This is a genomic window from Pseudomonas putida NBRC 14164 (assembly GCF_000412675.1).
Taxonomy (GTDB): domain Bacteria; phylum Pseudomonadota; class Gammaproteobacteria; order Pseudomonadales; family Pseudomonadaceae; genus Aquipseudomonas; species Aquipseudomonas putida.
Genome location: NC_021505.1, coordinates 3825521 through 3880291, shown reverse-complemented (window position 1 = coordinate 3880291; position 54771 = coordinate 3825521). Strand labels below are relative to the sequence as shown.

The window sequence follows — 54771 nt, the reverse complement described above, 5'->3', positions numbered from 1 at the left end:
CTGCCAGCAACTGCATGCGTTCCTTGAGGTGGGCAGCAATGCGCGCCTGCAGGGCGTTGAAGGCCACGGCAGCGTAACGCACCTCGCGTGGCCCGCTTTCATCCAGTTGCACGCCGGGTTGGTCCGGGTCGAGGTTGTCCACTGCCTGGGCCAGTCGGGTGAGCGGGCCGATGGCCAGGTGTACCGCCAGCCAGGTACACAGCATCAGCACAGCCAGCTGAATCAGCAGCACCACGGGCAACCAACGGGCTACCGGGACCGGTGCGGGTGTCACGTCGATGGTCAGGGGCGCGCCGTCGGCCAGGTTCAGGTGCGCCTGGAAGTGCGCATTGGGCCCCGGAATTTCCTGGAAGGTCAGGCGGTAGTCGCTGCCAATGGCCTTGACGATCGACGCGGCGGCCATCGGTGGGTCACTGCTGGCCATCGCTTCGCCTGCCAGGCCCTGGTCAAGGCGATAGCGGTAGGTGCGCCGTTCCAGGCGTGGCAGCCAGGCGGCACGCTCGGCTGCAGGCAGGCGATCAAGGATGGCAACCGAAGTCGCCACGTCCTGTTCGAGGTTGCTGAGCATCATCGAGCGGCTGCTGATATAGCGCTCGTAGGCCTGCAGGCCGAACGACAGACCATAAGCCAACACCAGGCCGGTGAAAAAGATCATCGCCAGACGCGAGGCCAGGGTGCGCGGCCATTTCATGAGGGGGACTCGAGCAATTGCACCGGCAGCGAAAACACGTAGCCCTCGCTGCGCACGGTCTTGATGCAGCTGGGCTCGCGGGCGTCGTCGCCCAGGCGCTGGCGCAGGCGGCTGACCAGCAGGTCGATGGAGCGGTCAAAGAGGTCGGCCTCGCGGCCTTGTGTCAGGTTGAGCAACTGTTCGCGGCTGAGCACCCGCTGCGGGTGGTCAAGAAACACCCGCAACAGGCGGTACTCGGCGCCGCTCAGGGCCACCAGGGTGCCGTCGTTGTCGAGCAGGTGGCGCGCGGTGGTGTCCAGCCGCCATTGGCCGAAGCGCAGCAGACGGCTGCTTTCGCTGATGGTGAGGTTGGGTGGCAGCATGCGCGTGCGGCGCAGCACGGCATTGATACGGGCCAGCAGTTCGCGGGCAGAGAACGGCTTGGTCAGGTAATCGTCGGCGCCCATTTCCAGGCCGATGATGCGGTCGGTTTCATCGTTGCGGGCCGTCAGCATCAACACGGGGGTGTTACGGTGCTTGCCGGCGCGCAATTCGCGGCACAGCAGCAGGCCGTCGTCGCCAGGCATCATGATGTCGAGCACGATCAGGTCGACGCTGTTGGCTTCGAGAAAGGCGCGCATCTGCCGGCCGTCGGCGACGATGCTGGTGCGCAGGCCGTTCTTCTTGAGGTAGTTGCCGACCAGTTCGCGGATTTCGCGGTCGTCGTCGACGATCAGGATGTGATCGACGTGTTCCATGCGCAGCGTTCCTGTTCGAGTGGGGTTGGCGCAGTGTACCCGGCGCGTTTGCGCTTGCCTGCGGGGTTTGTATTGCAGTGTATCTGGCAGGGACATATGACCCCGCATGCGGTGGTTTGGGTGGCTCGGGCAGCCAGCGAAACGGTGAGCATGGACCGCCGGGCCGATATAAACCGGGTTTTACTCCGGTTTAGCGCCTGAATGCAGCACAGCGCGTACAATGGCGCCTCGGGTAACTGTATTTCAGTGGCTCATTACCGAGTAGCCTGCATGTCCCAGACATACCCCAGCCCAGCCCATAGAGCCCACGACCGCCTCTGCGAGCAGATCGAAGCGTTCCTCCAGCAAGGCGGCCATATCCAGCAAGTAGCACGCGGTGTCAGCGGCTCCCCGGATGGCGTATCCAAACTTCAGTGGCATAAAGCGCGTACCGCCAAGCCGTGATGGCCAAGCATCCGCAAACGCCTGAGCCGATTGTATTCCTTTGTACAAGCTGGGCGCCCTTCGTGGGCGCCTTCTTTGTTTCAACTACCTGCTTGCAAAGGCTTTTGTAGGATTTCACGAGGTTTGGCCGACAGGCGTGCAGCTACAGGAGGACGCACAGCACAGCGTTGAGCGACACAGACGGGATACATGGCAGGCGTCAAATGGCTCTCGACCGGGGAAAACACGCCCCACAGCCAAGCGTTACACAGGAGAGATGCCATGAACTTGAAGACTTTCGCCAGCGCCAGCCTGTTTGCCATGCTCAGCTTCGGCGCCATTGCGGCCCAGGCTGCCGCCATGCCGACGCAGAATACAGGTGCAATGCAGTACCACTACGGTGAGCATCTGGATGTAAAGAAAGTGCTGTCGGTGCAGGATGACCAGAGCAACGCCTGCGGCCTGGTGAACACCCGCATGGACTACCTCGACTCCCACGGCCGGCCGCAGAGCGTGGAGTACCGCAGCTACGCCACTGGCGGTTGCCATGACAATTGATGGCCGCTTGATGTTGAAGGTGGGGAGCATTGCGTTGGCGCTGAGTGGGCTGGGTTTGGCCGGGCACCTGATGGCCCGTGACAGTTATGGCGCCATGCCGTCGCTGTCGGGGGCCAGCCAGTGGATCAACTCGCCCCCGCTGGATGGGCCAGCGCTGAAGGGGAAGGTGGTGCTGGTGGACTTCTGGACCTGGGACTGCATCAACTGCCAGCGCAGCCTGCCGCATGTGAACGACTGGGCGCGGCGTTATGCCGATCAGGGGCTGGTGGTGGTGGGCGTGCATACGCCGGAGTACGACTACGAGCACGATGTGGGCACCCTGCGAAACAAGGTGGCAGGGCTGGGTGTCGGTTACCCGGTGGCGGTGGACAACGACCATAAGGTGTGGAATGCCTGGGGCAACCAGTTCTGGCCGGCGCATTACTTTGTCGACCGCAAGGGGCAGGTGCGCCATGTGCACTTTGGCGAGGGGGATTATGGCGGGCAGGAACAAGTGATAAAGGCGTTGCTGGATGAGCGCGGGTGATTCGCCTGTATCGGCCTCTTCGAGGTGGCGAACCGCCGCGAAGAAGCCAACACTTTTCTATCAGGTGAAACTGGCAAAGTGCGCCTGCATCCGCGCCGCATCCGCCTGGCGCCCGCTGAACAGCTCGAACGCCTTTACCGCCTGGAACACCGCCATGTTGCTGCCATCCAGCGTGCGGCAACCCAAAGCCCGAGCCGCACGCAGCAGTTCGGTCTCCAGCGGGAAGTAGATGATTTCCGCAACCCATAATCCCGCATGCAGCAGCTCGACCGGCAGCGGTGTGCCTGGCAGCTTGGCCATGCCGACCGGCGTGGTGTTGACCAGCCCGTCCGCCTCGGCCACGGCTGCAGCCAGGTCGGTGCCGAGCACGGCACGGCCAGCGCCGAAATGGCCATTCAGGTTGTCTACCAAGGCCTGCGCGCGGGCCGCATCCACTTCGAACAGCACCAATTGCTCGACCCCTTCACCCAGCAGGGCGTGGGCCACGGCCGAACCGGCGCCACCGGCACCCATCTGTACCACCTGGCGTCGAGCCACGTCGGGCAGGCCGCGGCGCAAGCCTTCGGCAAAGCCCAGGCAGTCGGTGTTATGGCCGACGCGCTTGCCGTCCTTCAGTACCACGGTATTCACTGCGCCGATGCCACGGGCTTCGTCCGACAGTTCGTCGAGCAGTGGCAGGATCGACTGTTTGAATGGGTAAGTGATGTTCAGCCCGGTGAAGCCTGTGTGTTGCGCGGCGTCGAGCAGGCCCGGCAGGGCGCTGTCCTCCAGTTGCAGCTGGTCGGCATCAATCAGCCGGTACAGGTACCGCAGGGCCTGGGCGTCACCTTCGTGTTCGTGCAGGGCAGGGGTGCGCGACAGCTGGATGCCGCGGCCGATCAGGCCGGCGAGGATGGCGTGCTGGCTCATGCCGTGCGCTCCTGGAACAGTTCGGCAAAGTGGCTGAGGGCCATGCGGTAGCCATGGCTGCCCAGACCGCAGATCACGCCGACGGCGATGGACGATACGAATGACAGGTGGCGGAACGGCTCGCGCTTGTGCACGTTGGACAAGTGCACTTCGATGACTGGCACTTCGCTGGCCACCAAGGCGTCGCGGATGGCCACCGAGGTGTGGGTCCAGGCGCCGGGGTTGATCACGATACCGGCGCAACGGCCGCGGGCGGCGTGGATCCAGTCGATCAGTTCGCCTTCGTGGTTGGTTTGGCGGAATTCGATTTCCAGGCCGTTTGCATGGGCAGTATCGGCACAACTCTGGGCCAGGTCAGCAAGGGTTTCGCGGCCGTATTGGGCAGGCTCGCGGGTACCCAGCATGTTCAGGTTGGGGCCGTTGAGCACGAGAATAAGGGGCTTCATGACGAGCATCGCTTTGTTGTTGTTGGATGCTTCTAGTTTTGTACCGACTGGTTAGTTTAGTCAATTGGACTAAACCGCTGCATCGGGAAAGTGGGCGATTATCGAACCCTCAGCATGTACATACCCCTGTAGGAGCAGCCTTGTGCTGCGAAGAGGCCGGTACTGCCACAGCAGATGTAATGGCATTGCCGGCCTCTTCGCAGCACAAGGCTGCTCCTGCAAAGAGAAATGCAGCTGGATTACAGAATTGTAATCTTCCCGCCACCACCTCGATAACCACGGCTTCCTACAGTGCTTCGCCTACACGCGTCGACGAGGAATCTGTTCGTGCCCATCCCCCGCAAGATCGCCTTGCTCTGCCTGGTGCTGGCCAGTGCCAGCAGTGCCCAGGCCAGTCAGAGCCTGAGCCTGCCCCAGGCGCTCGCCGCCGCCTTTGCGCAAAACCCGGAGCTGGCCGCAGCCGGCCGGGAAATCGGCATTGCCGACGGCGAGCGGCGTCAGGCCGGGTTGACCCCCAACCCAGAGCTCTCCTGGGAGGTCGAGGACACCCGCCGCGACACCAGCACCACCACCGTCACCCTCAGCCAGCCGCTGGAACTGGGCGGCAAGCGCGGCGCACGGATTGCCGTGGCCGGTACCGGCCAGGCCATTGCCCAGCTTGGTCTGGAGCGCCAGCGCAATGGCCTGCGTGCCGATGTGGTGCAGGCGTTTCACGCCGCCTTGCGCGCGCAGACTGCGCTGGAGCTGGCGCAGCAATCACAGGCATTGACCGAGCGCGGGCTGGGCGTGGTACAGGGACGGGTGACCGCTGGCCAGTCCTCGCCTGTGGAGGCCACCCGTGCCCAGGTGCAACTGGCCCAGGCCGAGGCTGAAGTGCGCCGCGCGCAGACCCAGCGCAGTGTGGCCTACCAGGCTCTGGCACGCCTGACCGGTAGCCCGCTGGCAAGCTTCGACCTGTCGCAGGCCGCTAACCTTTCGCCTGGCGTGGCGCCCAGTGCCGACGCCTTGCTCGACCGTGTCGAGCAAACGGTGGAATGGCGTCTGGCTGCTGCCCAGGTCGAGCGCGGCGACGCGTCGCTGGGGTCGGAAAAGGCTCAGCGTATTCCCAACCTCACCGTCAGCCTCGGTAGCCAGTACAGCCGGGAGGACCGCGAGCGGGTGAATGTAGTTGGCCTGTCCATGCCATTGCCACTGTTCGACCGCAACCAGGGCAACGTGCTGGCGGCTGCACGCCGTGCCGACCAGGCGCGTGACTTGCGTAACGCCGTGGAGCTGCGCCTGCGTAGCGAAACCCGCAGCGCCGTCAGCCAGTGGCACACGGCGATGCAGGAGGTGGATGCCTACGACCGCACCATCCTGCCCTCTGCGCAACAGGCCGTGGACACCGCCACCCGTGGTTTTGAAATGGGCAAGTTCGCGTTCCTCGATGTACTCGACGCCCAGCGCACGCTGATCGAGGCCCGCGGGCTGTACCTGGAAGCTTTGGCTGCGGCCACCGACGCGCGGGCGCAGGTCGAGCGGATCTATGGCGACCTCGATGACCTGAGCACCCCCTTGAACAGCAGGAGCAACAATGACTAACCCACGCAAAGTAGCCCTTCTGGTCGCCGCCATCGCCGCGCTCGGCCTGGGCGGGCTGGCCTGGACCGGCAACCTCGGCCAGGCGTCGAATGCGCAGGCCCGGCACGACGACCATGGCGAAGACAGCCACGGCCATGGTTCCGAGAAGGCGGCCGAAGGCCATGCCGAGGAAGGGCACGGCGAAGAAGAGGGCCAGTTGCACCTGTCCATCGCCCAGATCGAGGCCGCCGGCGTGCAGCTGGCTGCCGCCGGCCCTCGTGAGTTGGGCACCGCCTTCAGCTTCCCGGGGGAAATCCGCTTTGACGAAGACCGCACTGCTCACGTGGTGCCGCGTGTACCCGGCGTGGTCGAGGCGGTGCAAGCCGAACTGGGCCAGGCGGTGAAGCGCGGCCAGGTACTGGCGGTGATCGCCAGCCAGCAGATTTCCGACCTGCGCAGCGAGCAACAGGCCGCCCAGCGCCGCTTTGAGCTGGCGCGCCTGACCTTCCAGCGCGAACAGCAGCTGTGGCAGGAACGCATCAGCGCCGAGCAGGATTACCTGCAGGCGCGCCAGGTACTGCAGGAGGCCGAGATTGCCTTGGCCAACGCCCGGCAGAAGGTCGCCGCCGTAGGCCCGGCCGGCGCTGGCAACCGCTATGAGCTGCGCGCACCGTTCGATGCAGTCGTGGTGGAAAAGCACCTGACTGTGGGCGAGGTGGTCGACGAGACCAGCAACGCGTTTACCTTGTCTGACCTGAGCCGGGTCTGGGCCACCTTCGCCGTGGCCCCGCGTGACCTGGACAAGGTGGTGACCTGCCGCAATGTCACGGTCAGCGCACCGGACCTGGGCGCTCAGGTCGAAGGCAAGGTCAACTACGTCGGCAGCCTGCTCGGCGAGCAGAACCGCGCCGCCACGGTCCGCGCCACCCTGGCCAACCCCAACGGCGCCTGGCGCCCCGGGCTGTTCGTCAATATCGCGGTCAGCGTCGAGCGCTTCAATGCCGCCGTTGTGGTGCCGGAGAGCGCCCTGCAAACCTGGGAAGAACAGACTGTTGTGTTTGCCCGCACCGAGGAAGGCTTCGAAGCCCGCCCGGTGAAGGCCGGCCGCCGCGACGCCGGCCATGTGGAAATTACCAGCGGCCTGGCGGCCGGTACCCAGGTGGCCGCCGCCGGCAGCTTTGTCCTCAAGTCGGAACTGGGCAAGGGCTCGGCCGAGCATAGCCATTGATCACGGGGACACCTGCATGTTCGAACGCCTGATCCAATTTGCCATCGAGCAGCGCCTGGTGGTGATGCTGGCCGTGGTCCTGATGGCCGCGGTGGGTATCCACAGCTACCAGAAACTGCCGATCGACGCTGTACCGGACATCACCAACGTCCAGGTGCAGATCAACACCGCCGCGCCTGGCTACTCGCCGCTGGAGACCGAGCAGCGCATCACCTTCGCCATCGAGACCGCCATGGCCGGCCTGCCAGGGCTGAAGCAGACCCGCTCGCTGTCGCGTTCGGGCCTGTCTCAGGTCACGGTGATTTTCGATGACGGCACCGACCTGTTCTTCGCCCGCCAGTTGGTCAACGAGCGCCTGCAAGTGGCCCGTGAGCAATTGCCCGAAGGCATAGAAGCGGGCATGGGGCCGATCTCCACCGGGCTGGGCGAAATCTTCCTGTGGACCGTGGAGGCCGAACAGGGCGCACTCAAGGAGGATGGCACCCCGTACACCCTGACCGACCTGCGGGTGATCCAGGACTGGATCATCAAGCCGCAGTTGCGCAATGTGCCGGGGGTGGCCGAAGTGAACAGCATCGGTGGCCATGCCAAGCAGTACCTGATTGCACCGGAGCCCAAGCGGCTGGCGGCCTATAAGCTCACCCTCAACGACCTGATCGCGGCCCTGGAGCGTAACAACGGTAACGTTGGCGCCGGTTACATCGAACGCAATGGCGAGCAGTTGCTGATCCGGGCACCGGGCCAGGTGACCTCGGCCGAAGACATCGCCAATATCGTCATTTCCAGTGTTGATGGCACGCCGATTCGCGTCAGCCATGTGGCCGAGGTTGGCCTGGGCGAAGAACTGCGCTCAGGCGCGGCCACCGAAAACGGTCGGGAAGTGGTGCTGGGCACGGTATTCATGCTGGTTGGCGAGAACAGCCGCACAGTGTCCCAGGCCGTTGCCGCCAAACTGGTCGAGATCAACCGCAACCTGCCCAAGGGTGTGGTAGCGGTGACCGTGTATGACCGCACCAACCTGGTGGAAAAAGCCATCGCCACAGTGAAGAAGAACCTGATCGAAGGCGCGATTCTGGTCATCGCCGTGCTGTTCCTGTTCCTGGGCAACATCCGCGCCGCACTGATCACCGCCATGGTCATCCCGCTGTCGATGCTGTTCACCTTCACCGGCATGTTCAGCAACAAGGTCAGCGCCAACCTGATGAGCCTGGGGGCACTGGACTTTGGCATCATCGTCGACGGCGCCGTGGTTATCGTGGAAAACGCCATCCGCCGCCTGGCCCATGCACAGCAACGCCACGGCCGCATGCTGACCCGCAGCGAGCGCTTCCATGAAGTGTTCGCCGCCGCCCGCGAGGCGCGTCGGCCACTGATCTACGGGCAGTTGATCATCATGGTGGTGTACCTGCCGATCTTTGCCCTGACCGGGGTCGAGGGCAAGATGTTCCACCCCATGGCCTTTACCGTGGTCATGGCCCTGCTCGGCGCCATGATCCTTTCGGTCACGTTCGTGCCGGCGGCCATCGCCCTGTTCGTCACCGGCAAGGTCAAGGAGGAGGAAGGCCTGGTGATGCGCACGGCGCGTCAGCGCTATGCCCCGGTGCTGGCCTGGGTGCTGGGCCGGCGCAAGCTGGCGTTTGCCGCCGCGGCTAGCTTGGTGGTGCTGTCCGGGGTCATGGCCAGCCGCATGGGCAGCGAGTTCATCCCCAGCCTCAGCGAGGGCGACTTTGCCTTGCAGGCCCTGCGCGTACCGGGTACCAGCCTGTCGCAGTCGGTCGACATGCAGCAGCGCCTGGAGCAGGCGATCATCGCCCAGGTGCCGGAAGTGGAGCGGGTGTTCGCCCGTACCGGTACTGCCGAGATCGCCTCCGACCCGATGCCACCGAACATCTCCGACGCCTATGTGATGTTGCGCCCGCGCGAGCAGTGGGTAGACCCCGGCAAGCCGCGTGACGAACTGATCGCCGAGGTACAACGTGCTGCCGCCAGCGTGCCGGGCAGCAACCACGAGCTGTCGCAGCCGATCCAGTTGCGCTTCAACGAGCTGATTTCCGGGGTGCGCAGCGATGTGGCGGTGAAGTTGTTCGGTGATGACATGGATGTGCTCAACCGTACCGCCGCGCAGATCGCCAGCAGCCTGCAGGGGGTAGCGGGTGCGTCCGAGGTGAAGGTCGAGCAGACCAGCGGCCTGCCGGTGCTGACCATCGACATCGACCGCGACAAGGCGGCTCGCCATGGCCTGAACGTGGGCGACGTGCAGGACGCCATCGCCATTGCCGTGGGTGGCCGCACCGCGGGCACGCTGTATGAAGGTGACCGGCGCTTCGACATGGTGGTGCGCTTGCCGGAAACCTTGCGCACGGATGTGGACGGGCTTTCCAGCCTGCTGATTCCGGTACCGGCCAGTGCTGCAGTGGGCGCTGCGCAAATCGGCTTTATCCCGCTGTCGCAGGTGGCCACGTTGAACCTGCAACTGGGGCCTAACCAGGTCAGCCGCGAGGATGGCAAGCGGGTGGTGGTGGTCAGTGCCAACGTACGTGGGCGTGACCTGGGCTCGTTTGTGGCGGATGCCGAGCAGACGCTGATCCAGCAGGTGCAGATTCCGCCGGGTTACTGGACACGCTGGGGTGGCCAGTTCGAACAGCTGCAATCGGCAACCGAGCGCCTGCAGGTGGTGGTGCCGGTGGCCCTGCTGCTGGTCATGGCGCTGTTGCTGATGATGTTCAACAACCTCAGGGATGGCCTGCTGGTGTTCACCGGGATTCCGTTTGCCCTGACTGGCGGGGTGCTGGCGCTGTGGCTGCGGGATATTCCGTTGTCCATTTCAGCGGGCGTGGGGTTCATTGCCTTGTCGGGGGTGGCGGTGCTGAACGGGCTGGTGATGATCGCCTTTATCCGTAGCCTGCGCGAAGAAGGGCGCCCGTTGCGGGTGGCGGTGGAGGAGGGCGCGCTGACGCGCTTGCGGCCGGTGCTGATGACGGCGCTGGTGGCTTCGCTGGGGTTCATTCCCATGGCGTTGGCGACCGGGACCGGGGCTGAGGTGCAGCGGCCGTTGGCGACGGTGGTGATCGGCGGGATCTTGTCTTCTACCGCGTTGACGTTGCTGGTGTTGCCGGCGTTGTATCAGTGGGCGTATCGGCGCGAAGAGGCGCAGGAGGGCTGATAACTTGGGGCCGCTTTTCGGCCCTTTCGCGGCACAAGGCCGCTCCTACAGGGACCGCGTCATCCCCTGGCTGACACGGTCCCTGTAGGAGCGGCCTTGTGCCGCGAAAGGGCTGCAAAGCAGCCCCAAAAATCTCAGATGGTACTACGGACTCCAGGCCGTACAGCATCCGCTCCCACCTCATCATGCAACGAAATCCGCGAAGTCTCCGGCAACGCCAACCCGCCCACCAACGCCACCAGCGCAATCACCACCAGGTAAAACGCCGGTGCCAGGCTGCTGCCGGTCTGCCCGATCAGCCAGGTCGCCACCAGCGGCGCGGTACCGCCAAAAAGGGTATAGGCCACGTTGTAGGTAATCGCCGAAGCGGTATAGCGGGTGCGGGTGGGGAAGCTCTCCGACAGCAACGCTGCGGTCACCACGCCACTGCACAAGGCCCCTACCGCCAGCAGGATCACCCCCAGCAGTGCGCCGGACATCGAGCCCGAGCTGGCCAGCCAGTACGCCGGGAACACGCACAGCATCACCCACAGGCAGGTAAAGCCAATGGTCTTGCGCCGCCCCACCCGGTCCGAGAATGCCCCGGCCAGCGGGCAGCCGACAGCGGCGAACAGCAGCGCCACGGTGGTTACCAGCAGCGACTGCGCGCGGGTCAGGTTGCCCACCAGTTGCAGGTAGGTGGCGAAGTAGGTGGTGAACATATAGAACGACAGCGCGGTCAGCGAGATGAAAGCCCCCAGGTTGCGAATGACCCGGCCATGGTGACGCAGGGTGTGTTTGAGCGGCGAATGCTCATGCTCCTTGCCCTGGGCGAGGGCTTCGCGAAATGCCGGTGTTTCCTCCATGCGCCAGCGCAGGTACAGGCCAACCAACCCCAGCGGTGCGGCGATCAGGAACGGAACGCGCCAGCCCCAGGCATTCATTGCCTCGGCCGACAGGCTGGCTTCCAGCCCATAGGCGATCACCGCGGCGCAGGCGAAGGCGGAAAAGGTCGAAACCGGCACGAAGCTGCCGTAGAAGGCACGCCTGTGGTTGGGCGCGTGCTCCATCAGGTAGGCGCAGGCCCCCGCGTACTCGCCACCGGCAGAAAACCCCTGCAGGCAGCGCGCCAGGGTCAGCAGCACGGGGGCTGCCAGGCCGATGCTGGCGTAGGTCGGCAGCAGGCCGATCAGGGTGGTGGAGCCGGCCATCAAGAGGATGGTCAGCGACAGGATGCGCTTGCGCCCCAGGCGGTCTCCCAGCGCCCCGAACACGATGCCGCCCAGCGGGCGAAGAGCGAAGGCCACGGCGAACACCGCAAACGTCTTGAGCAAAGCCACGCTGGCGTCTTCGCTGGCAAAGAACTGGCTGGCGATCAGGGTGGCGAGAAAACCATACACGGCGAAGTCGAACCATTCGACGAAATTGCCGATGGCCGAGGCGGCGATCACCCTGCGCAGGGTGGCGGGGGATACCTCATGAGGTGCGGACATGCGGGTGCTCTCCGGTTCCATTGGCAGCCATGATGAAAGTGGCACGGTCGGGCCGCGCCATCATTGTTGTGCTTGCCAGTAGATAACCGGGCGCAGGCCGGTGCTTTGTCGAGGGCGACCTCGGGATACCTGATTCAACCGCTGTTGCGGGTTACAGCCGGCCCACCTTCCAGGGGGCGTATTCCATTTCACTGTAACCCTTGGCCCGGCCGTGCTCGTCGGCGCTGAAGCCTGGTAGCTTGCTCAGGTCCAGCCCCATGCAGCGGCTGTTGACTTCGGCCTGCAGCTTGCCATCGAGACGAAAGTCATCCGGCCGGTTCGGGTGGGGATAGATCTGCACCAGGCAGCCTTGGACCTTGCCCTGCGCATTCGCATCATAGTAGAGCGAGGCCCTGCCGATGCTGTCTACCGGCAGGTCGCGGAACAGGCGCTGCCAGAAAAATTCACGTTGTGCATTGGCCTTGCGCCGCGCCGTTTCAGGCGCCTGGGCCGCAGCGGGCAGCACCACGAACAGGGGCGCACGTACTTCCACCGTGCCGTCTTCGTCGCGCAGCGACTTGGGCACCACGGGGTAGATGGTCTTCCAGCATTGCGCCTCGACTACGCTGGCCAACGCCTTGAAGTCCGAGCGGGGCAGATCGGCAGGCAGCACGGTTTCATACTTGATCGGTGCCTTGCTGGCTTTGCAACTGACGGGCGCGGAATGCTGGTCGAGTTTGACATCCAGCATGACCACGCCGATCTGCTTGTCTGTGTCTGCTGTCGCGATGCCCAGCTTCAGGGCTTGTTGCATGTCGCTGACGAATGTCTGGCGCGCCTGCTTGTCCGCCTCGGAGGCAGGCCGGCTTTGGCAACCTGCCAAGGCGATGAGTGCGGTAGCCACGAGTGCCGGAGACAACGATCTGAACACAGAAACTTCCTTGATGTGATTGAGCCGGCCTTCATGCCGGTGGTAATGAGAACGAATATTATCACTCAAAATGATTGAGGGTTTTGTGTGCTTTTCGTGTAGGAAAGGTATGGTTTTGCGGTATCGGCGCCATGGCCGATACCGCCCTTCACATCAGAAGCGCATGTCCAGCGCCAGCTCGAAAGTGCGCGGCGGCCCCATGTAGTACTGGCTGTTGTAGGCCTGCTTGGCATATACCTCATCGGTCAGGTTGCGCACCCGCCCGGTCAGCGTGGTGTGTTCATCCAGCCGGTAGCGGGCGAACGCGCCGAACAGGGTGTAGGCCGGGGCCTTGAGGCTGTTGGCGTTGTCGGCATACACCGAGCCCACGTAGCGCCCGTCCGCGCCCACCGACCATGCCGGCGACAGGCTGTAGGTCAGCCACAGGTTGGCGACGTTGGCCGGCACGTTGGTCGGTGCATTGCCCTTGCGTGAAACCGATATGCCGTTGACCGCCTCGTTGAACTCATCGTACTGCGCATCGACATAGGCATAGTTGGCCTCGGCCAGCAGTTTCGGCGTTACCTGCAAGCGCCCGGACAGTTCGACGCCGCGTGAGGTCTGCTGCCCGGCCTGGACTGTTAGGTTGGCGTCGTTCGAGTCGCGCACGGCAAAGTCCTTGCGCACGATCTGGTACAGCGCCAGCGTGGCCGCACCGCGCCCGTCGAGGAAGTCGAACTTGCTGCCCACTTCCCACTGCTCGCCCTTGGACAGGTCGAACAGCCCGACGTTGGAGTAGGTCGCCGCTGCCAGCGAACCGGCCGGTAAATCGGCCGAAGAGCTGTACTGCACGTACACGCTGGCCGAAGGTGTCAACGCATAGGTCAGGCCGATGCGCCCGGACAGCGGTTCCCAGCGTCGTTCGAAATAGGCCGGCGAGGTGGGCGTTACCGCGCCGTAGTTGGTCACTTCCATGTCCAGGTAGTCGTAGCGCAGGGCGGTCAGCAGGGCCAGGCGCTCGGTCAGCTGCAAGCGGTTTTCGGCGAACACTGCGCGGTTGATGACCTCGTGGTGGCGTTGCTTGGTCAGGCCGGCATTCACCCCGGGGATGTCATCGAAGCTGCCGGGGGCGAACTGCTCGGCGTCGACCACGTCGCTCCAGCTGCTGGAGGTGGGGTAGAGGGTCTGGCGCATGCGCGAGTACTCCAGCCCCAGCGACCATTGGCTGGCCAGGCCGAGCAACTGGTTATCGTGGCGCAGCTCGATGCGGTCGCCCAGCAGGTTCTGGTCGTGGCGCTGCAGGTAAGGGCTGCTGCGCTGCACCTGGCCATCGCTGGTATAGGCGTAGCGTTCAAGGTTGCGGTAATCGCGCTGGGCGTTGTAGTGGTACAGGGTGTTCTGCACGCTGGTGCTGTCGCTGATCTGGTAGTCGAGGATCGAGCGTAGCCAGCGCACCCGTTGCTCATAGCGGCCGTCGGCTACGTTGTAGTTTTCGAAGCGGCGGCTGTTGTCGATCTTCATCGTGCTGCGCCCGGGCAGGATCGGTGAGCCCCAGTAGGGGCTGTCTTCGCGGTCTTCCTGATACTCCAGCGCCAGGGTGTGGGTGAGGTTGGGTGCCAGGTCGCTTAGCAGCGAAAAGGCCAGGCTGTCGTTGTGCCGTTCGTTGCGGTCGACGAAGCCGTTACCATGCCCGCGGCTGAAGTCCAGACGCGCGAAATGGTGGGCATCGGCGGGGTTGCTGGCCAGCGCCTGGTTGATACCGAACGCCACCTCGCTGTCGTCGAAACTGCCATAGCGGATACGCCCGTCAATGATCTGCTGGTCGCGGCTGGCGAGCTTGGTGATGTAGTTGATCGAGCCGCCCACTGCGCCTGCGCCATGCAGAAACGAAGACGGCCCTCCAATCAGCTCGACGCGGTCGAGTACCCAGGCGTCCACTGGCCGGGTGGCGCTGCTGTAGCCCAGGTTGATGCCGTTGTACAACTGGGTGACCTGGTTCTGGGTAAAGCCGCGATAGGCGACGAAGCCGCCAAAGCCCGGGTTGGCGGAGGCGTTGACGCCGGTCATGGCGTTGACCACGTCCTGGCTGTCTTTGGCGCCGCGTTCTTCGATCAGGCGGCGGTCCGAGACGCTGACCGAGGCGGGCGTTTCCCGCGCGGTCAGGCCAAGGCGCGAACCGGTCCGGATCGGCTCGTCCAGCTGCACGCCGCTGGCGGCGTCGCGTTCGCCGTCGATGGTGGTGGCGCCGAGTTCGACAGGGGCGGTTTCAGCGCAGGCAAAGCTGCAGGTGCCCATGAGGAGCACCAGGGAGGTCTTGCGAAGCATGTTTGTGTGTCTTCCACGCAAAGGTCATGACTGACGGCGAACGCGCGCAAAGGCGCGCCCGGCTGAAGTCAGGCGAGATGAAGTACGGCTGCGGGGGAGACTGTGGGGGAGGCGCGGGGGTTGAGGGCGGGGCGTTGGTAGCGCGGCGGCGGTTGTGCCCAGCTGCGCACGACGATGGGCGAGGTGGCCACGACTTGCGCCGGGGTGAACGACCAGCCACCGCTGCTGAGCGGTACGGCCAGGCCAAACGAGGAGCACACCGGGCAGTCGAGCTGGGCCATGTGCTGGTCACCGCCGGCACCGTCCAGGTCGATGGCCACGCCGTGTTCGCTGTTGACCGAGCAGAAGCCGCCTTCCAGGCCGGCCAGGCGCAGGCCACCCATCTGACCGTGGTGCAGGCCGCACAGCAACAGGCTGAACAGGACGCTGGCGTAGAGCGTCCATGCAGTCAGCGTGCGAGTGTGCCGGGTGATTTTCATGGCGGCGAATCTACCATCCGGATGAACGGTCGGGTAGTGCTTTTACTGCAAGTTTTTGGGGGCAGTCCAGGCAACCGCGATCTCCTGTGGGAGCGGCCTTGTGTCGCGATAGGGGCGCAGAGCGCCCCCAGGGTCTATCAGGCCGCCCGCTCCAGCACATCCAGCAAATCGACAAACTCCAGCGCCAGCTTGTGCCGAGGCGCCAGGTGCACCAACGGCACTGACGCCTGGTGCGATTCACGCATCTTGATCGAATTGCTCAGGTACACCGGCAGCACCGGCAGGCCTTCGCTGCGCAACTGGTCGACCAGGGTCTGGTGCAGGGCGGTGCGCCCGGCGAACTGGTTGACCACCACACCTTCTACCTGCAACGCCGGGTTGTGGTCCTGGCGCAGTTCCTCGACCTCGGCCATGACACTGTGCAGGGCCTGACGCGAGAAGCTGTCGCAGTCGAACGGGATCAGCAGGCGCTCTGCCGCAACAAGCGCGCTGAAGGTGTAGAAATTGAGCGCCGGCGGGGTGTCGATGTAGATCCGCTCGTAATCCTCGCCCAGTTCCACCAGCAACTTGCGCAGCTTGTTGATCTTGAACTTGCTCTCCAGCTTGCTTTGCAGGTCGCTGAGGTCGGGGCTGGCGGTGACCAGGTGCAGGTTGCTGTAGCGGGTTTCGGTGATCGCCACCCGGTGCTTCTTGCCGGCCGCCGTGACCGGTGACAGGGTCTGGCGGAAGAAATCGGCGATGCCGGCAGGAATGGCGTCGTTGACCAGGCCGGTCAGGTAGTAAGTGGCATTGGCCTGCGGGTCGAGGTCGACCAGCAAGGTCCGATACCCCTCGGCGGCACTGGCAGCGGCGAGGTTGCAGGCGATGCTGGACTTGCCGACGCCACCTTTCTGATTGAAAACCACACGACGCATGAGACGCTCATCCATGAAATGAAAATGTCAGGTTGTGGTCAATCCTATGACCGGAACAAGACAGTTTTATGACAAAGATTGTTACAACAATCACTTTGATCGTTGGTTGTACCTGCGCAGAGGCCGGTTCAGGCAATAGCTACCCGGTTACGCCCCTCCTGCTTGGCCTGGTAAAGCGCCCGGTCCGCCTCGCTTAATGCGTCCATGGGCCCGCTGCCAGCCTCGCCATCCCAGCGTGCCACCCCCAGCGAAACCGTCACCGCGCCCACCGGCTGCACGGGCGTATCCTGCACCGTGACCCGCAGCCGCTCGGCCACCACGGCGGCCACGTCCAGGCTGGCCCCCGGCAGCAGCATCAAGAATTCCTCGCCGCCGGTGCGGCACAGCAGGTCGCCCTCGCGGCAGCAGCGGCGCATCAGCTCTGCCAGGCGGCGCAGCACCTGGTCGCCGACCTCGTGCCCATGGTTGTCATTGACCTGTTTGAAATGGTCGATGTCCAGCACGATGGCCGCAAAGGCGCGGCCTTCGGCTTCCAGCAATGACAGGCTGAATTCCAGGCTGCGGCGGTTGCCCAGGCCCGTCAGCGGGTCGGTCTGGGCGTCACGGTTGAGCCGGCCGATGCGCTCCTGCAGCAGGTTCAGCCCGATCAACAGGGCGCGCTTGAGTTCGGCTGCCTCGAAGTACCAGGCCCGCACGCGATGCAAGCGCTCGGCGGTGCCAGCACGGTCCATCGCTCGGGCACCGGCAGCCAGTTGCCACAGCGGCCGGGCGATGGTCATGGCCAGCCACCACAGCAGCAGGCAGCCCACCAGCGCCAGTGGCGCAGAAGTGCCTACCACGTTGAGGATCAGGTGGTTCAGTGGCATCACCGTCTGCGTCAGCGGTTGCTGCGCCACTACCCCCCAGCCGGCGCTGGGTACAGTGGCAAACCCGGCGAGCATTTCCACACCCTGGCTGTTGGTCAGTTGGCGGGTACCGTTGTTTAGGGTCGCCAGCTGGTCGATCAGCGCATTGCCCTCCACCACTGTGCCGACCCGTTCGCTATCGGGGTGATACAGCAGGCGGCGGTTGCGGTCGACCACATACAGGTACGAACCGTCCTTGTAGAAATGTTCGCCCAGCAAGCTGTTGAGGATGTTGCGTTCACGCAGGTACAGGCTGCCACCGACATACCCCATGTAGCGACCGTTGCTGTCGAAAACGGGTTGCGACAGCGCCACCACCAGGTTGTCGGCCGCCGAAAGGTAGGGTGTGGAAACCAGCGGGCGGCGTTCTTGCAATGCTTCCTGAGCGCCGGGCGACTGTACGTGACTGCCGACCAGGTGCCGTAGCGGGGCAGGGGATACTGCCAGCAGCACGCCGTTGGCATCGATCACGAAGGTGGAGTTGAAAGCCATGCTCTGGCCCAGTACACGGTCGGTCTCCACTTGCAGCGCAGCGGCATCGCCCAGCTGCCGGCCTTGTACGCCGGCGCTGAAGGCCAATTGCTGCTGGGCGTTGCCGATGAAGGTTTCGGTGATGCTGGCCAGCTTCATCGCATACACCCGGTTGGCTTCCAGGGCGTGGTCGATCAGCAGCTGGCGCTGCACCCGGTAGCTGGCGAAATAGCTGGCGCACAGCATGACCAGGGCGGTGAGGGCGCAGAGCACCAGAATGAGTGTGCGTAGATCCAGGCGCAATCCGTGCTTGGCGTGTGGCAATCCTGACCTCGGGTGATTGAAAGTAGCGACGACCTTTCGCGCTAGGGGGGATGGGGCGCCGCGTTCAGGAACCAGGCCTGTCCAGTGCGTTCAGCTCGTCTTCCACCTGCTGCATGCGCCGCTCCACCAGCGCTTGCACCTTGACGTCGCGGGCGGTTTCGCGCATCAGCGCGGTGAGTTTTTCGCTCAGGCGCTTGCCGGCTTCGGTGTCTTCCAGCGCCCTGGCCTTGGCGGGGTCCTGGGTGGCGGCAACGATGGTGGCAAATTCGGCGTCGCTGAAGTTCTTTTCGCTGTACAGCCGGAACAGGTCTTGGCGCTGGTCCTCGACGGTCAGGTACTTGCGCAGTACATCCTGGATGGTGGCCTGCGACAGCTGCGGGTGAGTGCGGCCCAGCAGCGTGGCCATGCGCTCGATGTTATGGGTGTAGGCATCCTGCAGCGGCAGCTGGGCGAGGATCTGATCTTCGCGGGAGGGCTTCTGGTCGCAGGCGGTGAGGGCGGCAGTCAGCAGCAGGGGCAACAGCAACTTCTGGAAGCGAGGCATGGCGTGGCCTGGTCGGGCAGTGAAGACTGCCGATTATACCGATGTCCGCCTGGCCACGACGAGCTTTGTGATTTGCCTTGAACGGCGCGCTGCGGTAGAACCGTGCCCTCCAACCACTGCCAGCAGCCCCATGCCGAACTGGACCCTGCAACCTGTGGCGCGCGTCGCCATTGCCGAAGTCGTTGCGTTTGTCGATAACGCTCGCCGCGAGCTCTTCCCGATGCTTGCGAAGGCGCCATTGCCGCACGACCTTGCGCATTTTGCCGACACCTACCTGGACGGCGCGGGATGCTTTCTTGAGGCCCGTGATGACGGGCGGCTGGTCGCGGTGATCGGCTACGTGCCCTATGACCACCGCTTTGCCCAGCTTGATTACCACGCTGAGCGGGTAGTCGAAGTGGTACGCCTGTTCGTGCTGCCGGCCTACCGCCGGCATGGGCTGGCTGCCGCGTTGTTCGGCGCGTTGCGCGAGCGGGCGGAGCAGGCAGGCATCGGCTGCCTGTACCTGCATACGCATCCGTTTCTGCCGGGTGCCATTGCGTTCTGGGAGCGGCAAGGGTTCGCGGTGGTGGATGTGGAGCAAGACCCGGTCTGGCAGACCACGCACATGCACTTGCGACTGCCCTGACCTGTGGGAAAGCGCCTACAGCGGAGCTTTTTGCGTGATCGACGCGTTCATTTCAAAACCGGCCCGGCTTGCTTACCTTCCCCAGTGCACGGCTTGCTCACTGCACCCGAGGGAGACTCACGATGCCATACATGGCCCTGTACAAACTCAAGCTGCTGGACGAATTTGAAGAGCGTATTGACCGGTGGACCTTTGCGGATTTTGAAAAAAGGCTGATAGAACTGTGGCGGGGGGCGACCTACCATGACGCCAAGGGCATCATCAATGCGGCGCACAAGGAACGCCGTTGGCCGAGGGTGGTGAAGCGGTATCTGCTGACCAATTACCAGGTGTTTGGCAACGTCAGTTCAGAGCTGGAACGGGCGTTTGCCGAGGTGCTGGTCGCGATGAATGAACAGGAGCGGATGGAGTGGGGGTTGTTGCCTGCAGGTAGCTCGCTCGCATGATGGAGCCTGGGCGGCTCCTACAGGCGTCGCGCAGCCCGGGCTTTTCGCGATGCCTGTAGCAGCGGCCTTGCGTCGCGATGGGCTGCAAAGCAGCCCCCGGCTCCATCAGGCAACTCGGACTATCAGAACCCCCCGGACAACGGCCACTCCACCGCCAACCGTATCTGGTCCCCGTCCAGCTCAGCCTGCGCCGTGTTCCCCCGGTGCACGTTATGCCTCACCGAGAACGTCGTCCCCTTGGCCTTGCCGCTCTGCACCACATACCGCGCCTCCAGGTCGCGCTCCCAATGCTTGCCACCCTTGCCATACCCCAGGTACGCATACCCGCCATTGGGGTCGACATGTGTGCCGTCGATATCGAACCCCCTCACGTACAGCGCCGTGAGGTTCAACCCCGGCACCCCATAGGCACCCATGTTCAGGTCATAACGTGCCTGCCAGGACTTCTCGTTCGGGGCGTTGAAGTCCGACATCTGCACGGCGTTGGCAATGAAGATTGCCCCTCGCGTCACGTAGTCGAACGGGGTGTTGCCGTCGACCTGCTGCCAGCCAAGGCTGAAACCGTGCGGCCCCTGGCTGTAGCGCGAGACCAGGCTCCAGGTGGTGTTGTCGATGCGCCCGGACAGCGCCTTGCCAGTGTCTGTGGTGCGGTACAGGTTGAGGTCCAGGCTGATGCTGCGTCGGTCATCCAGCGCATGGCTGAAGGTACTGCCCAGGTAGTGCTGGTTCCAGCTGTCTTCGTAGCGCGAGGTATACAGGCTGCCACTGAACGCTGCGCCGGGGTTCCACACCACACCGGCCAGGTCGAAACTGTTGCCTTGCTTGCCGTTGGAGTAGTTCACCACGAAGCCCTTGTCGTGGCTGGAGGCATTGCGGTCGGTGCTTTCGTTGAAGTGCCCGGCCAGCAGCTTGAGCGTGTCGAACTCGTTGCTGGTGAGGAAGAACCCTGTAGCGGTTTCGGGCAGCAGGCGGCTGTCGGAAGAGCTGAATACCGGGGTCTTGACCCGTTGCTCGCCATAGGAGAGCACGGTATTGGACGCCCGCAACTTCAGCGCTGCCCCTGCACGGCTGTATTCGTTTTTCGGGTGCCCATCGTTATCCACCCCCAGCAGGCGCGCTTTGCCCGCGCGCCCGCCGCCACTGTCGAGTTGCACGCCCAGGTAGGCATGGGCATCGACGCCAACACCGATCAGGCCCTGGGTGAAGCCGGACTGAAAGGTCCCCATCAAACCGTAGGCCCATTCCTCGGCCTTGCCATTACGTTCGCTGCGCGGTTTGTAGGCATTGCGCGCGGCACTGTTGCGCCCACCTTGCTTGTAGTCGCGTTGGTCGAATACGCTGCGGTTGAGGATGTTCCAGCTGCTGTCTTCGACAAAACCGCTGCTTTGCGACTGCGCGGAGTCGGCCAGGGCCAAGGGCGACAACCCCAGCAACGGCAACGCTAACAACAGCCGGTTCATCGCGCGGCCTCAAGCTTCTGCAACTGGGCCGCGAAGCGGGCTTGCGCCCGTGCAGGCAAGCTGGCTGGCAATTCGGCAGCCGGCGCATCACCCACCTGGATCAACATCACCATGCCCATCGCCAGGTGCGGAATGCACTGGATGCCATATACGCCCGGCACGCTGAAGGTTTGCTCGAAAGGCTGGTTCAGTTTGCTCTTGAAGGGTTCGGCGCCTGTGGGCAGCAGGCCGGGCACGCTGGCCGCATTGTGCCCGCTCTGGGTGGGCAGAAAGCGCACGGTATCGCCGGGGGCAATGCGCAGGTGATCCGGCTCGTACACCATGGCGCCTTCGCTGCCGCGGTTGAGCATTTTCACTTCATGCACCTCGGCCAGTGCGGCGGGGGCAAACAGGGCGCTGACAAGCAGCAGGGCAACAGGGCGCAACAGCATCAGTAGAACTTCCTGGTTCAAGGGGCGCGAAAACGCAGGATGCGCGCGCCATCGAAGGGGTCGGTGAGGTAGCGGGCATGTACGCCGAAGGTGCACAGCAGGCGCTCGGGCGTGAGGACGTCGAACGGTTTGCCAAGGGCCACCAGGTGGCCCTTGTCGAGCACCGCGACGCGGTCGCAGGTGAGTGCCTGGTTGAGGTCGTGCAAGGCCACCAGCGTGGTGACCGGCAAGGCTTGAACCTGCTGCAGCAGGCTTAGCTGGTGCTGAATGTCCAGGTGGTTGGTAGGCTCGTCCAGCAACAGTACCTGTGGCCGTTGCGCCAAGGCGCGGGCGATGTGCACGCGCTGGCGCTCGCCACCCGACAGCGAACCCCACAGGCGTGTGCGCAGGTGCAGGGCGTCGAGGTCAGCCAGGGCCTGCTCGACGATGGCACGGTCCTCCCCAGAGAACGGTGCCAGTGCCGACAACCAAGGCGTACGGCCCAGGGCAACGGCATCGAACACACTGATTGCATCGAGGGTGTCAGCCTGTTGCTCAACCAGCGCCAGGGCCTGTGCAACACGGCGGCGGGGCAGCTGTGCCAGCGGTTCGCCCAGCAGTTGCACGCTGCCGCTGGCCGGCTTGCGCAGCCCGGCCAGCAGCTTGAGCAGTGAGGATTTGCCGGAGCCGTTGGGGCCGACAATGCCCAGGGTTTCACCTGCCACAACGTGCAGGTCGATATCGCGCAGCACGGTATTGCCGGCCAGTTGCAGCCCCAGGCCCTGGCAGCTCAGTGGCGCAAGCTGTGCAGCGATCATGACCGTCATGAGTGCCCTCGGCGGCTGACCAGAATCAGTGCGAACACCGGTGCACCGATCAGTGCGGTTACCACGCCCACGGGAATCACCTGGCCCGTAATCAAGGTGCGCGAAAGGACGTCGGCGGCAATCAGGAACAGTGCGCCGCCCAGTGCGCTGGCGGGCAACAGGCGGCTGTGCCCGGGGCCGAGCAGCAGGCGCAGGGCATGCGGGATTACCAGCCCGACAAAGCCGATGGCGCCGACGATGGACACCATCACCGCCGTGACCAGTGCCGTGCAACTGATCAGCAGTAACTGGGTGCGCCGCACCGGGATGCCCAGCGATGCAGCCGAATCGGCGCCGAAGGTGAAGGCGTCCAGCGCGCGGCGGTGCAACAGGCACACCACCAGGCCGAACAGCGCCACCGGCACAGCCAGCCACACGGAAGGCCAACGCACACCGCTGAGATTGCCCAGTAGCCAGAACAGGATGCCGCGTGCCTGTTCGGCGGTGGCCGACTTGGTGATGAGAAAAGCGGTGAGGGCGGTGAACAGTTGCGAGCCGGCGATGCCGGCGAGGATCACCTGCGCGTTGTTGCTGCCTGGGCCGGCCGCGCGGGCCAGTAGCAGCACCAGGGCGAACGCAGCCAGCGCACCGATGAAGGCGCCACCGGACATGCTCAGCGCCAGGCTACCCAGACCCAGCAGGCCGACCAGCACTGCACCGGTCGAGGCGCCGGCGGACAAGCCCAGCAGGTACGGCTCGGCCAGCGGGTTGCGCAGCAGCGCCTGGAGAACCACACCGCAGGTGGCCAGGCCGGCACCGCAGGCTGCAGCGACCAGGGTGCGGGTCAGGCGGTAGTTCCAGACGATGCCGGCGTCGATCGGGTCAACCGGGTAGCCGGCCTGCCACAGGTGGTTGGCCAGCACCTGGCCGACCACGCTGGGTGACAGGTTGGTCTCACCGATGGCAGTGCCGGCCAGCAAGGCGGCCAATAGTGCCGCCAAGGCGATTGCGATGCAGGGTAACAGGCGAATCATCACTGGGCCGCTTTACCGCTGGCGAAGGCTGCCGACAAGGTTTGCAGGCCACGGAACAGGCGGATGCCGGCCTGCATGGCGTCGGCGTCGAGGACGATGATGCGGTTGTGCTTCACCGCGTCCATGTTGCGGGTTACCGGGTCGTTGCGCAGGAATTCCAGCTTTTTCTGGTAGTCGTCGGCGGGGAAGCGGCGGCGGTCCATGCGGGCGATGATCAGCCAGGTGGGGTTGGCCTTGGCCAGGGTTTCCCAGCCTACGGTCGGCCACTCCTCGGTGGACTCGACCACATTGCGCACGCCCAACGTGCGCAGCATGAAGTCAGCGACCCCTTGACGGCCCGCCACGTAAGGGTCGATGTCGAGGTCGGCGCTGGAGAACCAGAACAGTGCCGAAGTGGTGGACAGGTCCTTGCCGGCCAGTTGTGCCTTGGCGCTGTCCAGGTGGCCTTTCAGCTCGGCGTTCAACGCAGTACCGCGGTCCTGCACATCAAAGATCTCGGCCAGCTGGCTGACGCTCTTGTAGATGCTGCTGACCTGGAACGCCTGCAGGCGGGTGCCGTCGGCGCCGACCAGGTTGTCCTTGCCCTCGCAGTCCGACGGCAGCAGGTAAGTGGGGATCTTCAGTTCATCGAACTGCTCGCGGGTGCCCACCACACCCTGGGCGCCGACCATCCATTCGAACTGCACCGTCACCAGTTGTGGGCGCTTGCCGACCACGGCCTCGAAGCTGGGGTCATTGTCGGCCAGGCGCGGCACCTTGTCGTTCTGCGCCTGGTACTCGGGCAGCACGTTGTTGAACCACAGCGAGGTGCCCGCCAGCTTGTCGCCCAGCCCGAGTGCGTAGAGCATCTCGGTGCCGGCCTGGCCGATGGTGACGGCGCGCTGCGGCGCCTGGGCGAAGGTTTGCGGTTTGCCGCAGTTCTCGACCGTCAGCGGGTAGTGGGTGGCAGCGGCCTGGGCCAGGCCAGTGAGGCCAAGGCCGGCGAGCAGGGTGGCGAAACGGGGCAGCATGCTGGGCGATCTCCTATCGGACAGTTCGGGTGAGGAACGCACGGACAGGCATCGCCGAGCCCCGCCGATGGCAGGGGCAACACTGATGGCCAATCCCGGACACCCCGCCGGTTGGTAAATGTAGGCCGGCAGGTCTCCTGACTGGTGCGTCATGGCCCGGCTCCGGCCTTCCCGGGCGCGTGGCCCAGTGGCATCGATGGAGCAGGCTCGGCACCTACAGTTGCGGGGGCAGTTCCGTTTGGCCCGTATTGACGGGCCTGGGATTCCCTATTAATTCCATGGTGGAAACCGGCGGCCCGCATGGTAGACCATCGCGCCGCCGGGTGAAAACGCTTTTCAGAAGTACTTCAGCCAGGTGATGTCGCGGCGGCGCGCTTTCAGGCGGGCGAACCCGCGCACCGGCAGGTACAGCGAAACCGCCAGCGCCGCTGCACCCAGCCACACCGCCGTGATGCCGTCGAAACCGAAATAGTCGCCATGGTTGAGGCCGAACAGCGCCACGCAGGCCAGGTACAGCAGTTTCAGCACGTACAGGTGCAACAGGTAGAAGAACATCGGTGCTGCGCCAAACACTGCCAGCGCGCTGATCCACCGGGCCTGGCCGGCGCGTTCGAAGGCGCGCAGCAAAAGCAGGCCACAGCCCAGGGTCAGGGCCAGGAATAGCAGTGACGGCGGGTATTTGGTGATGTTGAAGAAGCTCATCACGGTTTGGGTGAGAGTAGGGTAACCGCTCCACGGCGCCTCGCCATAGCCGTTGAACAGGCGCAACACGACAAAGCCCAGCAACGCAGTCAGCCCAGCCAGCAGCAGGCGCTGCTGGCGTTGGCCGGCTGTGCTGCCACGGGCGAACCAGGGGCCCAGGCCATAGCCCAGGGCGATGACGCCGATCCATGGCAGCACCGGGTAAGACGTGCGCAGGCGCAGGTTTTCGGAAAATTCAAGCCAGCCACGGTCGTGCAGGATGGCCCATGGCACGTGCAGGGCGGACTCCACGCCAAAGTGCAGGCCGTCGAGCAGGTTGTGACCGGCAACGATGACTGCGCCCAAGGCGAGCAGGGCCGCACGTGGCAGCCATACGAGCAGCGACAGGGCGATCATGCTGACGCCGATGGCCCAGATGACTTGCAGGTAGATGACGCTGGGGGGCAGCTGGAAGGTCCAGGCGAAGTTGACCAGAGTGAACTCCAGCACCACCAGGAACAGCCCGCGCTTGAACAGAAACGCCGAGACATCGCCACGGCCCTGGTGTTTTTCGCCATACAGCCAGGCCGACAGGCCGGTCAGCAGGACGAACACTGGCGCGCACAGGTGGGCCAAGGTACGGCTGAAGAACAGCGAAGGCTCTGTGGCGTCGATGGTCATCGGGTCGCTGACCTGTCGGTGCAGGAAGAACGTTTCGCGGACGTGGTCCAGAAGCATGAACAGAATCACCAGGCCGCGCAGGGCATCGATGCTCTGCAGGCGCTGGGTGATCAAGGAGGGCGTGGCGCTGGCGCTTGTCATGGAGGGTCGCTGATAGGAATGAATGTCATGTGAAATGTTATCTTATAACTATTTGATTAGAGGTGGGTAGGGGTTTTTGTGTTACCTGTGCCGGCCCCTTCGCGGGCTCGCCCGCTCCCATAGAGATATCGCAGTCATCGAAAACTGTGTTGTATCTGTGGGAGCGGGCGAGCCCGCGAAGAGGCCGGCACAGGCAGGCTCAGATCAGAAGGTGTAATCCACCGTCGCAAAGTACGACCGCGGCATCCCCATCAACCACTGCTGCCCACTGAACGCCGACTGCACATATTCACGATCAAACAGGTTGTTCAACTGCAAGCCCAACTTCACATCCGGCAGCACCTGCCAGGCGATGTTGGCATCGACCACGGTATACCCGGGGGCGCTCTGGGTATTGGCGGTATCGGCATAACGCTCATCTACGTAGCGCGCACCAATGCCGGCCTCTACCTGCTGGCCGAAGCCTTTGCTCAACCACAGGTTGGCAGTACGCCGTGGCACGTTGGCCGGCCGGTTGCCAGCACGGTCCTGAGCCACGCCGCCGACCATCTCGTCGAAGTCGTCATACCTGGCGCGCACCAGAGACGCGTTAGCCGATACCTGCCACTGATGCGCCAGGGCCAGTTCCAGGGTGGCCTCAAGGCCATCGGACGTCTGCTGCCCAGCCTGCTGCTTCTCGTGGGTGATCGGGTCGTCCACCAGCAGTTTCTTCTTGATGATGTGGTAGGCGGCAAGCGTCCATTCGCCACGGCCGTCCCAGAAGCGCTGCTTGAGGCCTACCTCGGTCTGCTTCGCCTCGGTCAGGTCATAGTGCATCTGTGTGGGGCTGAGGCTGATGAGGTTGTTGACCCCCTCCTGGCTGGTGGAGTACTGCCCGTAGAGCGACAGGTCGTCGGTGACGGCGAACACCAGCCCGGCGCGCCAGTTGCCACCTTGCAGGCTGCGGTCGCTGCGGCTGTCGTTGGTCAGGTTGGTGCGGTCGATGTGGTTCTGGTCGCGGCGCACGCCGGTGACCAGCGACAGCCGGTCGCTCAGCTGCAGGCGGTTTTCGGCGAACAGGGCGAAGGTGTGGGTGCTGGACAAGGTTTGCGGGCGCAGCGGCGAGGCGCTGTGAAACCAGCCCGGTTCTGGTTGCCACGGGTCGATGTAGTCGCCGCCCACATCGTTGTAGGGCGCATTGCTGTTGACGTTGAAGCGGACCTTGTTGTATTCCGCGCCGACCACGGTCTTGCTGGCCAGCCCGAACACGCTGTGGTCAAAGGTGAAGGTCTGGCGGTCGCCGAACTGTTCCTGGTTGTGCTTGATTTCCAGGTAGCTGCCGCGCTGCAATTGCTGGCGCTCGGCGTCCCAGCTGTAGTCTTCGGCGTTGCGCCAGTGGCGGCGGCTCTTGATGTAGTACAGCTGGTTGCTGGCGCTGACGTGGTCGTTCAACGTCCAGTCGGTGGTCAGCCGGGTCCACTCATCGACGTAGTGCTGCACGTCGTTTTGCACGTTGTAGTTTTTCTTGCGCAGGCTGCTGCGGTAGTGCCCGTCGATCAGCGGGGTGCCGTAGTAGTTGGCAGGCTCTGCATCGCCACGGTCGTGGGCAAGGGTAAAGCTGAGGTCGTCACTGGCATCGAAACGCAGCGCGGCACTCAGGGCCAGGCTGCGCGAAGTGGTGCGGTCGACCCAGCCGTTGCCGGCCTGCTGGTTGAGGGTGAGGCGAGAGCTCAGGCGCTCGCTGAGGCTGCCGCCGCTGTCCAGGCCCAGCTGCTGGCGGTCCCACGAGCCGTAGCCCAGGCGCAGGTGGTTGCGCACCTCACCGGCAAACGGTTTTTTCGGGATCACGTTGATCACCGCGCCGGTGGCGCCTTCGCCATGCAGTACCGAAGCCGGGCCGCGAATCACATCGATGCGTTCGACCATCCACGGGTCGACAGGGAACGTCTGGGTGCCGGCACCGGTGTACAGGCGGGCGCCGTCGAACAGGGTCATCACCGAGCTGTGGCCGGCAAAGCCGCGGGCGGACAGGCCGGTGCCGCCGTCGCCCGGGGAGCCGACGAAGGTGATGCCCGGCGACCGCGTTACCGCATCCTGCACGGTGAGGTTGTTGCGCTGCTGGATCTGCTCGGCGCTGATGCTGCTGGTGCTGGCCGGTGTTTCCAGGGCGCTGAGGCCAAGGCGCGAGCCTGCCTGGGTTGGCGTGGCCAGGTCGATGGCCCGGCTGTCGAGGGTGTCGGTGATGGCCATGGAGGGCAAGGCCAGGGGTTGTGGGTCACGGTCATCGGCCAGGGCCGGCAGGGCGACGGCCAGGCAGGCCGCCAGGGGGTGAAGCTTGAACTTACGGGACATGTCGTTCCACTGCTGCAGGAATGAATGGATCCCGGTGGAAAACACGCAAAGGCGAACCATGCAGGCAGGCGCGCGCACGGATTCCGGCCTGCGCCCGCCCACCGCGGGTTGCCAAGTGACGTTCCAGGCCGGTCTCCGGGCTTGCGAGGGGCATGACACCTTCACCTTCCCATGCATGTGCACAGTGGTATCTCGAAGGGGTCGCTCGCTTACCGTTGCGGGGGCAGCGCCGGACTTGTCGTGGGTACCACGACGCACCGGCTTCCCGTTTCACCCTGCGCGCGGCGGCGAAGGGCACCTGAAACTGGCGCGCATCTGACCACTGAAACGCTGTGGCGTCAAATGTTGGCGCCCCATGAATACCGCGATAAAACACAAGGTTGCGCGCGGTTAGTGATTTTTTTTCGAACTTTTTTCGCGGCGTTTGTCTCGAACCGCACGTTCGCCTTTCGTTATCAAGTCATGGAGACTTCACGCATGTCTGCTCGTCAACTGTTGCGCCACACCTGCCTGCTCGCCCTGATCGCTGCGCCGCTGGCCGCCACCGCCGCGCCCAGCACCGACCCGCTGTTCACACTTGGTCTGCAGGGCGCCTACGACAAGTTCAAGTTCGAAGGTGGCAGTGAAAGCGACAAGGAACACATGGGCCAAGGCGGCGTGTTCGCCACCTTCGGCAACAAGCTGACAGCCGAATCCGGTTTCATCTACCAGCTCGGCGCCGAAGCCAAATTCGGCAAGAAGAACGACAACAAGCTCAAGGAGGCCCAGGCCGACCTTGACCTTGGCTGGCGTGCGGCGCTGGACGCTCGCAACTTTGTCGACGTGACCGTGGGCGGCGGTTACAGCTGGTCGCGCTTCGAACCGGAAATCAACGACCTCGATACCAAGCTCACGGTGAAATCGCCCTTTGCCAAGGCGGCATTGGGCTACAACCACCAGTTCGACGCCTCGACCTTGCGCGTGGAAGTTGGGGCACGCCACACCCTGGACGGCCGCGCGCGGCTGAAGGTTGACGACTTTGGTAGCGACACGGTCGACCTGAAAGACCGCACCAACCCGTATGCCGAAGTGACGTTGCTGATGAACCAGCAGGGCGCTATGCCGGTGCAGGCGGGTGTTTACTACACCCGCACCGAATACAAGCTGGATGAAGATTCGCCGGCAGCAGACAACACCAAGCTCAAGCGTGACGAGTTTGGGGTGAAGGTGGGCCTGGCCTTCTGAAACTGAGCGTTTAGCAGGCCCGGCCTCTTCGCGGGCTTGCCCGCTCCCACAGGATCTCCACGTACCCCGAGGTGAGTGGGTTTGCTGTGGGAGCGGGCAAGCCCGCGAAGGGGCCGAGCCTGCGAGAGAAGATCAGCGCCCGCGACGCCGCGACACCCGCGCCTCGATATTCTTGCGCCCGATCAGCAGTGGCGGCTTCTCCACCACCGGTTCATCCGCCAGCCACTTGTACATCACCAGGCAGTCCACCAGCCCCAGGCGGGCATGGCGATAAGCCTTGGGCAAGCGCCCGACTGTTTCGAAGCCCAGCTTGTGCCACAGTGCCACCGCGACTTCATTGCTGGCCACTACCGAGTTGAACTGCAGGGCCAGAAAGCCCTCTTGGCGTGCCAGCTTCTGCGAGTGCTCGCACATCAGGCGCGCCACACCCCGGCCACGTGCCTGTTCGCACACCATGTAGCCGCAGTTGCCCACGTGCGCGCCAGGCCCGGCGGCATTGGCCTTCAGGTAATAAGAACCCAGCAGCTCGCCATCCTCTTCGGCCAGCAGCGTGTGCAATGGCAGCTCCTGCCACAGCTGACGGGCCTGATCGATGCTCAGGGCCGGGTCGTATGCGTAAGTTTCAGCGGCCTGGACAATGGCCTGGAAGGTGGGCCAGAAGCGCTCGAAGTCTTCGGCTGTCATGGGGCGAATGTGGATCATGCGGGTTCCTGCAAGGGCTGGGCCGCCAAGTCTGTGGGGCGCGGCGCCGTCGCGCAAGGGCGACGACGCCGTTTGTGCCTAGCCGTTGGCCTTGCCCACCGCATCCATGGCCCGCGCCGAGTACACCAGCGCCGCACCGGCGTTCATCGCCACGGCCACGCCGAGGGCTTCGGCAATTTCCTCGCGGCTGGCACCGTGTTTGACCGCCTGCTGCGAATGCACGGCGATGCAGCCGTCGCAACGGGTGGTCACGGCCACGGCCAGTGAGATCAACTCACGCGTCTTGGCGTCGAGGTGGTTGGTCTTGGCTCCCGCACCGCTGGCGGTCATGTAACCGGCCACGGTGTCTGGGGAGAGTTGCTTGAGATCGCCGATGCCGGCCATCAACTGCTTACGGTAGGCGTCCCAGTCCATCATGCTCATCGTCTTCACCTTGTGGTGGTTGCGAGTGGAGCTTTCAGGCTAGTCGAAGAGTGACAAGAGCGAGGCTTGTACTTTGGTGGGTGTGCAGCAGTACTTGTGAGGGCAACTGTCTTGCACCATCACTCAGGCTGCCGCAGCACCTTGCAGGAGCACGCTGAGCATTCAGATGTAGATGAACACCAGCACCAGCGCCGCAACCACTGCCCACTTTTCCAGGTAGTAGCGCATGCGGTTGCGCTTTTTCAGCGCCTTGCCGCGTTCACGAATCTTGTAGATGCGGGTGAACAAGCGGTTGATACCGCCGGTCTTGTCGCCGTCACCGTTAGGCGCGGCGGCGGCGGCCATGACGTTGCGGCTGAACCAGCGGTTGAACGCAGTTGCCCAGCGGTACTTGAGCGGGCGCTCGACGTCACAGAACAGGATGATGCGGTTCTGCTCGGTGGTGTTCGCCGCATAGTGGATGTAGGTTTCGTCGAAGATCACACCCTCGCCATCGCGCCAGGAATACTTCTCGCCGTCCACGTCGATGTAGCAACCGTCGTCGTTGGGCGTGTCCAGCCCCAGGTGATAGCGGTACGAGCCGGCATACGGGTCACGGTGGCGCACCAGCTTGGCGCCCGGTGGCAGGGTGGCGAACATGGCGGCCTTGACCGTGCCGATGCTTTGCAGCAGCTCGGTGGTGCGGGGGCACAGGGCCATCGCCGATGGGTGGCTTTCGCCATACCACTTCAGGTAGAAGCGCTTCCACCCGGTCTTGAAGAACGAGTTGAAACCGACGTCATCGTAATTGTCGGACTTCTTGATTTCGCCCACGTGCAGCAACTGGCGGCCTTCCTCGCGGATTTCCTGCCAGTGGTCCTGCAGCGGCTTCAGTTCGGGGAAGGCTTCGACCGGCAAGTAAGGCTTGGCCGGGAGCTTGGAAAACAGGTACAGGAAACTGTTGACCGGGGCCAGGAAGCTGGAGTGGTCGCCCAGCTGGCGGGTCAACTTGTGGCGAACTCGACCGCGCAGGTGCACGTAGGCAATCGAGAGGGCGAAGATAAGTACGAGTGCAATTTTCATGGACGTTTACTTGTCGAAAAATGGCCATGCGCCATGGCATAAGCCCGCCAGCATAAACAATCATGGGGGTAGTTTGTACTTATTGTTACGAAACGCCGGGGCTACATTGGTGTAATGCCCTACAGTCTTGCGCAAACGTTTCACGTCATGGAGTTGGTATGGTTCAGGATATACGCCCCAGCGGTAGCCCGTTCAAACGGCTGTTTTTCGCCTTGCCGGTCAGCGATGCCCAGCGGCGGGCCTTGGCCCAGTGGCGGCGTGGGCTGGGCCTGCGCAGCGGCAAACCGGTGCCGGCGGCCAACTTCCACGTCACGCTGTTGTTCCTCGGCGATGTAGATACTGCCCAGGTGCCTGCGATCTGTGCGGCAGTCGATCAACTGGCGCTGCCGGCCATGGCACCGCGGCTTTTGCTTGACCGCTTGCAGGTGTGGCAGCGGGCCGGCGCGCTGGTGCTGGAGCCACAGCAGACACCGCCAGCCCTGTTGCAACTGGTGTACGGCTTGCAGCAGGCACTGCTGCCGTTGGGGGTGGAGGCGGCCAACCGTGAGTATCGGCCACACTTGACCTTGTCCAGGGATTACCGCGGGCGACCACCCGAGGCCAGCAGCGCGCCGGAGTTCTACCTCGCGGCTCGCCATTTCACGCTCTACGAGTCGCGCAAGGGCGCTTACTGGCCCTTGGCGCAGTGGCCGCTGGCAGACTGACCCGGGGTCAGAGTTGCGGGGTGTACTTGACCGTCAGCATGAAGTTGCGTGGCTCGCCATAGTTGTTGCTGCCATTGAGCTGGTTGAAGCCTGCAACCCAGTACTTCTTGTCGAACAGGTTGTTGGCGTTGACGGCAAGGTTCACTTCGGGGGTTAGCTGGTAGGCCAGGCGTGCGCTCCACACGGTATAGCCAGGCACGGTGTAGGTACGCTCGTAGCCGAGGGTGTGGCTCTGGGTGGTGAAGCCCAGGCCGGTGCTCCAGCGCTGGCCGTCCAGTGGCAGGGTGTAATCGGCCCATGCACGCAGCATGTGCTTGGGTGTCCACTGGCTGAAGGTGCGGCCTTTGTCGTCAGGGTCATCGAGGAACTTGGTGGTGTTGTAGGTGTAGCCTGCGAACAGTTGCAGGCCATTCAGCACTTCGCCGCTGATTTCGGCTTCGACGCCTTGGCTGCGCACCTTGCCCGCTGCGGTGGAGCAGTACCAGTCATCGCAGGCGAAGCCCGAGGCTACGTCGGTGACGGCGCGGTTTTCCTGGTCGTAGCGGAACAATGCGATCGAGGCGTTGACCCGACCGTCGAACAGTTCGCCCTTCAAGCCCGTTTCGTAGTTGCTGCCGATCACCGGTTTGAGCGGCGTATTGCCCACGGCGCGTTCGGTTTGCGGTACGAACACGTCGGTGTAGCTGGCGTACCATGCCCATTCGCGGGTCAAGTCGTAGATAAAGCCTGCATAAGGGGTGACTTGGCCCGTTTCGGTCATGCGGCTGGTCGGGTAGCGGGTACCGGGGTCGGTCAGGCTGTCGAAGTCGATCGAGTCCCAGCTGTAGTCGAACCAGCTAACGCGCGAGCCAAGGACCAACGTCAGGTCCTGGGTGGGTTTGACGCGCCAGGCGCCGTACAGGCCTTTCTGGCGGATGTCGTAGCTGGCCCTGTTGGCACGTGCCAGTTCGCCCTCGAAGACGCTGTCGCGGCTGGGTTCCGGGCGGTCATGGTCGATGTCGAAGATGTTGCCGCCGGCATCGAAATTGCGCCAGTAGGCGTCATCCGAGGTCAGCTTCGAGTAGTTGCCGCCCACGGTGATTTCATGGGCCAGTGGGCCGGTATCGAAGTGGCCCACCACGTTCATGTCCAGGCCCAGCTTGGTCGAGTGAAAATCGGTGAGCCAGTCGGCGTAGGTGATGCCGCTGCCGTCAGGCGCAACGCCCTGGCGGGTGCTCTGCACGCGCTGGTGGGTGGATGTGTTGGTTTCATCCATGCGCACGGCTGCGGCCTTGAAGGTCCAGTCATCGTTGAAGCGGTGTTCAAGGTCCAGGTAGTACGTGGTGACGTCGGTTTCTGCGCGGCTCCAGCGGGCGCCGGTGTAAGTCGAACGCGGCAGGTCGACCGGTTTGCCACTGGCGTAGCGTGGGAGGCCGCGCAGCATCGGCCGGGACTGCTGACGGTTGTAGCTGATACCGCCGCCCACCGTGGTCGCGTCGTTCAGGTCGATGTCCAGGGCGCCATACAACGAATGGCTTTTGCTCCAGACATAGTCGATGAAGCTGTCGCTTTGGTCTTCGTCAGCGACAAGCCGCCCGCGCACACGGCCGTCGGTCGTCAGCGGGCCGCCGGCATCCAGCTGCAGGCCATAGTGGTCCCAGGAGCCAGCTTTGCCTGTCAGCGTAACGGTCGGCGCCGTTTGGCCACGCTTGCGCACCAGGTTGATTGCGCCACCTGGGCTGCCGGTGCCTTGCAATAAGCCTGAAGCACCGCGCAGCACTTCAACCCGGTCGAAGAACACCAGGTCCTGGGTGGCCCAGTTGCCCAGCGAATAGTTGTTTCGCGGGATCGGCACACCGTCGTATTGCCAGTCATCAATCTGAAAGCCACGCGAGGTCACGACCACGCCAGGGCCAATGCCCTGTGCGCCGACAATGCCCGTGGTGTGGTTAAGCGCGTCCTGCAAGTCGGTGATGCCCTGGTCATCCAGTTGCTTGCGCGTGATGACGGTGACCGATTGGGGAATCTCCTTGAGGGTGTGCGTGCCTTTGCCCAGGGTCACCGCGCGGGCGGCATACGACCCGGTGCCTTCGCTGGTTGCGTCCACATAGTTGTCGGTGATGCTGGTGCTGCCCAGCTCCATGACGTCGCTGCCCAGGTTGCCGGGCGCCACACTGAAATGGCCCTCGGCGGAAACCCGCAACTGCAAGCCGCTACCGGCCAGCGCAGCTTGCATGGCCTGCTCGGCACTCATCTGGCCGACCACGGCAGGTGCCTGCTTGCCGCGCACCAGTGCTGGCTCCAGCGCGATGATGTGGCCGCTCTGGCTGGCGATGCGGTTGAGCGTGTGAGCCAGGCTGGCGGGTGGCAGGTCGAACACTTGGGTTTGCGCCTGGGCAAGCACGTTGAAGCTGGCCAAGGCAGCGACCAGGGGCAGGGCGCGGGGCAAGGGGTTGTACACGAATTTCTCCCGAATGAAGTGGCTGTCAGGAGGTATGTGGGACGAGCAAAGAAAACTTGCCACGATTGCGAATGATTTTGATAAATATTTTTATCAAGCGGGTTTCAGGTCGATCAACATCAGCCACGGGCCATAGCGCTCCACGCTGATTGGCAGGGCCTCGGCCAGCGCCTTGAAGGCCTGCTGTGGCTGGTCCAGAGGAAATACGCCCTGCACCCGCAGGTCGCGTGCCGCGGGGGCGAGCCGGATGTAGCCGCGCTGATAGGGGCGCAGCGCGTCGACCACCACATGCAGAGGCTGGTCGAGGACCTCCAGGCGGCCCTCCAGCCATGCAGCGCGTTGCTGTTGCTCGCCTGTCAGCCGCTCGATGGTGTTGTTCCGTAGCAGGGCAGCCTGCCCTTGCTGCAGCTCCGCCCACTGCCCATCGGCGAGACTGGCGCGGACGCTGTGCTGAAGCACCACGACCCGTGTGGCGTCCTGCTCCTGGCTGACCAGAAACCGCGTTCCCAACGCCTGCACTTGCCCTTGCGCGGTGCGCACGCGCAAGGGGCGCAGCGGATCGCGCGCAACCTGGATCAGCAACTCGCCGTGACGCAGCACCAGAAGCCGCTGCCCGGCATCGAACTGCACGTCGACCGCACTGGCACTGTTCAGGCTCAGGCGGCTGCCGTCTGCCAAGGTAAAACTGCGCCGCTCGCCACGGCCCGTGTGCAAATCGGCCAGCCAGCCTTGGGTGGTGTCGCTGCGCCATCCACCCCACAGCGCCGCGCCGAACAGCCCCAGACTGGCCATGGCGCCAAGTACGTCACGCCGTGAGCGAGTAGGCTGCATCAGCAATCGGCGTGCCTCTGCTGCTTGGCCAGGGGCCCGCTGATCCAGGGCGAGCAACGCGGCGAACGGATGGCCAAGGCGTTGCTCCAGGCGGTTCCAGGCCTGTTGGTGAGCGGGGTCTTGCTGCAGCCACAGCCTGACCCGTTGCAGCAGCGCCGGGTCAGGCGTAGCAGCCCTGAGCTCGACCATCCAGTCGATGGCTTGCTCGCTGACCCGGTCCAGGGCAGGCCTGCTCATGCCTGCACCTCGCACAGGTAACATTGGCGCAGCGCCTGTTTCATGTAGCGGCTGACAGAGCGTTCGCTGATCTGCAGCTTTGCCGCGATGTCGGCGTAGTGCATGCCGTCGAGCTGGCTGTAGAGGAAGGTGGCTTTGACGACTGCCGGCAAGCCGTCCAGTGCCTCATCGATGCTCACCAGGGCCTCGATCAGCAGCAGTTGCTCCTCGGCCGATGGTGCGACGGCCTCAGGCAACCGCGCCAGGTGTTCCAGGTAGGCCTGCTCGAGCTGGCGACGGCGATGGCGGTCAAAGATCAGCCGACGGGCGATGACAGTGAGGTAGGCGCGAGGCTGCTGAATGCTGTCTGGGTCGACACGTGCGCCGAGCATCTGGCAGAACGTTTCGGCGGCAGTGTCCTCTGCGTCGGCGTGGTTGCGCAGGCGTTTCTGGATGTGCTGGAGCAACCAGCGATGGTGGTCGCTGAAGAAAAAGCCCAGTTTACGGGTCGATGTGCTGTCCAACGCCTGGCTTCCGGTTGTGAGTGTGAATCGTTCTCAATGGTAGCCGGGTCGTCTGATTTCCTGCAATGGGCGGGTGTACAGAACCGAGGTGCCGCTACTTGAGTAGCGGCACTGCGCACAGTTCAGGCTGCGGCCTGGCAATCTGCAAACAGTTTTTTGCCCAAAGCGAGTGCGTGGTGCAAATGGGCGGCCTGGTCAGGCCCTTCGCTGTCATCCAGCAAGGTGGAGCTGAGTACCTCGGCGCCGCAATAGTCGAAGATGCCGTGCTCGATCTGCACGCGCATCGCCTCGCCATAGCCGTGCCGTTCGAAGGTGCCTGTATCGGCACCCGCGACGCCGATCAGGTGAACCTTCATGCCGCGCAGTTTCTTGATCGTGGTGCCTTCGTCATAGTCGAACGCCCAGCCGTTGCTGAATACCCGCTCGACCCAGCCCTTGAGCAAAGCTGGCAGTGACCACCAGTAGATCGGATAGACCAGCACCAGGGCATCGGCGCGCTCGATGCGTGTCTGCTCGTTGAGTACATCGGCCGGCGGTGCTGCCAGCCGGCGGTGCACGGCATGGTCTGCCAGGCTGAAGCGGGGGTCGAAGCCTTCGCTGGCCAGGTCGGCGATTTCGCTGCTGTGGCCGACGCTGGCCAGGCCGACGCTGGCCAGGCCGTCGGCAACCTGCCGGGCCAGCGCGTGGGTGAGGGAATGCGGGTCATGGTGACCGACGACGATCAGAGCGTGCATGGTGGCTCTCCATTCAACGATGCAGGGTAGCCTGAAGCGTTATATACTTCAGGTAAGTTACGCTTAGTAAGTTACTTTTGGTAGGTAATCGATGTCAAGCGATGATCAAGCCCGTTCGCGCAAGCGCCTGAGCCGCGACGACCGACGCAGGCAGTTGCTGGATATGGCCTGGCAATTGGTGCGGGAGGAGGGTACCGATGCCTTGAGCCTGGGCCGCCTGGCTGAACAGGCGGGGGTGACCAAGCCGGTGGTCTACGACCATTTCGAGACCCGCAACGGGCTGCTGCTGGCGCTGTACCAGGAATACGATGCGCGTCAGTCGCAGATGCTGGCGCAAGCCTTGGCCAGCTGTGAAGCCAGCCTGGCCAGCCGCGCCCGGGTGATTGCCGAGGCCTACGTGGACTGCGTGATGAGCCAGGGCCGGGAGATACCCGGGGTGTCGGCAGCGCTGGCCGGGTCGCCGGAAATGGAGGCGCTGAAACGGGCGTACGAACAGCCGTTCCTGGACAAGTGCCGCGAAGCCTTGGCCGGGTTTTCGCCCAGCGGCAATGTAGGGGCTGCCGGCATGCGCCTGCTGGTGGGGGCAGCGGATGCGCTGTCCCAGGCGGCTGCAGCGGGAGAGCTGGAAGCCGGGCAGGCCAAGGCTGAGCTCAAGGCCGCCATTATCGCCATGGTCGAACGGCAAACATGAAGCGCATGCGACCATTGTGGGAGCGGGCGCGCCCGCGAACACCGGCATAGCCGGTGCCATCCACCGCGTTGTCTGCTTCGCGGGCGCGCCCGCTCCCACAGTGATCGAGCATGGCTTCGCTACACAGGCAAGCTCTGATAGGGCTGTTCATCCCCCGGGCTGCGCTCGAACTGGCGCTTGTACTCGCGGCTGAACTGCGAGGTGCTTTGGTAACCCACCCGGTGCGCTGCCTGCGCCACCCCCAGGCCTTCGCCGATCAGCATCTGCTGCGCCTTGAGCAGCCGCAAGCGCTTGAGGTACTGCATCGGTGCCATGTCGGTGCAGCGCTTGAAGTGTTCATGGAAGGTCGAAACGCTCATGTTGGCCCGCGCGGCCAGTGCCTCCACGCTAAGCGGCTCGGCGTAGTGCTGGCGCAGGTGGGCGAGGGCGGCGCCGATGCGGGCGAAGTGCCCCTGTTGCTCCACCAGTGCTCGCAACACACCGGCCTGCGGGCCGCGCAGCGCGGTATACAGCACCTCGCGTACGCGCGCCGGGCCCAGTACCTTGGCGTCAAGCGGGTCCTGCAGGCAGTGCAGCAGCCGTTCCACACTTTCGCGCATTGGCGCATCCAGTGCTGCGGAGGTCATCGATTGCGGTGTTTGCGCCTGTACTGCAGCGTCCGGCACCAGGCCCATGCTCTGCACCAGTTCACCTAGCACGCCACGGTCGATGTCCACCGCCACGCCCAGCAATGGCGCGTCACGGGTGGCGAAGGTTTCGCACATGAACGGCACCGACAACGCCTGCACCAGGTAATGCCCGGCGCCGTACTCCAGGGTGCGCGGCCCCAGGCGCGCCAGCTTGCTGCCCTGGGCCAGGATCATCAGGCTGGGTTCGTAGATCTGCGGGCTGCTGGCCACATAGTGGTCCCAGCTCAGCACCTGCACTTGGGGCAGGTGCGTGGGCACAAAGCCTGGGCGCGTGGCGAGGCTGCGGATCAGTGCGCAAAGCGGCGCATTGGCGTCGACGTGACGGGTCAGTTGCATGGTGAACCAAGGGCAGAGAATCAGACAGCTTGATCATCGCAGATTGAAGGCGTGGCGCCAGATGTTGGATGAAACCTTCGGAGAATCAGGCATGCATGCCGGAGAATCAGCCGTGGGCGCGGCGAAGTTGGGCGCGCAGAATGTGCCGACTGAATCGTTTCACTTCACTGCGAGGCCCTGTATGTATACCGCCATCGGTTACGCCGCCCAAACCCCGACCAGCCCGCTGGCCCCCATGACCTTCGAGCGCCGCAGCCCGCGCCCGGATGACGTCGCCATCGAGATCCTGTACTGCGGCGTGTGCCACTCCGACATCCACCAGGCACGCAACGAATGGGGCATTGCCGTGTACCCTCTGATGCCTGGCCACGAGATCATCGGCCGTGTCACCGCAATGGGCGCCAAGGTCACCGGGCACAAGGTCGGTGACCTGGTTGGCGTCGGCTGCATGGTCGACGCGTGCCGCCATTGTGAAGCCTGCGCCAAGGACCTGGAGCAATATTGCCTGGAAGGCCCCACCATGACCTACGCCACCCCGGACCGGGTCGATGGCAGCAACACCATGGGCGGTTATTCCAGCAGCATCGTGGTCAGCGAGCACTTCGTGCTGCGCATCCCGGCCGGTATGGACCTGCCCAGCGCTGCCCCTATCCTGTGCGCCGGCATCACCACCTATTCGCCGCTCAAGCACCACGGCGTGGGCCCGGGCCACAAGGTCGGCATCCTCGGCATGGGCGGCCTCGGCCACATGGGCATCAAGCTGGCCAAGGCCCTGGGCGCGGAAGTGACCCTGTTCACCCGTTCCCAGGCCAAGGCCGAGGAAGCCCGCCGCCAGGGCGCCGACCATGTGATCGTGTCCACCGATGCCGAGCAGATGCGCGCCGCTGCTGGCCGTTTCGATTTCCTGCTCGACACCATTCCGGTGCAGCACGACCTCAACCCGTACCTGGAAACACTGAAGTTCGATGGTGTGCACATCCTGGTCGGCCTGATCGAACCGATCGACCCGCCAGTGCATGCGGCCAACCTGGTGCTGAAGCGCCGGGTGGTGGCGGGGTCGTTGATCGGTGGCATCGCCGAGACCCAGGAAGTGCTGGACTTCTGCGCCGAGCACGGCATCCGTTGCGATATCGAGATGCTGGATATCCGCAATATCAACCAGGCGTATGAGCGGATGATCGCCGGTGATGTCAAGTACCGGTTCGTGATCGACATGGCCACCTTGCAGGCTGATTGATCGGCTGCCTGTACTGGCCTCTTCGCGGGTAAACCCGCTCCCACAGTTGCACCACGGCATTCAGGCTATGTGCGGTCCCGTGGGAGCGGGTTCACCCGCGAAGGGGCCGGTACAGGCTGCAAAAAATCCTGGTTCTGTTACCAGACCATCGCCTTGTCCCACCCCCGCCAGAACAACCACCGCCGCACCTCGCCATGTGCCCCGGTGCCGATCTGCCATTCAGGCCGCCCGCTATCCAGCGCAATCACCGACACCACCCCCGCGTGGCTAGCCGCCACCAGCGTTTGCCCGTCGGCGCTGATATCCATCGCACTGATGGTCGAGCCCAGGTAATGCTGCCAGTGCTCCGTACCGTCCTCGCCAAACGCCCGCAGGTAGCCATAGGCATCACCCACAATGTACTCGCCCTCGCGCGCCACCCCGGCGTATACCCGCGCGCCATCCTGTAGCAGTGGGGTACGTGGGTCCTGGCTGTAGTAGTCGGTCTCCAGCCCCGGCAAATCGGCGACGTTTACTCCCAGCGTGGCGCCGCTGTAGAAATGACAGGCATTGAGGGCCAGATGGTTACCGGTGCGGTTGAACAACGCAAAGTGCGGGTACTCGCTGCCAGGGCCGATGTCCGCCAGCGGCCTGAGTTGCGCGTCCAGCACCAGGTGGCGGCTGCCTTGCTCACCCACCACGATCAGCCGGCCATCCGCCGACACCGCGCCATGCTCCATGCTCAGCCCCAGGCTGATGTCGTCCGGGTCGGTGCCTTCGGCCAGCTCATCGAGCACGCGTGTCTGCTGCGGCAGCAGGCGAGTCGCACCCTGGGTGGACAGCACGAAGATACCTTCGGCACTCACCAGCAGCACACGCTGGCCATCCGGGAAGGGGATCAGCGCGGTCGGGGTGGGCGGCAGGTCGAACGGCTCGAACGGGTAACCTGGCGGCAACCCCTCCAGCCCCGTGGGCCAGGCCAGGCGCTGCACGTGTGGGCCGCCCCAGCCATCGGTCACACGCACGCCTTCGGCGTTGGCCAGGGCGAAATAGCGACGGGCCGGGCAGCGGCCAAAGTGTTCGATACCGATGACCGGGGTTACCCCTTGGTGGCCGATACGCACCACCTGGCCCTTGTCGTAAGGCATGCCGATGCGTGCCAGCAGGCTGCCATCCTCCAGCAGCAGGACATTGCTGATGCCTTGGCCGTGGTCTTCGAGCAACGGTACCAGGGGGTGGTGCGCAGGTGGCCAGGCCTCGCGGAAGGCTCGACGCTGTTGTTCGTCGGCGCCAGGGTGATTGGCTGCCTGCAGGGCTGCCAGCCAGGCGTCCAGCAGGTGCCCGGTGGCTGGTGCCTGAGGCTCTTCAAGATTGTCCCAGCCTTGCGCACGGCCCTGCGCGACGTAGTCGTTGACGGCCTGGGCATAGGCAGTGACTGCCTGCTGCCACTGCTGCTGGGGGTGCTGCTTGTCCATGAGCGGATCGGGCTCCTTGTTGCACGCGCGTTTCACACAAAGCGCGCATGGTACTCCTTCTGCCTGCCTCGCGGTTGTGAGGCCCCGGGTTGACGCGTACCATGCCGTGCATTCCTATCAATAACAGCGCGTACGTCGGCACCCCTGCAAGCGGGTGGCTGGCGTGCGAACTGTTGCCTTGTCTGCGGAGAAGCGTTTTCCACCCATGAACGGACCCATACCCACCCACATGCCGCCCACGGCGGGCAGCGGCAGTTGGCTGAGCGTCATCGCCCTGGCCCTGGCGGCCTTCATCTTCAACACCACCGAATTCGTCCCGGTGGCGCTGCTCAGCGACATTGGCCGCAGCTTCGACATGAGCACCGCCCAAGTGGGGCTGATGTTGACCATCTATGCCTGGGTGGTGGCGCTGGCCTCGCTGCCGATGATGCTGCTGACCCGCAACATCGAACGGCGGCGCCTGCTGTTGTTCGTGTTCCTGGTGTTCATCGTCAGTCACTTGCTGTCGTGGCTGTCGCAGAGCTTTGCCATGTTGCTGGTCAGCCGTATCGGCATTGCCCTGTCGCATGCGGTGTTCTGGGCCATCACCGCCTCGCTGGCAGTGCGCGTGGCGCCACCTGGCCAGCAGGCCAAGGCGCTGGGCCTGCTGGCTACCGGCACCACCCTGGCCATGGTTCTGGGCATTCCGCTGGGGCGCGTGGTGGGTGAGGCGCTGGGCTGGCGCGTGACCTTCCTCAGCATTGCCGGGGTCGCGCTGGCCACCATGCTGTGCCTGATGAAGTCGCTGCCGCTGCTGCCCAGCCAGAACTCGGGCTCGTTGCGCAGCCTGCCAATCCTGTTCAAGCGCCCGGCGCTGGTGATTACCTACCTGCTGGTGACGCTGGTGATCACCGCTCAGTTCACCGCCTACAGCTACATCGAACCGTTTGCCCTGCACGTGGCGCAGATTGGCGGTGAGCGCACCACGCTCTTGTTGCTGCTGTTCGGCGGTGCCGGGGTATTCGGTTCGTTGCTGTTCAGCCGCTACAGCGACCGTTTCCCCCATGGCTTTCTGGTGGGCTCGATTGGCTTGCTCGCCGCGTGCCTGTTGCTGATGTTGCCGCTGTCGGGCAACTTCTATGCGTTTGCGGTGCTGAGCATGTTCTGGGGTGTGGCGATCCTCAGCTTCAGCCTGTCGCTGCAGTCCAAGACGTTGAAGCTGGCATCCGATGCCACCGATGTGGCCATGGCGCTGTTCTCGGGTATCTACAACATCGGGATTGGTGGCGGTGCGCTGCTGGGCAGTATCGTCAGCAGCCAGATGGACGTGGCCGATATCGGCCTGGTGGGCGGTAGCGTTGCGGTGGTCGGGCTGGTACTGGCTGTTGCCAGCACGCGGCGCTTCCGGGAGGCGCTGACACACTGACCCAAGGCCGCTCCCCCCTGTAGACCTGTGGGGCACCTGCTTGGCGTTCAAGCCAGTACGGCAGCCCAGGCAGAAATCAACAGCACCGCCGCCAACACCTGGTTGAACAGCTGCAACCGGCGCGGTGCCTGCAACCAGTGGGCGCTGCCCACCCCCAGCACTGCCCACGCTGCCATGCACGGCAGGGCTATGAGCAAAAACACCAGTGCCAACTGCCACACCGGCAACGAAGGCGCGGCAAACACCCCGACCACCGCCACGGCCATCAACCACACCTTGGGGTTCACCACCTGCAACGCTGCGGCGCTCAAAGCACTGAACCCTTGCGCCGTGGCCGCTTGCAGCGGTGCGGCGGCACTGCGCAGCATCTTCCACGCCAGCCAGCTTAGCCACAACACTCCCGCCCAACTCATCACCTGTTGGGCCAAGGGGTGACGCAGCAGCAGTTCACCCAGCCCCAGACCCACCATCAACACGATCGCCGCCGCTGCGCCACAGGCCGCAACGATTGGCGCCAGGCTCGCGCGCAAACCCGCGCGCGCGCCATGGGCCAGGATCAACAGGTTAGTCGGCCCCGGGCTGATGCTGGACACCAGGGCGAACAGAATGAAGGGCAACAACGACTGCGACATGGTTCATGGCTCCGGAAATTCGAAGCACCATGCTCGCCGCCCGCAGGCGATCAGTCTGGAAGGTTTGAGCAGCGCCTGCGGTAGTCGGCAGGGGTTAGCCGGTAGGCCCGACGGAACCATCGCCCCAGGTGGCTCTGGTCGGCGAAGCCCAAGGCCACGGCCACTTCGGCAGGCGTCTGGCCCAGGGCGAGCAGGCGCCGCGCCCGGGCCAGGCGCAGCTGGATCAGGTAGGCATGCGGTGCAATGCCGAATGCGGCCTTGAATGCACGTGTAAGGCGAAAGCGGTCGATGCCGCAGGCCTGGGCAAGGTCTTCCAGGCCGATGTCGTGCTCCAGGTTGGCGTGCAGGAAATCCCGTGCGCGCTGGGCGGTCAGCGGCAGGCGTGGGTCGGGGTTGATGCGTCGGCGCCAGTGCATGTGGCGGGTCAGGCAGGCAAGCAGGTCGTCCATGGCCGTTTGCCGGACGATGCGCAAGTCCTGGTCGTGCACGGACTGGAAGGCGAGGGCGGTGGCCCGGGCAAGGTGTTCGTCGTGGCACAGGGTGTCGGCGAAGCTGGGCAGGCTGTCGCCCGGGGCGTGCTCGAACAGCGCCCGCAACTGTTGGTCGAGCCACGCGGGCTCCAGGTACAGCGTGGAATAGGTAAAGCCTTCTTCGGTGGGCGCCAGGCCATCGTGGATGTCGCCAGGTTCGAGCAAGAAAACCTGCCCCGGCGTGCTGCGGTGGCGCACCCGGCGGCAATTGAACTGCTGCACGCCCTGTTCGGTCACGCCGACCAGGAAGCTGTCGTGCCAGTGCGGGTCGTAGGCATGCCCGACAAAATGTGCACGGACCGACTCGATGCCGCTATCGGCGTCTTGCTTGAGGTCGATCCAGTTGCTCATGAACGTGTGCCGTTGGCTTAAATGGCTACCTTAGCGCAACCCTTCGGCTCAGTCTGGAACGATTGTGCAGCCGTTGGTCAGTGCCCGATCACGCAGGGCCTCGAAGCGCTCCCGCAGCCACAGGTGCAATTGCGAAACCGCCGGTGTGAGCTGCTTGCGATGCGGGCATACCAAGGTGACCGGGGTAGGTTCGCCGAGCAGTTCGGGCAGGACGATTTCCAGTTCACCGGCCGCAATGTTGGCGCTGACGTCCAGCCACGACTTGTAGACGATGCCTTCGCCTTGAATGGCCAGGCGACGGATGACGTCGGCATCGTCACTGACCAGCGGCCCGCGTACCTGCACGGTACGGTTGCCCAGCTGCCACTTGTCGTATACCCGGTTGTGCTGCATGTACAGCAGGCAGGCGTGTTGCTGCAGGGCGTCGGGGCTGAGCGGGCGGCCGTGGCGGGCCAGGTAGTCGGGCGATGCGACCAGCACTCTGCGGTTCCAGTCGGCCAATGGCAGAGCGATGTAGTTGGCATCCTGGTTCAGGCCATAGCGGATGGCCACATCCACCGGGTCGCGGTTGAGGTCGGCAATCTGGTCGGACAGGAAGAAGCGCAGTTGCAATGCCGGGTGCTCGCGGCGGAAGGCGCTGAGCCAGGGCAGCAGCATGTTGCGGCCCATGTCGGAAGGTGCCGACACCTGCAGGGTGCCGCGCAGGGTATTAGGGTTGCCATGCAGGTCTTCATGGCCCTGGCGCAGGCTTTCCAGCACATTAAGCGCGGTGGGCAGGTAGCGCTCGCCCTCGGCGGTCAGGCGCAGGCTGCGAGTGGTGCGGGCGAACAGGCGCACATCCAGGTCGCGCTCCAGGCGTTTGATTGCTGCGGCCACCTGGCCCGGCAGCAAGCCGGCTTCATGGGCGGCGGCAGTGAAGCTGCCCAGTACGCTGCTGCGGGCAAACAGTTCGAGGTCGGCGATGCGCAGCATTTTCACTCCGATGATGAAAGTGTTGCTGCATTGTGCCGGTTTTTCTTTTCTGCGGGAAAGATAAGATACGCGACAAATCCACTGTTCATTCACGGAGTTGTTGCATGGATACCGTCTCGCTGGCCAAGCGCCGCTACACCACCAAAGCCTACGATGCCTCGCGCCGCATTCCCCAGGCCACTGTCGATGCCCTGCTCGAACAACTGCGCCACAGCCCGTCCTCGGTCAACTCCCAGCCGTGGCACTTCATTGTCGCCGATACTGCCGAAGGCAAGGCCCGCCTGGCAAAAAGCACGACTGAGGGTTACGCCTACAACACGCCGAAGCTGCTCGATGCCTCGCACGTGATCGTGTTCTGCACCCGCACCGAAATGACCGAAGCGCACCTGAATGCGGTGCTCGATCAAGAGGCCGCCGATGGCCGTTTCCGTGACGAACAGGCGCGTGCCGGGCAGAACCAGAGCCGCCGTCACTACGTGAACCTGCATCGCTACGACCATAAGGATGTGCAGCACTGGATGGAAAAGCAGACCTACCTGGCCTTGGGCACGGCATTGCTGGGTGCTGCCGCACATGGCCTGGATGCAACACCCATCGAGGGCTTTGACAGCAAGATCCTCGATGCCGAGCTGGGCTTGCGTGAGCGTGGTTTTACCAGCGTGGTGATCCTCAGCCTGGGTTATCGCAGTGAATCGGACTTCAACGCCGGGTTGAACAAGTCACGGTTGCCGGCTTCGCAAGTGTTCACCTTCCTCTGAGATTGCCAGGGCCGCAAGCGGCCCCCATTTCGAAAGCCAGCCAGTCCGGCGATCAGTGAATGGCCACCGGGTTGATGTTCACCTGGGTCGAGCCCTTGTACAGCGGCTGCCCCAGCACGAACAGGAACTCGAACGCCTTGTCTTGCACCAGCGCACGCGTGTCGATCAGTTCCAGGTTGTAGATACCCCGTTTGGCCAGCATGAACTGGTTGACCGGGAACTCTTCGCCGCTCGGGTTCGGGTACACCTCGGAGGCCCAGGTATCGCCACCAAAGGCCACGATGCCCTGGTCCGCCAGCCATTCGGCCGCCGGCAGGTCGATCCCTGGCTCGGTGGCAAGGAATTGCTGGTTGTCCTTGCCGATCAGCTCCAGCCAACCGGTATTGAACAGCACCACATCACCCTTGCGCAGGGTAATGCCTTGTTTCTTCAGCACGGCCTTGATGTCAGCGACGGTAAACGCAGTGCCGCCCGGGACGATGGCCTTGCCATAGTAGGCCGTCATGTCCAGCACCACACCACGGGTGACCATTGGCGGTACTTTCTCCACGCCCAGCCTTGTCACGCCTTCGACGGTGACGAAGTCGGCTGCCTTTTTGCCGTTGTAGTAGACGTTGTCGATGCCGATATGGCCGATGCCGTTGAGCTGGGTGCCGACGCCGGTCCAGCCGTTGACCAGTTCATCGTTGAAGCTGAACTTGTTGCGGCCCAGGGTCTGGCCCGCCTGTTCGCCGGGCTGGATGTTGTAAAGGTGGAAGCTGCGGTGGCGGAATGCCGGCAAGTCCTTGCTCACGGGCACGGCCAGGGGGTAGGTCTTGCCGGTCTTGACCAGGCCGACAGCCTGCTTGACCACCTCCGGGGTGAGCAGGTTGGCGGCGCCGATTTCATCCTGTTTGCCGTAGGGCGAGGTCTGCCAGTCGGCTGCCAAAGTGGCCTGGGCAGTGGTCGCCAGGGCGACGGCCAGTAGCAAGGGCTTGAAGCATGTCATCGAGTACTCCTGAAAAATGCGTTGTCAGGAGCGAATTCTGCGCAGGGCAGGCTTGGGGAAAAAGCGGCCCGTGGGACAATGACTTTTGCCTGCCGGTCAATAACTACCCTCGTGCAGCGCCAGGCTCTGGCGCAACTGTTCGAGCATGGCCACGCGCAGTGCCTGCGGGGCCTGGATGCGGATAGAACCTGCTTGGGACAGCAGCCAGCCCATCAGCGCCCGGTTGTCGTCAACAGTGGCCACCAGCGTGGCGCCGCCGCTCGCTTGCGGCGTCAGTTGCATGTCTGCTGACAGGGGTGATTGCTCCAGGCGCAAGGCCAGCGCGTCATCGACCCAGGCATGCAGTTCAACCTGGGCCGGGGGCGTAAGCACGTCGGGTTGCAGCTGCTGCGCTTCGCTCAGGCTCAGGCCGGGTTGCCAGTACCAACCATACGGCATGCCTTTACTGTTGCACTGCAACGGGAACAACGCGGCGAGCTCGACCAGGTCGCGTTCGACGGTGCGTTTGCTGGTGGTATGGCCCACGGTTGTCAGGGCGGCCTGCAACTGGGTAGAGCTCATCCCGGGGTGGCGGCCGGGCAGCAACTTGAGCAGCTGCCACTGGCGGGCAATGGTGTGGCGGGTAGGGTGGCTGGGCAAAGGCTTCGTCCTTGAAGGCAGGCGTCAAACCTGCCTGGATAGTGGCGTATAGCTATTGCTCAGCATACCCTCTCATAGAATGGGATCCAAGTTCTCCCCGAATGCCTCCAGTTGAATTCAGATAGCGAGGCTGTCGACCACGCCGCCGTCGACCCGCAGGGCCGCGCCGGTGGTGGCGGAGGAATAAGGGGAGGCGAGGTATACCACCAGGTGGGCAACCTCATCGACATCGGCGACGCGCTGGATGATCGAGCTTGGCCGCGCGGTGCGTACGAAGTTGTCCGCCTCTTCACGAATGCTGCGCCCGGAAGCCTTGGCTGCATCGGCCACCATCGCGGTCACGCCATCGGTCAGGGTCGGGCCCGGCAGCACTGCGTTCACGGTAACCCCGGTGCCGGCCAGACGCTTGGCCAGGCCATGGGAGACGGCCAGGTTGGCGGCCTTGGTCACGCCGTAGTTGTTCATGTCGGCAGGGATGGCGACACCCGATTCCGAGGAAATGAACAGGATCCGCCCCCAGCCGTTCTCGACCATGCCCGGGGCATAGTGGCGTGCCAGGCGCACACCGCTGAGCACATTGGTGTCGTAGAAGCGCGCCCATTCGCTGTCGTCCACCTCGAAGAAGTCGACGTCGTCGTAGATGCCCAGGTTGTTGACCAGGATGTCGGCCCGTGGGTGGGCTGTGAACAGGGTTTCGGCACCGGCGGCGGTACCCAGGTCGGCGACCACGCCGTGCACCTGGCCACGGCCACCTTGCTTGCGCACTTCGGCGAGGGCGGCGTCCAGCGACTTCTGGCTGCGGCCGGCAATGACCACGTCGGCATTGGCGCGGGCCAGGCCGCGGGCGATGGCCAGACCAATACCGCCGGTCGAGCCGCTGATGATGGCGGTGCGTCCGCCGAGGTCGATGTTCATGGGATGGCTCCTGTAAGTGAGTTGCAGTGATGCAAGCCATCCAAGTGAAGCACGTTCAGTCAGTAAAAGACGGACTTCCACTGGGTCGAGACCTGGTCCGGGGGCCTTTTGCCCGCTGACCCGCCTGCGTGAAGTTGGCGTGATCAAGCCCTGGGGCGTTGGCGGCAGCCGTGACGAGCTGATCGAGCACTGCCGTCTCTGAACAATACAGGGTTGTTTGTGTCCTATATATGGACCAAAATATGGTCCTGATTCGAGGGCGAAAAAATGCAGAACATCTTTGCTGACGTGACCGTAAGCGTGTCGGAACTGAAAAAGAACCCATCTGCTGTAATGACCGGAGCTGCGGGCATGCCCGTCGCAGTGCTTAACCATAATCGCGTGATGGGATACATGGTACCGGCCGAGCTGTATGAGGCCATGATGGAGCGCCTGGAAGATCTCGAATTGAGTGAATTGGCCAAGTCCAGGCTGGGGGAAAAAGGCGTACCGGTGTCTCTGGATGACCTATAAGCTCGAATTCCTGCCTTCAGCGCTAAAGGAGTGGGGCAAGCTGGGCCACACCGTTCGCGAACAGATCAAGAAAAAACTCGGCGAGCGTTTGCAATCCCCCAAGGTGCAGGCCGACGCGCTGCGCGACCTGCCGAACCACTACAAAATCAAGCTCAAGGCCTGCGGGTATCGCCTCGTCTATCGGGTCGAGGATGAGCGTATCGTTGTGGTGGTGGTATCGGTTGGCAAGCGCGAGCGCAGCGAGGTCTATCGCGCCGCTCAGAAGCGCTGAGCCCCATCACGTGTTCGCGTCAGCCAAAAGCTGCGCGCTGCCAATGCGCTTCGCTCACGATCGCGATGTTCGCGCCGGCTTCCCTGATTTCCACTGCTTTCTTGATCTTCGTGCCATAACTGCTATGCAGCCATTGGTCATTGCCAATACTGCCAATGACCAAGTAGTGGATCTTCTTGCTGACCCCGGCGGCGACTGCCCCCCCACGCTCTATCACCAGTGCTTCGCAATCTTTGCGAGGCCCGTAAGCCATTGTCCCGGTAAACAGGAAAGTGCGGTCTCTCCATTCCAGTGTCGGTTCGGGACAATCAAGTGGCAATGTGGAGGGCGAAGAGAAGGGGTTGTCGCTGCAACGTGGCTCGCCGGTGAACTGTTGCAAAAGCTCCAGCAGTTCAGCTGACTCGGTGGCATCCAGCACATTGTCCTGAAGCATGTCACTCAGGCGACGGTACAATAAATTGATAACCGGATCTTCGAGATGAATGAGCTGCTGCTCCATCCATCCCCTGAGAAACTCAGCCTCTTGTTGATTGACTTGATTGTCAGCCGTCAGGCCGGCAGCGATGCCAATCAGTGCATCAACTGATCGCTGTGCGATTCGCGCTTCGTGGAAAAAGCGGCTGTTCTGAAACTCCTGGTAAAGATCGACCATTCCCTGCTCCTCGTTTCTATTCCGTTAGAATCACAGCGTCGGCATATTTTGCCTGGTCCGGTGTAAATGTGGTGATCATGCCCGTGTGATTACAGCTCAAGGTGATTTCTGATCGTACGTCGATGAGCAGATCTTCGCCACGAAGGCCCTGCCATTGGGCCAGGTATTTGAAAGACCCGAACTTCATGGCTTTTTTCAATGCGCGATCATGTCCGCCTTTCCAACCAAGAACAGGGAGTGCGCCATTGGCACAGTGTTGGGCAAGGTCAGGTTGAGCCAGGGCCCGTTCACGACCAATCTCCCAGCACCGAATCAAGCCCTCATCGGGACCTTTCCATGCCTCTTCCCAAGTGAGTGATTGGCGGATAGGTTGATGGTGTGGGCGTTGAATGACTCCTGCAGTGCTATCCATGTCTGACATTGTCCGTAGTGTCCAGTTGGATCGATGCTACTAATTGGCCATTATTGTGTCTAGTGCTTGCCGATGTTCTGCCAGGTACCTATTTGTGGGGTAAGCCGGGATGGTTTTTTGTTAGCCTAGGCTTTGTTGCAACGCCTCGATAAACACCTCTTCCGCCCGGCTGAACCGCTGTTCCTTGTTCCACAACAGGTGAATATCCACATCGGCAATCCCTTCCTGCGGCGGCAGCTTCCACAGCAACCCCGCTTCGACATCCGGTGCCACCACATGCTCGGGCAGGCAGCCGATGCCGAATCCGGCGATCACCAGCCGGCGTACTTCCTCAAGGCTTGGCGATGAGGCCACGATCCGCCCCGCAAACCCTTGCAGATCACGGAAAATGGTCAGCGGCGACAACATGCCGCCAATCTGGTCGCTGGTGAAACTGACGAAGTTCTCCCGTTGCAGGTCGCCTTCGGCCTGGCCGAACAAGGCATGGTGCTTGCCACAGAAAAACGCATAGCGCTGGCGCAGGAACAGCTGCTGTTCCAGCCGTGGCTGTGCACGCCGGGTGAGGCTAAGGCCCGCAGTGGCGGTTTTTTCCTGCAGGGCGGCGACGATGTCGGAGCTGCGCATCACGTCGATTTCCAGTTCCACTCGCGGGCGCTGGCGGTGGAAGTCGGCGAGGAAGTTGTCGAAGCGTTCGCTGACGATGCGGCTGATCATCAGCAGGCGCACTTTGCCCACCACTTCGTCTGCCGGTTGCTCCAGCAAGCCGCCGATCTGCGACATTTGCCCATACACCTCGCCGGCGAGCTGGAACAGCTGCTCGCCCATTTCTGTCAGCACGAAGCGCGGCCCGCGGCGGGCAATGAGCTGGCGGCCGAGCTGCTCTTCAAGGCGCTTGAGCGCCTGGCTTACCGCCGGTTGGGTGAGGTGCAGGCGGGCGGCGGCGCGGCTGATGGACAGCTCCTGGCCGATGACCCGGAAGGTGCGCAGCAGGTTCCAGTCGAGGCGGTCGTTGAGCAGGCGGTCAGACATGGCGGGGGCTCGATGATAAGCGTGGTTAATAGTTCGAATAATAAATAGAAAATTGACTAATCATAGCCCCGGGCCGATAAATCGCATGCATTGAAGCCTGGTGCGTCGGCGTCGGCTTCTTCGCGGGCGTGCCCGCTGCCACAGGTTCTGCACTGTCAGCAGACATCGTGCGATCCCTGTGGGAGCGGGCGAGCCCGCGAAGAAACCAGCACCGAACCAGCAGGCCAAGCGCCACTAGAGCGCCACCGTGTCCCAGCAACTCCTGCCAGAACAACAAGCAAAGGAGCCCCCATGAACCCCACCGCTTCCGCCCAGCCGCGTCGTGCCGCCGCCGCCGCGTTCATCGGTACCATGATCGAGTGGTACGACTTCTACATTTACGCCACCGCCGCCGCCCTGGTGTTCGGTGCCTTGTTCTTCCCCTCTGACGACAGCCTGTTCAGCACCATGGCCGCGTTCGGCACCTTCGCCGTGGGCTTCTTCGCCCGGCCGCTGGGCGGCATCGTCTTCGGTCACGTGGGCGACCGAATCGGCCGCAAGAAGTCGCTGGTCATCACCCTGCTGATGATGGGCATCGTTACCGTGTGCATCGGCCTGCTACCGACTTACGCGCAGATCGGCGCCACCGCGCCGGTGCTGTTGATCCTGCTGCGCATCGTTCAGGGCATTGCCGTGGGCGGCGAGTGGGGCGGGGCGGTATTGATGGCGGGTGAGCATGCGCCCAAGGGCCGGCGTAACTTCTTCGCCTCGTTCGCCCAGCTGGGCAGCCCGGCTGGCCTGATTCTGTCGCTGTTGGCCTTTGGCGCGGTTACCCGCCTGCCTGAAGACGAGCTGATGAGCTGGGGCTGGCGCGTGCCGTTCCTGGCCAGCGCGTTGCTGCTGCTGGTGGGCCTGGCGATTCGCCTGGGGGTGAATGAGTCACCCGAGTTCATCGCCAGCCGCGAGCAGGCGCAAAAGGCCCGGCGCAAGGAGCAGGCGCCAGTGTTTGAAGTGCTGCGCACCGCCTGGCGCCCGCTGTTGCTGTGCATCGGCGCCAACACCCTGGGCATTGCCGGGGTCTATTTCACCAATACCTTCATGATCAGCTACACCACCCAGCAGTTGCACCTGGAGCGCTCGTTGATCCTTGAATGCCTGTTCTTTGTGGCGATCATCCAGCTCTGTGTGCAGCCGCTGGCGGCGTGGCTGTCGGAAAAGGTCGGCGCGACGCGCTTCCTGGCGCTGGTTGCGCTGCTGGCGATGGCCTCGCCCTACCCGATGTTCGTGCTGGTCAGCTCGGGCCAGGGCCCGTTGATCGTGCTTGGCATCGCCCTGGCCGCAGCCTGCATGGCTTCCTTCTACGCGGTCATTGCCGGCTATGTCAGCGGCATGTTCGCAACCCGCGTGCGCTACACCGCCATTTCTCTGGCCTATCAGATCTGCGGCGCGACCGCTGGCGGCCTGACCCCGCTGATTGGCACCTGGCTGGCTCATACCTTCAGCGGCCAATGGTGGCCGATGGCAGCCTTCTACACCCTGATCGCCACCATTTCACTGGTTTGCGTGCTCGCCTTGGCGCGCCAGTACGCCCGTAGCCAGCGCCTGGAACTGGCCTGATCGAACCCCAACTATTCTGGAGTACCCGCATATGTTGAAAAGCAATGGCGAACGCCTGTGGGCGAGCCTGATGGCCATGGCCGAAGTCGGCGCCACCGCCCGCGGCGGCAACTGCCGCCTGGCCCTCAGCGACGAGGACAAAGCCGGCCGAGAACTGTTCAGCCACTGGTGCCGCGAAGCGGGCCTTAGCCTGTCGGTAGATGCCATCGGCAACCTGTTCGCCCGCCGTGCCGGCAGTGACCCGCATGCCGCCCCGGTCATGATGGGCAGCCACCTCGACACCCAGCCTGAAGGAGGCCGTTTCGATGGCGTCTATGGCGTGCTGGCCGGCCTGGAGGTGGTGCGCCGCCTGAACGATCTGGACATCCAGACCCGCAAGCCGCTGGAAATTGCCGTATGGACCAACGAGGAGGGCGCGCGCTTCACCCCGGCCATGTTTGGCTCGGCGGTGTTCACCGGCAGCCTCGCGCTGGCCGAGGCGCTGGCCATTCGCGATGCCGATGGCGTCAGCGTCGCCGATGAACTGCACCGCACCGGCTACGACGGCCAACGCCCGCTGGGCGGCGAGGTGGATGCCTATTTCGAGGCGCATATCGAACAAGGCCCGATCCTTGAAGACAACGCCAAGGCCATTGGCGTGGTCAGTGGTGGCCAGGCCATCCGCTGGCTGGACGTGACGGTCGAGGGCATGGCGGCACACGCCGGCACCACGCCGATGCCGCTGCGCAAGGATGCGCTGTACGGCACCGCGCGGATGATCCAGGCCGTTGAGCAACTGGCAGCGGACTTTGCCCCCGAAGGCCTGACCACCGTAGGTGAGCTTTCCATTGCCAAGTCCTCACGCAACACCATTCCCGGCCTGCTGCAGTTCACGGTCGACCTGCGCCACCACCGCGACGAGGCCATCGAAGCCATGGAGCGCGAGCTGACCCTGAAGCTGCAAGCCATCGCCAGCCAGCGTGGCCTGCAAGTGCGTATCGAGCGCCACTGGGTGAGCCCGGCGACCCCGTTCGATGCCGACTGCGTGGCTGCCGTGCAGCAAGCGGTGGACGGCCTTGGTTATGCGCAGCAATCGATTGTCAGCGGGGCGGGTCACGATGCCATCCTGTTGGCGCGGTACTGCCCGACGGCGATGGTGTTCATCCCCTGCGTCGGTGGACTGAGCCACAACGAGGCTGAGGACGTGCTGCCTGATGATGCCCGACAGGGCGCTGATGTACTGCTGAACGCTGTGCTGGCACGGGCGGGCCGTGTCGACATAACTCATTGAATAGGGGGGCTGTGGGAGCGGGCGTGCCCCGCGAACACCGGCAAAGCCGGTGCCATGCATCGCATGGCCCCCTTCGCGGGACAAGCCCCACAAGTTCCTGCAAACCTTACCCACGCTGAGGATGTCGTGGCGAACTACATCCCACCCCGGCGCACATGCTTGACGAACACCTTCTCCAGCAACTCCCACATCGCCGGGTCGGTACTGAACGCCACATTGAAGCGCATCCACCCGGTCGCTTTGGCATCGACCATGAACAACTGCCCAGGCCCAAGCATGATGCCTTTCTCCAGCGCATCATCCAGCAATGCGGCACTGTCCGGAATCGCCGGGTGGCGGGTCCAGATGTACATGCCTTCATCCGATTCGGTGAACAGTT

General features: G+C 63.8%; 55 protein-coding genes and 2 riboswitches (2 of these 57 only partly in view). Of the genes, 18 read left to right on the top strand and 37 right to left on the bottom strand.

Annotated elements, in window-relative coordinates; translation table 11 throughout:
* On the bottom strand, positions 1–691 hold the 5' portion of the coding sequence (locus tag PP4_RS17145; protein WP_016500465.1) for a sensor histidine kinase. Its footprint begins 596 nt before the window's first position; only the first 691 of its 1287 coding nucleotides appear in the window; the start codon lies at positions 689–691; the stop codon falls past the left edge of the window.
* The gene (locus tag PP4_RS17140; RefSeq protein WP_016500464.1) at positions 688–1428 is read right to left on the bottom strand and encodes a response regulator; all 741 of its coding nucleotides are present in this window, start codon (positions 1426–1428) and stop codon (positions 688–690) included. The genes PP4_RS17145 and PP4_RS17140 overlap by 4 nt, the downstream gene beginning before the upstream one ends.
* Before the next feature lie 270 nt (positions 1429–1698).
* Between PP4_RS17140 and PP4_RS29385 the strand changes: the two genes are divergently transcribed.
* The 3 genes from PP4_RS29385 (at position 1699) to PP4_RS17125 (ending at position 2935) form a co-directional block, all read left to right on the top strand.
* Positions 1699–1872, top strand: coding sequence for a hypothetical protein (locus PP4_RS29385; protein WP_162838442.1), 174 nt, complete (start codon positions 1699–1701; stop codon positions 1870–1872).
* Between the two features lie 261 nt (positions 1873–2133).
* Positions 2134–2409: a DUF2790 domain-containing protein gene (locus PP4_RS17130; protein WP_016500463.1), complete on the top strand. Its 276-nt coding sequence runs from the start codon at positions 2134–2136 to the stop codon at positions 2407–2409.
* Positions 2410–2419: 10 nt separating this feature from the next.
* The gene (locus PP4_RS17125; protein WP_041168090.1) at positions 2420–2935 is read left to right on the top strand and encodes a thioredoxin family protein; all 516 of its coding nucleotides are present in this window, start codon (positions 2420–2422) and stop codon (positions 2933–2935) included.
* A 60-nt stretch (positions 2936–2995) separates the two neighbouring features.
* On the opposite strand, the gene PP4_RS17120 is transcribed toward PP4_RS17125, so the two are convergent.
* Together PP4_RS17120 and aroQ are read right to left on the bottom strand one after the other, a co-directional pair.
* Positions 2996–3844, bottom strand: a complete 849-nt coding sequence (locus PP4_RS17120; RefSeq protein ID WP_041167787.1) for a shikimate dehydrogenase — start codon at positions 3842–3844, stop codon at positions 2996–2998.
* Complete coding sequence (gene aroQ / locus PP4_RS17115; RefSeq protein WP_041167786.1) at positions 3841–4290, bottom strand: type II 3-dehydroquinate dehydratase; 450 nt, start codon at positions 4288–4290, stop codon at positions 3841–3843. Before aroQ ends, PP4_RS17120 begins: the two co-directional genes overlap by 4 nt.
* A gap of 327 nt (positions 4291–4617) precedes the next feature.
* On the opposite strand from aroQ, the gene PP4_RS17110 reads away from it, so the two are divergent.
* Genes PP4_RS17110 through PP4_RS17100 form a run of 3 tightly spaced genes read left to right on the top strand, consistent with a single transcriptional unit; the run spans position 4618 to position 10241 of the window.
* Positions 4618–5871, top strand: coding sequence for a TolC family protein (locus PP4_RS17110; protein WP_016500458.1), 1254 nt, complete (start codon positions 4618–4620; stop codon positions 5869–5871).
* Entirely contained in the window at positions 5864–7078 is a 1215-nt protein-coding gene (locus PP4_RS17105) for an efflux RND transporter periplasmic adaptor subunit (protein WP_016500457.1), read from the top strand. Before PP4_RS17110 ends, PP4_RS17105 begins: the two co-directional genes overlap by 8 nt.
* Positions 7079–7094: 16 nt before the next feature.
* Positions 7095–10241, top strand: a complete 3147-nt coding sequence (locus PP4_RS17100; protein ID WP_016500456.1) for an efflux RND transporter permease subunit — start codon at positions 7095–7097, stop codon at positions 10239–10241.
* A gap of 134 nt (positions 10242–10375) precedes the next feature.
* On the opposite strand, the gene PP4_RS17095 is transcribed toward PP4_RS17100, so the two are convergent.
* From PP4_RS17095 to PP4_RS17065, 7 genes are all read right to left on the bottom strand, one after another.
* The gene (locus PP4_RS17095; RefSeq protein WP_041168089.1) at positions 10376–11713 is read right to left on the bottom strand and encodes an MFS transporter; all 1338 of its coding nucleotides are present in this window, start codon (positions 11711–11713) and stop codon (positions 10376–10378) included.
* A 151-nt stretch (positions 11714–11864) separates the two neighbouring features.
* Positions 11865–12623, bottom strand: a complete 759-nt coding sequence (locus tag PP4_RS17090) for a hypothetical protein (protein WP_016500454.1) — start codon at positions 12621–12623, stop codon at positions 11865–11867.
* Positions 12624–12776: 153 nt separating this feature from the next.
* Positions 12777–14927 (bottom strand): TonB-dependent receptor, encoded by a 2151-nt coding sequence (locus tag PP4_RS17085; RefSeq protein WP_016500453.1) that lies wholly within the window; start codon positions 14925–14927, stop codon positions 12777–12779.
* 68 nt (positions 14928–14995) lie between these two features.
* A complete protein-coding gene (locus PP4_RS17080; protein ID WP_016500452.1) occupies positions 14996–15406 on the bottom strand; it encodes a DUF2946 family protein in 411 nt (136 codons plus the stop codon).
* A gap of 137 nt (positions 15407–15543) precedes the next feature.
* Positions 15544–16320: a ParA family protein gene (locus PP4_RS17075; RefSeq protein ID WP_016500451.1), complete on the bottom strand. Its 777-nt coding sequence runs from the start codon at positions 16318–16320 to the stop codon at positions 15544–15546.
* Positions 16321–16448: 128 nt separating this feature from the next.
* Complete coding sequence (locus tag PP4_RS17070) at positions 16449–18020, bottom strand: sensor domain-containing diguanylate cyclase (RefSeq protein WP_016500450.1); 1572 nt, start codon at positions 18018–18020, stop codon at positions 16449–16451.
* A gap of 64 nt (positions 18021–18084) precedes the next feature.
* Entirely contained in the window at positions 18085–18564 is a 480-nt protein-coding gene (locus PP4_RS17065) for a hypothetical protein (protein ID WP_016500449.1), read from the bottom strand.
* Between the two features lie 130 nt (positions 18565–18694).
* On the opposite strand from PP4_RS17065, the gene PP4_RS17060 reads away from it, so the two are divergent.
* Together PP4_RS17060 and PP4_RS17055 are read left to right on the top strand one after the other, a co-directional pair.
* Entirely contained in the window at positions 18695–19192 is a 498-nt protein-coding gene (locus PP4_RS17060; RefSeq protein ID WP_016500448.1) for a GNAT family N-acetyltransferase, read from the top strand.
* A gap of 131 nt (positions 19193–19323) precedes the next feature.
* Positions 19324–19638, top strand: a complete 315-nt coding sequence (locus PP4_RS17055) for a hypothetical protein (RefSeq protein ID WP_229609169.1) — start codon at positions 19324–19326, stop codon at positions 19636–19638.
* A gap of 122 nt (positions 19639–19760) precedes the next feature.
* On the opposite strand, the gene PP4_RS17050 is transcribed toward PP4_RS17055, so the two are convergent.
* The 7 genes from PP4_RS17050 to PP4_RS17020 all read right to left on the bottom strand — a co-directional run bounded on the left by PP4_RS17050 (position 19761) and on the right by PP4_RS17020 (position 28192).
* On the bottom strand, positions 19761–21098 hold the full coding sequence (locus PP4_RS17050; RefSeq protein WP_016500446.1) for an OprD family porin: 1338 nt from the start codon (positions 21096–21098) through the stop codon (positions 19761–19763).
* Complete coding sequence (locus PP4_RS17045; RefSeq protein WP_016500445.1) at positions 21095–21529, bottom strand: pseudoazurin; 435 nt, start codon at positions 21527–21529, stop codon at positions 21095–21097. The genes PP4_RS17050 and PP4_RS17045 overlap by 4 nt, the downstream gene beginning before the upstream one ends.
* Before the next feature lie 17 nt (positions 21530–21546).
* Positions 21547–22335, bottom strand: a complete 789-nt coding sequence (locus PP4_RS17040) for an ABC transporter ATP-binding protein (RefSeq protein ID WP_016500444.1) — start codon at positions 22333–22335, stop codon at positions 21547–21549.
* Complete coding sequence (locus PP4_RS17035) at positions 22332–23348, bottom strand: FecCD family ABC transporter permease (RefSeq protein WP_016500443.1); 1017 nt, start codon at positions 23346–23348, stop codon at positions 22332–22334. The genes PP4_RS17040 and PP4_RS17035 overlap by 4 nt, the downstream gene beginning before the upstream one ends.
* Positions 23348–24358 (bottom strand): ABC transporter substrate-binding protein, encoded by a 1011-nt coding sequence (locus PP4_RS17030; RefSeq protein WP_016500442.1) that lies wholly within the window; start codon positions 24356–24358, stop codon positions 23348–23350. Before PP4_RS17030 ends, PP4_RS17035 begins: the two co-directional genes overlap by 1 nt.
* Before the next feature lie 110 nt (positions 24359–24468).
* Positions 24469–24666, bottom strand: a riboswitch (cobalamin riboswitch).
* A gap of 28 nt (positions 24667–24694) precedes the next feature.
* The gene (locus PP4_RS17025; RefSeq protein WP_016500441.1) at positions 24695–25861 is read right to left on the bottom strand and encodes a DUF1624 domain-containing protein; all 1167 of its coding nucleotides are present in this window, start codon (positions 25859–25861) and stop codon (positions 24695–24697) included.
* Between the two features lie 204 nt (positions 25862–26065).
* Complete coding sequence (locus PP4_RS17020) at positions 26066–28192, bottom strand: TonB-dependent receptor (RefSeq protein WP_016500440.1); 2127 nt, start codon at positions 28190–28192, stop codon at positions 26066–26068.
* Positions 28193–28302: 110 nt separating this feature from the next.
* Positions 28303–28509: riboswitch (cobalamin riboswitch) on the bottom strand.
* Between the two features lie 160 nt (positions 28510–28669).
* Between PP4_RS17020 and PP4_RS17015 the strand changes: the two genes are divergently transcribed.
* A complete protein-coding gene (locus PP4_RS17015) occupies positions 28670–29416 on the top strand; it encodes an outer membrane beta-barrel protein (RefSeq protein WP_016500439.1) in 747 nt (248 codons plus the stop codon).
* A gap of 132 nt (positions 29417–29548) precedes the next feature.
* On the opposite strand, the gene PP4_RS17010 is transcribed toward PP4_RS17015, so the two are convergent.
* The 3 genes from PP4_RS17010 to lpxO form a co-directional block, all read right to left on the bottom strand.
* The gene (locus PP4_RS17010) at positions 29549–30118 is read right to left on the bottom strand and encodes a GNAT family N-acetyltransferase (protein WP_016500438.1); all 570 of its coding nucleotides are present in this window, start codon (positions 30116–30118) and stop codon (positions 29549–29551) included.
* A gap of 78 nt (positions 30119–30196) precedes the next feature.
* Entirely contained in the window at positions 30197–30541 is a 345-nt protein-coding gene (locus PP4_RS17005; RefSeq protein WP_013973174.1) for a carboxymuconolactone decarboxylase family protein, read from the bottom strand.
* A 162-nt stretch (positions 30542–30703) separates the two neighbouring features.
* Positions 30704–31603 (bottom strand): lipid A hydroxylase LpxO, encoded by a 900-nt coding sequence (gene lpxO, locus PP4_RS17000; RefSeq protein WP_016500437.1) that lies wholly within the window; start codon positions 31601–31603, stop codon positions 30704–30706.
* A 158-nt stretch (positions 31604–31761) separates the two neighbouring features.
* On the opposite strand from lpxO, the gene thpR reads away from it, so the two are divergent.
* A complete protein-coding gene (thpR, locus tag PP4_RS16995) occupies positions 31762–32307 on the top strand; it encodes an RNA 2',3'-cyclic phosphodiesterase (protein ID WP_016500436.1) in 546 nt (181 codons plus the stop codon).
* 7 nt (positions 32308–32314) lie between these two features.
* On the opposite strand, the gene PP4_RS16990 is transcribed toward thpR, so the two are convergent.
* The 4 genes from PP4_RS16990 to PP4_RS16975 form a co-directional block, all read right to left on the bottom strand.
* Entirely contained in the window at positions 32315–34747 is a 2433-nt protein-coding gene (locus PP4_RS16990; protein ID WP_016500435.1) for a TonB-dependent siderophore receptor, read from the bottom strand.
* A 93-nt stretch (positions 34748–34840) separates the two neighbouring features.
* Positions 34841–35815, bottom strand: a complete 975-nt coding sequence (locus tag PP4_RS16985; RefSeq protein WP_016500434.1) for a FecR family protein — start codon at positions 35813–35815, stop codon at positions 34841–34843.
* Entirely contained in the window at positions 35812–36318 is a 507-nt protein-coding gene (locus PP4_RS16980; RefSeq protein ID WP_016500433.1) for a sigma-70 family RNA polymerase sigma factor, read from the bottom strand. Before PP4_RS16980 ends, PP4_RS16985 begins: the two co-directional genes overlap by 4 nt.
* A gap of 122 nt (positions 36319–36440) precedes the next feature.
* Positions 36441–37052: an NAD(P)H-dependent oxidoreductase gene (locus PP4_RS16975; protein ID WP_016500432.1), complete on the bottom strand. Its 612-nt coding sequence runs from the start codon at positions 37050–37052 to the stop codon at positions 36441–36443.
* Positions 37053–37143: 91 nt separating this feature from the next.
* Between PP4_RS16975 and PP4_RS16970 the strand changes: the two genes are divergently transcribed.
* A complete protein-coding gene (locus PP4_RS16970; RefSeq protein WP_016500431.1) occupies positions 37144–37743 on the top strand; it encodes a TetR/AcrR family transcriptional regulator in 600 nt (199 codons plus the stop codon).
* Positions 37744–37862: 119 nt separating this feature from the next.
* Here the strand turns inward: PP4_RS16970 and PP4_RS16965 are convergent, their stop codons facing one another.
* Positions 37863–38768 (bottom strand): AraC family transcriptional regulator, encoded by a 906-nt coding sequence (locus tag PP4_RS16965; RefSeq protein WP_016500430.1) that lies wholly within the window; start codon positions 38766–38768, stop codon positions 37863–37865.
* 181 nt (positions 38769–38949) lie between these two features.
* On the opposite strand from PP4_RS16965, the gene calA reads away from it, so the two are divergent.
* Positions 38950–40005: a vanillin reductase gene (calA, locus tag PP4_RS16960; RefSeq protein ID WP_016500429.1), complete on the top strand. Its 1056-nt coding sequence runs from the start codon at positions 38950–38952 to the stop codon at positions 40003–40005.
* 137 nt (positions 40006–40142) lie between these two features.
* Here calA and PP4_RS16955 read toward each other — a convergent pair whose 3' ends face one another.
* Positions 40143–41459, bottom strand: coding sequence for a hypothetical protein (locus tag PP4_RS16955; protein WP_016500428.1), 1317 nt, complete (start codon positions 41457–41459; stop codon positions 40143–40145).
* 205 nt (positions 41460–41664) lie between these two features.
* On the opposite strand from PP4_RS16955, the gene PP4_RS16950 reads away from it, so the two are divergent.
* Positions 41665–42864, top strand: coding sequence for a sugar transporter (locus PP4_RS16950; protein ID WP_041167785.1), 1200 nt, complete (start codon positions 41665–41667; stop codon positions 42862–42864).
* 47 nt (positions 42865–42911) lie between these two features.
* Here the strand turns inward: PP4_RS16950 and PP4_RS16945 are convergent, their stop codons facing one another.
* Genes PP4_RS16945 through PP4_RS16935 form a run of 3 tightly spaced genes read right to left on the bottom strand, consistent with a single transcriptional unit; the run spans position 42912 to position 45349 of the window.
* The gene (locus PP4_RS16945) at positions 42912–43496 is read right to left on the bottom strand and encodes a LysE family translocator (RefSeq protein WP_016500426.1); all 585 of its coding nucleotides are present in this window, start codon (positions 43494–43496) and stop codon (positions 42912–42914) included.
* 50 nt (positions 43497–43546) lie between these two features.
* Positions 43547–44377 (bottom strand): AraC family transcriptional regulator, encoded by an 831-nt coding sequence (locus PP4_RS16940; RefSeq protein ID WP_016500425.1) that lies wholly within the window; start codon positions 44375–44377, stop codon positions 43547–43549.
* A 48-nt stretch (positions 44378–44425) separates the two neighbouring features.
* Positions 44426–45349 (bottom strand): LysR family transcriptional regulator, encoded by a 924-nt coding sequence (locus tag PP4_RS16935; RefSeq protein WP_016486010.1) that lies wholly within the window; start codon positions 45347–45349, stop codon positions 44426–44428.
* A gap of 104 nt (positions 45350–45453) precedes the next feature.
* On the opposite strand from PP4_RS16935, the gene PP4_RS16930 reads away from it, so the two are divergent.
* Entirely contained in the window at positions 45454–46107 is a 654-nt protein-coding gene (locus PP4_RS16930; protein ID WP_016500424.1) for an oxygen-insensitive NAD(P)H-dependent nitroreductase NfsB, read from the top strand.
* Between the two features lie 52 nt (positions 46108–46159).
* Here the strand turns inward: PP4_RS16930 and PP4_RS16925 are convergent, their stop codons facing one another.
* From PP4_RS16925 to PP4_RS16915, 3 genes are all read right to left on the bottom strand, one after another.
* Positions 46160–47095 carry a cyclase family protein gene (locus tag PP4_RS16925; protein ID WP_016500423.1) on the bottom strand — a complete coding sequence of 312 codons (936 nt, stop codon included), beginning with the start codon at positions 47093–47095 and terminating at the stop codon, positions 46160–46162.
* Between the two features lie 96 nt (positions 47096–47191).
* Complete coding sequence (locus PP4_RS16920) at positions 47192–47734, bottom strand: WYL domain-containing protein (protein WP_016500422.1); 543 nt, start codon at positions 47732–47734, stop codon at positions 47192–47194.
* 117 nt (positions 47735–47851) lie between these two features.
* Positions 47852–48649, bottom strand: a complete 798-nt coding sequence (locus PP4_RS16915) for an SDR family NAD(P)-dependent oxidoreductase (RefSeq protein WP_016500421.1) — start codon at positions 48647–48649, stop codon at positions 47852–47854.
* Positions 48650–48916: 267 nt separating this feature from the next.
* Here PP4_RS16915 and PP4_RS16910 point away from each other — a divergent pair, with 267 nt between their 5' ends.
* The gene (locus PP4_RS16910; protein ID WP_016500420.1) at positions 48917–49162 is read left to right on the top strand and encodes a type II toxin-antitoxin system Phd/YefM family antitoxin; all 246 of its coding nucleotides are present in this window, start codon (positions 48917–48919) and stop codon (positions 49160–49162) included.
* Positions 49152–49433, top strand: a complete 282-nt coding sequence (locus PP4_RS16905) for a type II toxin-antitoxin system RelE family toxin (protein WP_016500419.1) — start codon at positions 49152–49154, stop codon at positions 49431–49433. Before PP4_RS16910 ends, PP4_RS16905 begins: the two co-directional genes overlap by 11 nt.
* Before the next feature lie 19 nt (positions 49434–49452).
* Here PP4_RS16905 and PP4_RS16900 read toward each other — a convergent pair whose 3' ends face one another.
* The 3 genes from PP4_RS16900 to PP4_RS16890 all read right to left on the bottom strand — a co-directional run bounded on the left by PP4_RS16900 (position 49453) and on the right by PP4_RS16890 (position 51526).
* Positions 49453–50085 carry a BRCT domain-containing protein gene (locus PP4_RS16900; RefSeq protein WP_016500418.1) on the bottom strand — a complete coding sequence of 211 codons (633 nt, stop codon included), beginning with the start codon at positions 50083–50085 and terminating at the stop codon, positions 49453–49455.
* Between the two features lie 16 nt (positions 50086–50101).
* Entirely contained in the window at positions 50102–50506 is a 405-nt protein-coding gene (locus PP4_RS16895) for a hypothetical protein (protein WP_016500417.1), read from the bottom strand.
* A gap of 111 nt (positions 50507–50617) precedes the next feature.
* Entirely contained in the window at positions 50618–51526 is a 909-nt protein-coding gene (locus PP4_RS16890) for a LysR family transcriptional regulator (RefSeq protein ID WP_016500416.1), read from the bottom strand.
* Positions 51527–51817: 291 nt separating this feature from the next.
* Between PP4_RS16890 and PP4_RS16885 the strand changes: the two genes are divergently transcribed.
* Together PP4_RS16885 and PP4_RS16880 are read left to right on the top strand one after the other, a co-directional pair.
* Complete coding sequence (locus PP4_RS16885; RefSeq protein ID WP_016500415.1) at positions 51818–53122, top strand: MFS transporter; 1305 nt, start codon at positions 51818–51820, stop codon at positions 53120–53122.
* 31 nt (positions 53123–53153) lie between these two features.
* Entirely contained in the window at positions 53154–54392 is a 1239-nt protein-coding gene (locus PP4_RS16880; RefSeq protein WP_016500414.1) for a Zn-dependent hydrolase, read from the top strand.
* Positions 54393–54526: 134 nt separating this feature from the next.
* On the opposite strand, the gene PP4_RS16875 is transcribed toward PP4_RS16880, so the two are convergent.
* A protein-coding gene (locus tag PP4_RS16875) for an aminotransferase-like domain-containing protein (protein ID WP_016500413.1) crosses the window boundary here: on the bottom strand, positions 54527–54771 show its 3' end. The gene runs 1180 nt beyond the window's last position; the window shows 245 of its 1425 coding nt (coding positions 1181–1425); the start codon falls outside the window, past its right edge — the gene reads right to left on this strand; it ends in the stop codon at positions 54527–54529.

Excerpts from the sequence above, each read along its gene's own strand:
- PP4_RS17140 (WP_016500464.1), bottom strand. The coding sequence starts at position 1,428 with ATGGAACACGTCGATCACATCCTGATCGTCGACGACGACCGCGAAATC.
- PP4_RS29385 (WP_162838442.1), top strand. The coding sequence starts at position 1,699 with ATGTCCCAGACATACCCCAGCCCAGCCCATAGAGCCCACGACCGCCTC.
- PP4_RS17130 (WP_016500463.1), top strand. The coding sequence starts at position 2,134 with ATGAACTTGAAGACTTTCGCCAGCGCCAGCCTGTTTGCCATGCTCAGC.
- PP4_RS17125 (WP_041168090.1), top strand. The coding sequence starts at position 2,420 with ATGTTGAAGGTGGGGAGCATTGCGTTGGCGCTGAGTGGGCTGGGTTTG.
- PP4_RS17120 (WP_041167787.1), bottom strand. The coding sequence starts at position 3,844 with ATGAGCCAGCACGCCATCCTCGCCGGCCTGATCGGCCGCGGCATCCAG.
- aroQ (WP_041167786.1), bottom strand. The coding sequence starts at position 4,290 with ATGAAGCCCCTTATTCTCGTGCTCAACGGCCCCAACCTGAACATGCTG.
- PP4_RS17105 (WP_016500457.1), top strand. The coding sequence starts at position 5,864 with ATGACTAACCCACGCAAAGTAGCCCTTCTGGTCGCCGCCATCGCCGCG.
- PP4_RS17100 (WP_016500456.1), top strand. The coding sequence starts at position 7,095 with ATGTTCGAACGCCTGATCCAATTTGCCATCGAGCAGCGCCTGGTGGTG.
- PP4_RS17095 (WP_041168089.1), bottom strand. The coding sequence starts at position 11,713 with ATGTCCGCACCTCATGAGGTATCCCCCGCCACCCTGCGCAGGGTGATC.
- PP4_RS17085 (WP_016500453.1), bottom strand. The coding sequence starts at position 14,927 with ATGCTTCGCAAGACCTCCCTGGTGCTCCTCATGGGCACCTGCAGCTTT.
- PP4_RS17080 (WP_016500452.1), bottom strand. The coding sequence starts at position 15,406 with ATGAAAATCACCCGGCACACTCGCACGCTGACTGCATGGACGCTCTAC.
- PP4_RS17075 (WP_016500451.1), bottom strand. The coding sequence starts at position 16,320 with ATGCGTCGTGTGGTTTTCAATCAGAAAGGTGGCGTCGGCAAGTCCAGC.
- PP4_RS17065 (WP_016500449.1), bottom strand. The coding sequence starts at position 18,564 with ATGCCTCGCTTCCAGAAGTTGCTGTTGCCCCTGCTGCTGACTGCCGCC.
- PP4_RS17060 (WP_016500448.1), top strand. The coding sequence starts at position 18,695 with ATGCCGAACTGGACCCTGCAACCTGTGGCGCGCGTCGCCATTGCCGAA.
- PP4_RS17055 (WP_229609169.1), top strand. The coding sequence starts at position 19,324 with ATGGCCCTGTACAAACTCAAGCTGCTGGACGAATTTGAAGAGCGTATT.
- PP4_RS17050 (WP_016500446.1), bottom strand. The coding sequence starts at position 21,098 with ATGAACCGGCTGTTGTTAGCGTTGCCGTTGCTGGGGTTGTCGCCCTTG.
- PP4_RS17045 (WP_016500445.1), bottom strand. The coding sequence starts at position 21,529 with ATGCTGTTGCGCCCTGTTGCCCTGCTGCTTGTCAGCGCCCTGTTTGCC.
- PP4_RS17040 (WP_016500444.1), bottom strand. The coding sequence starts at position 22,335 with ATGACGGTCATGATCGCTGCACAGCTTGCGCCACTGAGCTGCCAGGGC.
- PP4_RS17035 (WP_016500443.1), bottom strand. The coding sequence starts at position 23,348 with ATGATTCGCCTGTTACCCTGCATCGCAATCGCCTTGGCGGCACTATTG.
- PP4_RS17030 (WP_016500442.1), bottom strand. The coding sequence starts at position 24,358 with ATGCTGCCCCGTTTCGCCACCCTGCTCGCCGGCCTTGGCCTCACTGGC.
- PP4_RS17025 (WP_016500441.1), bottom strand. The coding sequence starts at position 25,861 with ATGACAAGCGCCAGCGCCACGCCCTCCTTGATCACCCAGCGCCTGCAG.
- PP4_RS17020 (WP_016500440.1), bottom strand. The coding sequence starts at position 28,192 with ATGTCCCGTAAGTTCAAGCTTCACCCCCTGGCGGCCTGCCTGGCCGTC.
- PP4_RS17015 (WP_016500439.1), top strand. The coding sequence starts at position 28,670 with ATGTCTGCTCGTCAACTGTTGCGCCACACCTGCCTGCTCGCCCTGATC.
- PP4_RS17010 (WP_016500438.1), bottom strand. The coding sequence starts at position 30,118 with ATGATCCACATTCGCCCCATGACAGCCGAAGACTTCGAGCGCTTCTGG.
- PP4_RS17005 (WP_013973174.1), bottom strand. The coding sequence starts at position 30,541 with ATGAGCATGATGGACTGGGACGCCTACCGTAAGCAGTTGATGGCCGGC.
- lpxO (WP_016500437.1), bottom strand. The coding sequence starts at position 31,603 with ATGAAAATTGCACTCGTACTTATCTTCGCCCTCTCGATTGCCTACGTG.
- thpR (WP_016500436.1), top strand. The coding sequence starts at position 31,762 with ATGGTTCAGGATATACGCCCCAGCGGTAGCCCGTTCAAACGGCTGTTT.
- PP4_RS16985 (WP_016500434.1), bottom strand. The coding sequence starts at position 35,815 with ATGAGCAGGCCTGCCCTGGACCGGGTCAGCGAGCAAGCCATCGACTGG.
- PP4_RS16975 (WP_016500432.1), bottom strand. The coding sequence starts at position 37,052 with ATGCACGCTCTGATCGTCGTCGGTCACCATGACCCGCATTCCCTCACC.
- PP4_RS16970 (WP_016500431.1), top strand. The coding sequence starts at position 37,144 with ATGTCAAGCGATGATCAAGCCCGTTCGCGCAAGCGCCTGAGCCGCGAC.
- PP4_RS16965 (WP_016500430.1), bottom strand. The coding sequence starts at position 38,768 with ATGCAACTGACCCGTCACGTCGACGCCAATGCGCCGCTTTGCGCACTG.
- calA (WP_016500429.1), top strand. The coding sequence starts at position 38,950 with ATGTATACCGCCATCGGTTACGCCGCCCAAACCCCGACCAGCCCGCTG.
- PP4_RS16955 (WP_016500428.1), bottom strand. The coding sequence starts at position 41,459 with ATGGACAAGCAGCACCCCCAGCAGCAGTGGCAGCAGGCAGTCACTGCC.
- PP4_RS16950 (WP_041167785.1), top strand. The coding sequence starts at position 41,665 with ATGAACGGACCCATACCCACCCACATGCCGCCCACGGCGGGCAGCGGC.
- PP4_RS16945 (WP_016500426.1), bottom strand. The coding sequence starts at position 43,496 with ATGTCGCAGTCGTTGTTGCCCTTCATTCTGTTCGCCCTGGTGTCCAGC.
- PP4_RS16940 (WP_016500425.1), bottom strand. The coding sequence starts at position 44,377 with ATGAGCAACTGGATCGACCTCAAGCAAGACGCCGATAGCGGCATCGAG.
- PP4_RS16935 (WP_016486010.1), bottom strand. The coding sequence starts at position 45,349 with ATGCTGCGCATCGCCGACCTCGAACTGTTTGCCCGCAGCAGCGTACTG.
- PP4_RS16930 (WP_016500424.1), top strand. The coding sequence starts at position 45,454 with ATGGATACCGTCTCGCTGGCCAAGCGCCGCTACACCACCAAAGCCTAC.
- PP4_RS16925 (WP_016500423.1), bottom strand. The coding sequence starts at position 47,095 with ATGACATGCTTCAAGCCCTTGCTACTGGCCGTCGCCCTGGCGACCACT.
- PP4_RS16915 (WP_016500421.1), bottom strand. The coding sequence starts at position 48,649 with ATGAACATCGACCTCGGCGGACGCACCGCCATCATCAGCGGCTCGACC.
- PP4_RS16910 (WP_016500420.1), top strand. The coding sequence starts at position 48,917 with ATGCAGAACATCTTTGCTGACGTGACCGTAAGCGTGTCGGAACTGAAA.
- PP4_RS16905 (WP_016500419.1), top strand. The coding sequence starts at position 49,152 with ATGACCTATAAGCTCGAATTCCTGCCTTCAGCGCTAAAGGAGTGGGGC.
- PP4_RS16900 (WP_016500418.1), bottom strand. The coding sequence starts at position 50,085 with ATGGTCGATCTTTACCAGGAGTTTCAGAACAGCCGCTTTTTCCACGAA.
- PP4_RS16895 (WP_016500417.1), bottom strand. The coding sequence starts at position 50,506 with ATGTCAGACATGGATAGCACTGCAGGAGTCATTCAACGCCCACACCAT.
- PP4_RS16890 (WP_016500416.1), bottom strand. The coding sequence starts at position 51,526 with ATGTCTGACCGCCTGCTCAACGACCGCCTCGACTGGAACCTGCTGCGC.
- PP4_RS16885 (WP_016500415.1), top strand. The coding sequence starts at position 51,818 with ATGAACCCCACCGCTTCCGCCCAGCCGCGTCGTGCCGCCGCCGCCGCG.
- PP4_RS16880 (WP_016500414.1), top strand. The coding sequence starts at position 53,154 with ATGTTGAAAAGCAATGGCGAACGCCTGTGGGCGAGCCTGATGGCCATG.